At 44.0% G+C, this 57,671-nt stretch carries 52 protein-coding genes (2 of these 52 only partly in view); 23 read left to right on the plus strand and 29 right to left on the minus strand.

What is annotated here, in order from left to right; all coding sequences use genetic code 11:
• The 4 genes from argC to K9M52_RS04570 form a co-directional block, all read right to left on the minus strand.
• Positions 1-27: the 5' portion of an N-acetyl-gamma-glutamyl-phosphate reductase gene (argC, locus tag K9M52_RS04555; RefSeq protein ID WP_224070879.1), read on the minus strand. The gene continues 966 nt to the left of window position 1, outside the view; 27 of the gene's 993 nt are visible here — the first part of the coding sequence; it begins with the start codon at positions 25-27; the stop codon falls past the left edge of the window.
• 52 nt (positions 28-79) lie between these two features.
• On the minus strand, positions 80-1,279 hold the full coding sequence (gene argG / locus K9M52_RS04560; RefSeq protein ID WP_224070880.1) for an argininosuccinate synthase: 1,200 nt from the start codon (positions 1,277-1,279) through the stop codon (positions 80-82).
• An 80-nt stretch (positions 1,280-1,359) separates the two neighbouring features.
• On the minus strand, positions 1,360-2,100 hold the full coding sequence (locus K9M52_RS04565; RefSeq protein ID WP_224070881.1) for a GNAT family N-acetyltransferase: 741 nt from the start codon (positions 2,098-2,100) through the stop codon (positions 1,360-1,362).
• Positions 2,101-2,508: 408 nt separating this feature from the next.
• Positions 2,509-2,913, minus strand: a complete 405-nt coding sequence (locus K9M52_RS04570) for a hypothetical protein (RefSeq protein ID WP_224070882.1) — start codon at positions 2,911-2,913, stop codon at positions 2,509-2,511.
• Between the two features lie 132 nt (positions 2,914-3,045).
• On the opposite strand from K9M52_RS04570, the gene queG reads away from it, so the two are divergent.
• From queG to K9M52_RS04585, 3 genes are all read left to right on the plus strand, one after another.
• Entirely contained in the window at positions 3,046-3,978 is a 933-nt protein-coding gene (queG, locus tag K9M52_RS04575; RefSeq protein ID WP_224070883.1) for a tRNA epoxyqueuosine(34) reductase QueG, read from the plus strand.
• 138 nt (positions 3,979-4,116) lie between these two features.
• Positions 4,117-5,271 (plus strand): acyltransferase family protein, encoded by a 1,155-nt coding sequence (locus K9M52_RS04580; RefSeq protein WP_224070884.1) that lies wholly within the window; start codon positions 4,117-4,119, stop codon positions 5,269-5,271.
• Positions 5,272-5,735: 464 nt separating this feature from the next.
• Complete coding sequence (locus K9M52_RS04585; protein WP_224070885.1) at positions 5,736-6,164, plus strand: CBS domain-containing protein; 429 nt, start codon at positions 5,736-5,738, stop codon at positions 6,162-6,164.
• Between the two features lie 149 nt (positions 6,165-6,313).
• Here K9M52_RS04585 and K9M52_RS04590 read toward each other — a convergent pair whose 3' ends face one another.
• Positions 6,314-6,709, minus strand: coding sequence for an STAS domain-containing protein (locus K9M52_RS04590; RefSeq protein ID WP_224070886.1), 396 nt, complete (start codon positions 6,707-6,709; stop codon positions 6,314-6,316).
• A 200-nt stretch (positions 6,710-6,909) separates the two neighbouring features.
• Here K9M52_RS04590 and K9M52_RS04595 point away from each other — a divergent pair, with 200 nt between their 5' ends.
• The 5 genes from K9M52_RS04595 to K9M52_RS04615 all read left to right on the plus strand — a co-directional run bounded on the left by K9M52_RS04595 (position 6,910) and on the right by K9M52_RS04615 (position 13,921).
• Positions 6,910-9,465 carry an ATP-dependent Clp protease ATP-binding subunit gene (locus K9M52_RS04595; RefSeq protein WP_224070887.1) on the plus strand — a complete coding sequence of 852 codons (2,556 nt, stop codon included), beginning with the start codon at positions 6,910-6,912 and terminating at the stop codon, positions 9,463-9,465.
• 259 nt (positions 9,466-9,724) lie between these two features.
• Positions 9,725-10,018, plus strand: a complete 294-nt coding sequence (locus tag K9M52_RS04600) for a hypothetical protein (RefSeq protein ID WP_224070888.1) — start codon at positions 9,725-9,727, stop codon at positions 10,016-10,018.
• A gap of 425 nt (positions 10,019-10,443) precedes the next feature.
• Positions 10,444-12,099 (plus strand): SulP family inorganic anion transporter, encoded by a 1,656-nt coding sequence (locus K9M52_RS04605; protein WP_224070889.1) that lies wholly within the window; start codon positions 10,444-10,446, stop codon positions 12,097-12,099.
• Positions 12,100-12,152: 53 nt separating this feature from the next.
• Positions 12,153-12,827 (plus strand): carbonic anhydrase, encoded by a 675-nt coding sequence (locus K9M52_RS04610; protein ID WP_224070890.1) that lies wholly within the window; start codon positions 12,153-12,155, stop codon positions 12,825-12,827.
• 185 nt (positions 12,828-13,012) lie between these two features.
• The gene (locus K9M52_RS04615) at positions 13,013-13,921 is read left to right on the plus strand and encodes a bestrophin family protein (protein WP_224070891.1); all 909 of its coding nucleotides are present in this window, start codon (positions 13,013-13,015) and stop codon (positions 13,919-13,921) included.
• Between the two features lie 115 nt (positions 13,922-14,036).
• On the opposite strand, the gene K9M52_RS04620 is transcribed toward K9M52_RS04615, so the two are convergent.
• The 6 genes from K9M52_RS04620 to K9M52_RS04645 all read right to left on the minus strand — a co-directional run bounded on the left by K9M52_RS04620 (position 14,037) and on the right by K9M52_RS04645 (position 18,975).
• A complete protein-coding gene (locus tag K9M52_RS04620) occupies positions 14,037-14,525 on the minus strand; it encodes a methyltransferase family protein (RefSeq protein ID WP_224070892.1) in 489 nt (162 codons plus the stop codon).
• Positions 14,526-14,639: 114 nt separating this feature from the next.
• On the minus strand, positions 14,640-15,173 hold the full coding sequence (rimM, locus tag K9M52_RS04625; RefSeq protein ID WP_224070893.1) for a ribosome maturation factor RimM: 534 nt from the start codon (positions 15,171-15,173) through the stop codon (positions 14,640-14,642).
• 81 nt (positions 15,174-15,254) lie between these two features.
• Complete coding sequence (rpsP, locus tag K9M52_RS19070) at positions 15,255-15,746, minus strand: 30S ribosomal protein S16 (RefSeq protein WP_317197281.1); 492 nt, start codon at positions 15,744-15,746, stop codon at positions 15,255-15,257.
• Positions 15,747-15,885: 139 nt separating this feature from the next.
• Positions 15,886-17,076, minus strand: coding sequence for a glycine C-acetyltransferase (gene kbl, locus K9M52_RS04635; RefSeq protein WP_224070894.1), 1,191 nt, complete (start codon positions 17,074-17,076; stop codon positions 15,886-15,888).
• A gap of 85 nt (positions 17,077-17,161) precedes the next feature.
• Positions 17,162-18,469: a UDP-N-acetylmuramoyl-tripeptide--D-alanyl-D-alanine ligase gene (locus K9M52_RS04640; protein WP_224070895.1), complete on the minus strand. Its 1,308-nt coding sequence runs from the start codon at positions 18,467-18,469 to the stop codon at positions 17,162-17,164.
• A 116-nt stretch (positions 18,470-18,585) separates the two neighbouring features.
• Positions 18,586-18,975: a DUF4783 domain-containing protein gene (locus K9M52_RS04645; RefSeq protein WP_224070896.1), complete on the minus strand. Its 390-nt coding sequence runs from the start codon at positions 18,973-18,975 to the stop codon at positions 18,586-18,588.
• Positions 18,976-19,159: 184 nt separating this feature from the next.
• Here K9M52_RS04645 and gpmI point away from each other — a divergent pair, with 184 nt between their 5' ends.
• Entirely contained in the window at positions 19,160-20,686 is a 1,527-nt protein-coding gene (gene gpmI, locus K9M52_RS04650) for a 2,3-bisphosphoglycerate-independent phosphoglycerate mutase (protein ID WP_224070897.1), read from the plus strand.
• A 44-nt stretch (positions 20,687-20,730) separates the two neighbouring features.
• Here the strand turns inward: gpmI and K9M52_RS04655 are convergent, their stop codons facing one another.
• Positions 20,731-22,095 carry a glycoside hydrolase family 2 protein gene (locus K9M52_RS04655; protein ID WP_224070898.1) on the minus strand — a complete coding sequence of 455 codons (1,365 nt, stop codon included), beginning with the start codon at positions 22,093-22,095 and terminating at the stop codon, positions 20,731-20,733.
• A gap of 779 nt (positions 22,096-22,874) precedes the next feature.
• Between K9M52_RS04655 and K9M52_RS04660 the strand changes: the two genes are divergently transcribed.
• From K9M52_RS04660 to K9M52_RS04670, 3 genes are all read left to right on the plus strand, one after another.
• Positions 22,875-24,092, plus strand: a complete 1,218-nt coding sequence (locus K9M52_RS04660; protein ID WP_224070899.1) for an MFS transporter — start codon at positions 22,875-22,877, stop codon at positions 24,090-24,092.
• 439 nt (positions 24,093-24,531) lie between these two features.
• Entirely contained in the window at positions 24,532-25,014 is a 483-nt protein-coding gene (locus K9M52_RS04665; RefSeq protein WP_224070900.1) for an Lrp/AsnC ligand binding domain-containing protein, read from the plus strand.
• A 53-nt stretch (positions 25,015-25,067) separates the two neighbouring features.
• Positions 25,068-26,120: a hypothetical protein gene (locus tag K9M52_RS04670; RefSeq protein ID WP_224070901.1), complete on the plus strand. Its 1,053-nt coding sequence runs from the start codon at positions 25,068-25,070 to the stop codon at positions 26,118-26,120.
• Between the two features lie 414 nt (positions 26,121-26,534).
• Here the strand turns inward: K9M52_RS04670 and K9M52_RS04675 are convergent, their stop codons facing one another.
• Together K9M52_RS04675 and K9M52_RS04680 are read right to left on the minus strand one after the other, a co-directional pair.
• Entirely contained in the window at positions 26,535-28,154 is a 1,620-nt protein-coding gene (locus K9M52_RS04675; RefSeq protein WP_224070902.1) for a TonB-dependent receptor plug domain-containing protein, read from the minus strand.
• Positions 28,147-28,776: an RNA polymerase sigma factor gene (locus K9M52_RS04680; RefSeq protein WP_224070903.1), complete on the minus strand. Its 630-nt coding sequence runs from the start codon at positions 28,774-28,776 to the stop codon at positions 28,147-28,149. The genes K9M52_RS04675 and K9M52_RS04680 overlap by 8 nt, the downstream gene beginning before the upstream one ends.
• A gap of 463 nt (positions 28,777-29,239) precedes the next feature.
• On the opposite strand from K9M52_RS04680, the gene K9M52_RS04685 reads away from it, so the two are divergent.
• The 3 genes from K9M52_RS04685 (at position 29,240) to K9M52_RS04695 (ending at position 34,443) form a co-directional block, all read left to right on the plus strand.
• On the plus strand, positions 29,240-31,480 hold the full coding sequence (locus K9M52_RS04685) for a YfbK domain-containing protein (protein WP_224070904.1): 2,241 nt from the start codon (positions 29,240-29,242) through the stop codon (positions 31,478-31,480).
• A 193-nt stretch (positions 31,481-31,673) separates the two neighbouring features.
• Entirely contained in the window at positions 31,674-33,461 is a 1,788-nt protein-coding gene (lepA, locus tag K9M52_RS04690) for a translation elongation factor 4 (RefSeq protein ID WP_224070905.1), read from the plus strand.
• 142 nt (positions 33,462-33,603) lie between these two features.
• Complete coding sequence (locus tag K9M52_RS04695) at positions 33,604-34,443, plus strand: glycoside hydrolase family 25 protein (protein ID WP_224070906.1); 840 nt, start codon at positions 33,604-33,606, stop codon at positions 34,441-34,443.
• Between the two features lie 107 nt (positions 34,444-34,550).
• Here the strand turns inward: K9M52_RS04695 and K9M52_RS04700 are convergent, their stop codons facing one another.
• Positions 34,551-35,279 carry a DUF4290 domain-containing protein gene (locus K9M52_RS04700; RefSeq protein WP_224070907.1) on the minus strand — a complete coding sequence of 243 codons (729 nt, stop codon included), beginning with the start codon at positions 35,277-35,279 and terminating at the stop codon, positions 34,551-34,553.
• 144 nt (positions 35,280-35,423) lie between these two features.
• Positions 35,424-35,912: a YajQ family cyclic di-GMP-binding protein gene (locus K9M52_RS04705; RefSeq protein WP_224070908.1), complete on the minus strand. Its 489-nt coding sequence runs from the start codon at positions 35,910-35,912 to the stop codon at positions 35,424-35,426.
• Positions 35,913-36,349: 437 nt separating this feature from the next.
• Here K9M52_RS04705 and K9M52_RS04710 point away from each other — a divergent pair, with 437 nt between their 5' ends.
• Genes K9M52_RS04710 through K9M52_RS04720 form a run of 3 tightly spaced genes read left to right on the plus strand, consistent with a single transcriptional unit; the run spans position 36,350 to position 38,442 of the window.
• The gene (locus K9M52_RS04710; RefSeq protein WP_224070909.1) at positions 36,350-36,889 is read left to right on the plus strand and encodes a KdsC family phosphatase; all 540 of its coding nucleotides are present in this window, start codon (positions 36,350-36,352) and stop codon (positions 36,887-36,889) included.
• Between the two features lie 17 nt (positions 36,890-36,906).
• Positions 36,907-37,845 carry a geranylgeranylglycerol-phosphate geranylgeranyltransferase gene (locus K9M52_RS04715; protein ID WP_224070910.1) on the plus strand — a complete coding sequence of 313 codons (939 nt, stop codon included), beginning with the start codon at positions 36,907-36,909 and terminating at the stop codon, positions 37,843-37,845.
• Between the two features lie 24 nt (positions 37,846-37,869).
• Positions 37,870-38,442 carry a Maf family nucleotide pyrophosphatase gene (locus K9M52_RS04720; protein WP_224070911.1) on the plus strand — a complete coding sequence of 191 codons (573 nt, stop codon included), beginning with the start codon at positions 37,870-37,872 and terminating at the stop codon, positions 38,440-38,442.
• A 156-nt stretch (positions 38,443-38,598) separates the two neighbouring features.
• Here K9M52_RS04720 and K9M52_RS04725 read toward each other — a convergent pair whose 3' ends face one another.
• The 10 genes from K9M52_RS04725 to K9M52_RS04770 form a co-directional block, all read right to left on the minus strand.
• A complete protein-coding gene (locus tag K9M52_RS04725) occupies positions 38,599-39,216 on the minus strand; it encodes an alpha-ketoglutarate-dependent dioxygenase AlkB family protein (RefSeq protein WP_224070912.1) in 618 nt (205 codons plus the stop codon).
• Positions 39,203-39,448 carry an Ada metal-binding domain-containing protein gene (locus tag K9M52_RS04730; RefSeq protein WP_224070913.1) on the minus strand — a complete coding sequence of 82 codons (246 nt, stop codon included), beginning with the start codon at positions 39,446-39,448 and terminating at the stop codon, positions 39,203-39,205. The genes K9M52_RS04725 and K9M52_RS04730 overlap by 14 nt, the downstream gene beginning before the upstream one ends.
• A 3-nt stretch (positions 39,449-39,451) precedes the next feature.
• On the minus strand, positions 39,452-40,165 hold the full coding sequence (locus tag K9M52_RS04735) for a 2OG-Fe(II) oxygenase (RefSeq protein WP_224070914.1): 714 nt from the start codon (positions 40,163-40,165) through the stop codon (positions 39,452-39,454).
• Positions 40,166-40,176: 11 nt separating this feature from the next.
• Positions 40,177-41,025, minus strand: a complete 849-nt coding sequence (locus tag K9M52_RS04740; RefSeq protein WP_224070915.1) for a methylated-DNA--[protein]-cysteine S-methyltransferase — start codon at positions 41,023-41,025, stop codon at positions 40,177-40,179.
• Positions 41,026-41,169: 144 nt separating this feature from the next.
• Positions 41,170-41,706, minus strand: coding sequence for a hypothetical protein (locus tag K9M52_RS04745; protein WP_224070916.1), 537 nt, complete (start codon positions 41,704-41,706; stop codon positions 41,170-41,172).
• 172 nt (positions 41,707-41,878) lie between these two features.
• Positions 41,879-43,024: a hypothetical protein gene (locus K9M52_RS04750; RefSeq protein WP_224070917.1), complete on the minus strand. Its 1,146-nt coding sequence runs from the start codon at positions 43,022-43,024 to the stop codon at positions 41,879-41,881.
• Positions 43,021-43,656 carry an ABC transporter ATP-binding protein gene (locus K9M52_RS04755; RefSeq protein ID WP_224070918.1) on the minus strand — a complete coding sequence of 212 codons (636 nt, stop codon included), beginning with the start codon at positions 43,654-43,656 and terminating at the stop codon, positions 43,021-43,023. Before K9M52_RS04755 ends, K9M52_RS04750 begins: the two co-directional genes overlap by 4 nt.
• A gap of 247 nt (positions 43,657-43,903) precedes the next feature.
• Positions 43,904-46,366 (minus strand): AsmA family protein, encoded by a 2,463-nt coding sequence (locus tag K9M52_RS04760; protein WP_224070919.1) that lies wholly within the window; start codon positions 46,364-46,366, stop codon positions 43,904-43,906.
• A gap of 61 nt (positions 46,367-46,427) precedes the next feature.
• Entirely contained in the window at positions 46,428-46,784 is a 357-nt protein-coding gene (locus K9M52_RS04765; protein WP_224070920.1) for an ArsC family reductase, read from the minus strand.
• 25 nt (positions 46,785-46,809) lie between these two features.
• Positions 46,810-47,550 (minus strand): pyridoxine 5'-phosphate synthase, encoded by a 741-nt coding sequence (locus tag K9M52_RS04770; protein ID WP_224070921.1) that lies wholly within the window; start codon positions 47,548-47,550, stop codon positions 46,810-46,812.
• Positions 47,551-47,745: 195 nt separating this feature from the next.
• On the opposite strand from K9M52_RS04770, the gene K9M52_RS04775 reads away from it, so the two are divergent.
• The 5 genes from K9M52_RS04775 to rnr all read left to right on the plus strand — a co-directional run bounded on the left by K9M52_RS04775 (position 47,746) and on the right by rnr (position 53,209).
• A complete protein-coding gene (locus K9M52_RS04775; RefSeq protein ID WP_224070922.1) occupies positions 47,746-48,597 on the plus strand; it encodes a DUF3822 family protein in 852 nt (283 codons plus the stop codon).
• 14 nt (positions 48,598-48,611) lie between these two features.
• On the plus strand, positions 48,612-49,169 hold the full coding sequence (locus K9M52_RS04780; protein ID WP_224070923.1) for an RsmD family RNA methyltransferase: 558 nt from the start codon (positions 48,612-48,614) through the stop codon (positions 49,167-49,169).
• A gap of 89 nt (positions 49,170-49,258) precedes the next feature.
• Positions 49,259-49,864, plus strand: coding sequence for a 5-formyltetrahydrofolate cyclo-ligase (locus K9M52_RS04785; RefSeq protein WP_224070924.1), 606 nt, complete (start codon positions 49,259-49,261; stop codon positions 49,862-49,864).
• Positions 49,845-50,912 (plus strand): tetraacyldisaccharide 4'-kinase, encoded by a 1,068-nt coding sequence (gene lpxK, locus K9M52_RS04790; RefSeq protein WP_224070925.1) that lies wholly within the window; start codon positions 49,845-49,847, stop codon positions 50,910-50,912. Before K9M52_RS04785 ends, lpxK begins: the two co-directional genes overlap by 20 nt.
• Positions 50,913-50,914: 2 nt before the next feature.
• On the plus strand, positions 50,915-53,209 hold the full coding sequence (gene rnr / locus K9M52_RS04795) for a ribonuclease R (RefSeq protein ID WP_224070926.1): 2,295 nt from the start codon (positions 50,915-50,917) through the stop codon (positions 53,207-53,209).
• A gap of 143 nt (positions 53,210-53,352) precedes the next feature.
• Here rnr and K9M52_RS04800 read toward each other — a convergent pair whose 3' ends face one another.
• The 3 genes from K9M52_RS04800 to K9M52_RS04810 form a co-directional block, all read right to left on the minus strand.
• Complete coding sequence (locus tag K9M52_RS04800; protein WP_224070927.1) at positions 53,353-55,458, minus strand: endonuclease MutS2; 2,106 nt, start codon at positions 55,456-55,458, stop codon at positions 53,353-53,355.
• Positions 55,459-55,527: 69 nt separating this feature from the next.
• Entirely contained in the window at positions 55,528-56,337 is an 810-nt protein-coding gene (locus K9M52_RS04805; RefSeq protein ID WP_224070928.1) for an O-methyltransferase, read from the minus strand.
• Positions 56,338-56,491: 154 nt separating this feature from the next.
• On the minus strand, positions 56,492-57,671 hold the 3' portion of the coding sequence (locus tag K9M52_RS04810) for a TonB-dependent receptor domain-containing protein (protein WP_224070929.1). 1,466 nt of this gene lie beyond the right edge of the window; the window shows 1,180 of its 2,646 coding nt (coding positions 1,467-2,646); the start codon falls outside the window, past its right edge; it ends in the stop codon at positions 56,492-56,494.

Consider the following 57,671-nt stretch of genomic DNA (forward strand, 5'->3'; position numbering starts at 1 on the left):
TGCTCCAATAATGCCAACTTTTATCATATTAACTCCTTTCTTTTATGCTATTGTACGGTTCTGATTAAAATCTTTTCGTCTATTTATCTTGCTGCGCTTCTTTAACGGATTCGTAAATGGCTACCTGGTTACCAAAGATCTTGCTGAACCCTCTGACATCCTCACCGGTCCAGCCACTGTTCATCTCACCGTATTTACCAAACTTGGCGCTCATCAGGTCATAAGGTGATTCAATACCCAGCACCTGAAACCGGTATGGATAAAGCTGAATAAATACGTCACCGGTGACATGTTGCTGTGCGCTGGTCATCATGGCCTCCATGTCACGCATAACGGGATCCAGGATCTGGCCTTCATGCAGCCAGTTACCATAAAAAGCAGCGATCTGATCCTTCCAGCTCAGCTGCCATTTGGTAAGGACATGTTTTTCCAGGCTATGGTGCGCCTTGATAATAATAACCGGCGCAGCCGCTTCAAAGCCTACCCGGCCTTTAATACCAATGATCGTATCGCCTACATGGATATCACGGCCGATGCCAAACGGCCCCGCGATCTGTTGCAGATACTGAATGGCTTTGGTTGGGTGATCAAACTTTTTATCGTTCACCGCCCTCAGCTCCCCTTTTTCGAAACTGAGCTTCAGCGCTTCAGTTTCGGTTTTGGTCACCTGTGTCGGCCAGGCTTCATCCGGTAAAAATCCATTACTGGATAAAGTTTCCTTTCCGCCGACACTCGTACCCCAGAGACCTTTATTAATAGAGTAAGCGGCTTTTTCAAAGTTCATATCTACTCCTTTTTCCTTCAGGTAGCTGATCTCTTCCTCACGGCTGAGCTTCAAATCACGGATCGGCGTAATGATCTCGATACCCGGCGTCACTGTGTTAAGGATCATATCAAAACGTACCTGATCATTTCCGGCACCAGTGCTGCCATGAGCAACAGCGTCCGCACCCAGTTTTTTAGCGTGCTCTGCCATATGCAGGGCCTGAACCAGCCTTTCAGCACTGACACTTAAAGGATAAGTATTATTCTTTAACACATTACCGAATATCAGGTATTTGACGATTCTGTCATAATAATTTTCAATGGCATTTACTGAAGTGTGCGTTTTGACGCCCAGCTTATAGGCATGAGCTTCAATATTTTTCAATTCCTCTTCAGAGAATCCGCCGGTATTGACAATAATAGAATGGATCTCATAGCCTTTGTCCTGAAAATGCTTCACACAAAAGGTGGTATCTAGTCCACCGCTAAATCCGAGTACGATTGATTTGGCCATTGTTTTCTATTTCTTTTTGTTTTGCCCTTCCCGGCTGCCTTATGATATTTTTTTAGTAAGCCTGAAAGTGGTCATATAAGTTATAATCCGATCTTTTCAAAAAATCCCATAAAGGGCTTATTATGCGGCTGTACAGCCTGAGTCTTCTTGGCAGAATTGTCTTTCTTACGAAAGGCCTGCAAAAATTTATGCTGTTTGAGGCGCAGCAGCCTTTCATATATCTTTGACTTTTCTTTAAAGTGCTCCTGTGTCTCCTCGGGCTGATAATGGTCTTTCGGATCAAACAGCATCGCCGTGCACATACAATTCTTACGGTCTTTGCTCATCAGAATGTCATAGTTGACGCAGCTTTTACAACCGGCCCAGAACGCCTCATCATCGGTCAATTCACTGTAAGTAACAGGTTCATATCCCAGATCAGAGTTGATCTTCATGACAGCCAGCCCTGTCGTAAGGCCAAATATCTTGGCGTCCGGATATTTTTTTCTGGACAACGCAAAGGTATTCTCTTTGATTCTTTTAGCGACACCACTCTTTCTAAAGTCCGGAGAAACGATCAGGCCGCTATTGGCGACAAACTTGCCGTGGCTCCATTCCTCAATGTAACAGAACCCTACCCACTGACCACTAACAGTCAGTGCAATAATAGCCTTGCCTTCCAGCATTTTACCGGCAACATATTCCGGTGAACGTTTGGCAATACCGGTTCCGCGAACCTGGGCAGATGAGGCCATCTCATCTACAATCTCCTGGGCGTAGTGCGTGTCACCTTCACAGGCTACACGAACTACAATATCATTATTGTTGTTGTTATTTTTCACGATTGATAGATACACTAATGGTATAACAATTAAACTCCACCGCCCTAAAAGGCGAAGTTTGTGGGTTTCAAAGTAAGGCTCTATATAGGGATATAGAAATTAAAGCCTCGGTCGTCGGCTTACAGGAAAAAATGAGCGGGGTGCATTAACAATAGAAATCTTCGCACACATAAAGACGATATGTGTGTCCGTCAGATTGTAGTATTTGTGATAATTTTTCAACTTATCTTAAAGATGAAATGTGAATCAAAATTGTTAATTTGCTTTAGCGCAGTAAAGGTACACTACATATATGGACTACAAACATTTTTGCCAAAAAATTTATGGATTTTTGGCATTAGAGGTAAAATTTAGGTAAAAACAGAGCTATTACTAATGTTTGTTCGGCGAATTTCGTCCGATTATAGGTCAGAGATTGCCACTGAAGGTATATTTAAGATCTACCTTCCAGCCTTGATCGGTCTTGACAGACTTTAGTTTCCGGGTAATTTTATCGTAAGAGTTCTCATATGTAATAATCTCTTCTGTGGCGGAGACCACCTCATCATTTTTAATAATGATATTGGCGGTCCGGTATTCTATCCGCTGATCACTGTTGTTGTGATAATAGGCGTCTTTCAAATGGCCCAGTTGAGCCGTATTGACAGAATCGGTTATTATATAATTAGCCGCCTGTTTAAAATCTCCCTTCAGGCATCCGCCCAGAAACTGTTGCGCGGCTACCAGTGCATTATCTGCGGGAGCAAACTGCTGGTCCGAAGAACAGGAACTAAACATAGCAAAAAGCAGTGCTAAGCAGACAGCATATTTCATGACGATCTATTATGTGTTTAACTATAAATGGAATTCAGCAGAGGCTTTCTTAATTTTGCACTCTGATCAACAGGAATCAAAAGTACCTACTTTGCGGACATTATTATCTAAAAGACCCCTTAATATTTGATTTTGGATCTCGAGACCAGAACCCATATTATTAAATCCACTGCTGCAGCACTTGGCTTTGAGCACTGCGGGATCGCGAAGGCGACTCCGCTCAATGAAGATGCGCGAAGGCTTGAAGCGTGGCTGAATAAAGGGATGCATGGCAATATGCAATATATGGAAAACTATTTTGAGTTACGCACAGATCCCACTAAACTCGTACCCGGGGCCAAATCTGTCATTACCTTACTCAAAAACTATTATCCCGAAAAAAAACAAAAAGAAAATGCCCCCAAGGTCTCTAAATATGCCTATGGAAATGATTATCACGAGATTATCCGTGCCAGGCTCAATGCGTTCCTGCGTCAGTTGAAAGAGCAGATCGGAGACGTTAACGGACGGGGCTTTGTGGACAGTGCTCCGGTGCTCGAACGCACCTGGGCCAGCAAAAGCGGACTGGGCTGGGTCGGCAAAAATGGCATGTTGATCAATAAAGGATCAGGGTCTTTTTATTTTATTGCATCGCTGATCATTGACTGGGAACTGATATATGATACGCCCATGGCTAAGGATTTCTGTGGCAGCTGCACCAGATGCATCGATGCTTGCCCTACGGAGGCCATCCTGCCGGACAAAGTCATCCAGGGTAATAAATGCATCAGCTACTTTACTATTGAGCTCAAGGATTTACTGTTACCGGGCGAGCTCAAGTCTTCCTTTCAGGACTGGGCCTTCGGCTGCGATATCTGCCAGGATGTTTGCCCCTGGAACCGGTTTAGTAAACCGCACCATGATGCCGCTTTTACCCCCATCGCAGAAATCCTGGACTTTACCACGGAACAGTGGCTGGACCTTACAGAAGACGCTTTCAGAAAGATCTTTCGCCAATCTCCCCTCAAGCGCTCCAAGTATCAGGGGATTATGCGAAACCTGAAGTTTATTTCGACCGAAAGCTGACAAAAGACAAAAAAGCATATCTTAGCTCTATGGGCGTGGAAGGCGTTTTAATAGGCGAAGTGATTGTACGCCACCTATCCCATATGACGGTTTGTTGGCATTTCTATCGTTCAGACACGTAATCTTAACTTAGTCTCTATGGAAAAAAAGCGGTATTATTCTTTGGACGTTTTCCGGGGAATGACGGTGGCATTAATGATCATGGTCAATAACCCGGGTTCCTGGTCGCATATCTATGCACCGCTTGACCATGCCACATGGGCGGGTTGCACACCTACCGATCTGGTGTTTCCCTTTTTCCTGTTTGTGGTAGGCAACGCCATGGCCTTTGTGGTTCCACGACTAAAAGAAGCGGGTGACAGGGCGTTTTTGAGTAAGGTGATCCGCCGGAGCCTGTTGATCTTCGCCATCGGACTCTTTTTGAACTGGTTTCCCTTTGTCAAATGGGACAATAATGCGCTGGTATTTAAAGCCTGGGAAAACATCCGGATATTCGGCGTATTGCAACGCATTGCCGTAGCCTATCTTTTTGCTTCGCTGATCGTCTACTACTGCCGTCCTAAGACAGCGATCATCATCGGTGTTATTATCCTTATCGGGTATTGGTGGCTTTGTTATGCACTGGGTACGCCCGGTGATGCATACAGCTTACAGGGGTGGTTCGGCACCCAGCGGGTAGATATCCCTGTCCTGGGGGCTAATCATCTGTATCACGGCGAAGGAGTGGCTTTTGATCCGGAAGGCATTGCCAGCTCCGCCGCACCGGTGGTACAGGTTATTATCGGTTATCTGACGGGCCACTACATCCGGCTTAAAGGCAAGAGCTATGAAATGGTGACGCATTTATTTGTAGCAGGGGCTCTTTTACTGTTTATAGGGGCATTCTGGGGGCAGTTCTTTATCATCAGTAAGAAGATCTGGACCAGTACTTTTGTATTGTTCACATCCGGATGGGCTTTGATCATCCTGGCTGTTGTCATTTATTTTATCGAACTCAGAGAAAAGCGCACCTGGTTGGATAGGTTCTTTAATGTGTTTGGCAAGAATCCGCTCTTTATTTTTGTCTTGAGCGGGTTATTACCGCGTATTTTATGGTTGATCCGCATACCGGCTGGCACGGAAAACGGACAGCCCGTATATACGAATCCGCTCGGGTGGTTCTATGACCATATCTGTAAGCCCGTTTTTTCCAACGAAAATAACAGTTCCCTGCTCTATGCATTTTGTTTCATTATTTTTATGTGGGTGATTGTTTACTTTATGGACAAGAAAAAGATCTATGTAAAAGTCTAGATTATCGTGTTACGGTCATTCCTAATAGGTTTGGGGTTCCTTGCTGTAGGTAAATTTTAACAACAAACATACGCATTACAAATCAAATCTAGAGGACGCTGGGTAGGAGACGTTTTCTTCATACGCACGCAGCCACCTGGTCAATATACCCGGCGGACTTGCAAAATGATGTAATTTGAAAGTTTCACTTTCAAATTACATCTATATATTTATAATGCTCAATATGCGTAAAAACCGTAGCGGCCCACTGTAAGGAGATTTCTGTTCTTTAATTTATTTTACTGTCCCATACCGCGAGGAATCATTCCTTAGGCATTTATAGAAAAAAAAGGCATTAAGTCAATTTTTTCCCGAAAAAACCTTAAATTTAGCTTACAAATAATCGTTAACAGTATAATGACCAAAAGCACTCATTTGTAACCTCCGGAAGCCGTATCCCCTAAACCATTTAAATAGACACACATATGAAAACAGTCCAATTTATCCTGAATCAAAAACCGGATGTATTATTCGCCGTCTCTAAAGAAAGTTCCGTATATAGCGCACTGGAACTCATGATGGCGAAAAATATAAGTGCGTTGCTCGTTATGGACGGCGATCAGCTACAGGGGATATTTACAGAAAGAGACTATGCCAGAAAAGTGATTTTAAAGGGAAAGGCCTCCAAGACAACCGCTATGGAAGAGGTGATGACCAATCAGGTTATTACAGTAAGCCCTTCAGAGCCAGTAGAAAAATGTATGGCTATCATGACCGATAAACATATAAGACACCTTCCTGTGGCTGAAAATGGTAAAATTGTGGGATTTATTTCCATCGGGGACCTCGTCCGGCATGTTATCGAGGACCAGAAATCAACGATCGAACACCTGCAAAGCTATATAAGCAGTTAAAATCAGCGGTGGAGAACCTGTAATCTAGTCAGTCACCGCCGGCCGCCTTATGACAATAATGTAGTATACTATCAGAAACGGCCTATCGGCACTTTAAAAATCGGTACAGTTACGGTCAGACCGTTTCTGAATAAAAGTCTTAATTTAAATTACTGAGGATCAGCCTCCTGCTGCTCGTCATCAAAAAGTTCCCGCTCTATTTCATCCATCTGAACGATATCCCAGGCCTCACTTTCAGTAGGCGTTAACTGGAATACATCGATCAGGTCCAGCCCTTGCATAGCTGATTTGACGGCCGGCTTAACGGCAAAAAATACCAAAGAGGCTTTATTTTTCTGACAAAGCTGATGAAGTGTCGCCAGGTCAACAAGCGCCTGCTCATCCGCTTCCTTTACCTGGCTCATGTCTATGATTGCATTTTTGGTTTCAGTGCCAAAAGCGCCCGTAACAAGCCTGGTGAGGTCTTCTGCCATTATTACAGATAATTCGGGTAATTCAGGTCTTAAAACCTGAAATTTTTCTTTGGTATCAACTTTGATTTTCATTTGAGTGCAAAATTAAGTAACCTTCTTCGATTTTAAGAGTCAAAGATAAAATCTTAAAGAGAGTATTGAGTTCTATTTTTATTTCCGGCTATTAAATTATTTAAAATATTATAGCAAATTTGATCAAACCGCCGTACCTTACCAGTAGAAACCCAATGTTCTGGCATTTAACATATATTATGCATTAACAACCTACAATTATGGACAGTAACTTCTCACCACAAGTAAAAGAAATAATCACCTTTAGTCGTGAGGAAGCCTTACGACTGGGCAATGATTTTATTGGCACAGAACATCTGTTATTAGGACTCATCAGAGAAGGCGACAATGCGGCCATCCGCATTCTCAAACAGCTGAATGTAGACCTTTTCGAACTCCGTAAAGAGATCGAACTGGCCGTCAAAGATAAAACAGGTAAAAACATTGGAGATATTAATAGCCTGCCGCTCACCAAACAGGCAGAAAAGGTCATCCGCATTACTGTTTTGGAAGCTAAATCGCTGAAAAGCCCGCAGATCGAAACCGAACACCTCATGCTCTCTATTCTTAAAAACAGAGAGAATATCGCTACACAGATCCTTAACCAATTTGATGTAGACTATGATCTTTTCCGCTCAGAGATCGGCATCGTTCGCGATCCCGATGCAAGGGCAGAGTTCGAAGAGCATGAAGAAGATTTTGATGATGAAAAACGCAGTTTCGGACCGCAACGTTCTGCAAGACCCGCAGCAGCCGGATCCTCCAAAAGCCGCACACCGGCTTTGGACAACTTTGGCCGTGACATCACCCGTCTTGCCGAAACCGGTCAGTTAGACCCTATCGTTGGCCGCGAAAATGAAATTGAAAGAGTCTCTCAGATCCTTTCAAGAAGAAAGAAAAACAATCCGATCCTGATCGGCGAACCGGGTGTGGGTAAGACCGCAATCGTAGAGGGCCTCGCCCTTCGCATCGTTCAACGAAAGGTTAGCCGGGTACTGTTTGACAAAAGAGTCGTTTCACTGGATCTGCCTGCGCTGGTCGCCGGAACAAAATATCGCGGTCAGTTTGAAGAACGCATGAAATCCATCATGAATGAGATGGAAAAGAACAGAGATATCATTTTATTTATTGATGAGATCCATACGATCGTGGGCGCAGGCGGCGCCAGCGGTTCACTGGATGCCAGCAATATCTTCAAACCGGCCCTGGCCAGAGGTGATCTGCAATGCATCGGCGCCAGTACCCTGGACGAATACAGAAATTATATTGAGAAGGATGGCGCTCTGGACAGAAGGTTCCAGAAAGTATTGATTGAACCGCCTAGTGTGGAAGAAACCATCCAGATCCTGAACAATATTAAACCGAAATACGAGGATTACCATAGTGTCACATATGATCCCGAGGCTATTACCGCCTGCGTGAAACTGAGTGACCGTTACATGACAGACAGGCTCCTGCCCGACAAAGCCATTGATGTACTCGATGAAGTCGGTGCCCGTGTACACCTGAAGAATATCAATGTTCCGCAGAGTATGCTGGACCTGGAAAAGAAAATTGAAGAAATCAAGGTGGAAAAGAACAAGGTGGTCAAAAACCAACGCTTTGAAGAGGCTGCCACCTTAAGAGATAAAGAAAAGAAACTTGGTGAAGAGCTTGAAAAGGCTAAGGCCGATTGGGAAGAGGAAAGTAAAAACAAGCGCTATCCGATTACCGAAGATGCCATTGCAGAAGTGATCTCGATGATGACCGGCATTCCTGTTAAGCGCATGGTACAGGCAGAAACAGAGAAGTTGCGTAAAATGCATGACGACATGAGCGAAATGGTCATCGGGCAGGATGATGCGATTACTAAAGTGGTCAAGGCGATCCAGCGTAACCGTGTCGGTTTGAAAGATCCACGGAAGCCTATTGGTAGCTTTATATTCCTGGGTCCTACCGGTGTCGGTAAAACCGAGTTAGCGCGCTCACTGGCCAGGCATCTGTTTGATTCAGAAGACGCGTTGATCCGTATTGACATGAGTGAATACATGGAAAAATTTTCTGTCAGTCGCCTGATCGGTGCTCCTCCCGGCTATGTTGGTTATGAGGAAGGCGGTCAGCTTACAGAAAAAGTACGTCGTAAACCCTACAGCGTCATTTTGTTGGATGAAATTGAAAAAGCACACCCGGACATCTATAATATCCTGTTGCAGGTATTGGATGACGGCGTGCTGACAGACGGTCTTGGCCGCAAAATTGACTTTAAGAACACCCTGATCATCATGACTTCCAATATTGGCGTCCGCCAGTTGAAAGAATTCGGAGATGGCGTAGGTTTTGCCACTGCGGCAAGGATTCAGAGTCAGGAAGAAAATAATAAGGCTGTCATTGAAAAGGCCCTTAAAAGAACTTTCTCTCCCGAGTTTTTGAACCGTATCGATGATGTGATCATCTTTAATTCGCTGACAAAGGAGAATATCTTCTCTATTATCGATATACTGATGAAAAAAGTATACGCCAGATTAGCCACCATGGGTCTTAATCTGGATATAACTGAAGAGGCAAAGACCTTTATAGCGGAAAAGGGCTATGACATCCAGTTTGGCGCAAGACCCCTGCAACGCTCTATCCAGAAGTACCTGGAAGATCCGTTGGCAGAGGAGATTCTCAACCACAGGGTGAGTGAAGGGGATCAGCTGGTCGCTCATTTTGACAAGGAGAAATCCGCCATCTATTTTGAGATCAAGAAGAAATCTAAATCCAAAACCGAGGGGAGCCAAAAAGAACCGAAAGCCTGATTTTCAGCTTTTCAAAAATAAATAAGGCGATTGGTACAACTTAACTGACCACCCGCCAAAAAGGGAGAGACAACAACCGACAGGCCTACAGTCTCTCCCTTTTTTATCACCTAACAGGTCACTTCCAGCCTTCACAGACCCTGTTATTTGTCATAAAATTATCACATCTCAATATTTGAGAGAGGATTAACAGAATTTCAGGTAGATTTTTCCTGCTTTCATTTATTTTTATCCCAGATAAGCACTTAAGCTAGTGAAATTGAAACTCGTATCTATATTTCTCACGCTGGTATTTATGGTCCAGATTCTTCCTCTAAAGGAGGTGGCTTCACTATTGACCAGCGGCCAGATGACGGAGGATATACATGATATGGGCGCAAAAAAGCAAAACCCAAATGAGGAAGTCCATAAAAAGCTTTTCTTTTATGCGACCTTGCTTCCCACTGACAATAACGGCCTTCATAATAACAAAGCACAACGAGCCATCAGTGATGAGGCCCTGATCAATAATCTGTTACAGGAAGTCTTGATACAGCCTCCAGATCTTGCCTAACGAATGCAGTGCCTGATACTATACAGCACTTATCCTCTTCATCATTTTATGTATTATTCATTGTAGCTATTGTACCCGGTACATATGTTATTGCAATGATATGGTAAGACCGGTCTTTGAAGTCGTCTATGGACACTGTCAAATACGGAATCTGCCGCTATGATATTATGGATAGGACGCGGCTCTAGGTGAAAAAGGTATAATAAATGGGCCTGCATTATCTATCTCCGATCATTTTATTTTTCCGCCCGTACAACAGTACAGCGATTTAAAAGATATACCGCCAATTGATACAACATACACGGGGTGGTACATAGAGGGGTAACTATACCGCTCAAGGGGATGCTGTTTTCATTACACAACACGAAATGACGGCGCGGAAACAATCATTTTATTTCTGAATTAATTTTCTAAGTATCTTATTTATGACACAACATAAATCATCCATATTTGCCTTTCTGAAAAAAGACCTGGTCGCCGGGCTTATCGTTTTCTTAATTGCCTTACCTCTCTGCCTGGGTATCGCACAGGCGTCCAATGTTCCACTCTTCGCGGGGATCGTTTCGGGGATCATCGGCGGTATTCTGATTGGCATGATGAGCGGCAGCACATTTAGCGTGAGTGGGCCGGCCGCCGGGCTGGTCGCCATTATTATCGGAGCGATGGAAGAATTAGGCGCTTTTGAGATTTTATTATGCGCCACCCTTCTGGCCGGAGTTATTCAATTGTTACTCGGCTTCGCCAAGGCGGGCACCTTTGCCAACTTCTTTCCCTCCAGTGTAATCGAAGGTATGCTGGCGGGTATCGGCCTTACAATTATTTTTAAACAACTACCGGACGCAGTAGGCTTCCATGGAGAAATGCTCGGATTGCAGGACGCGGAAAGAGGCATTAATTTTTCTCTGTTAACCGGTATCACGGACAACCTGCATTTCGGCGCTATTATAATTTCCGTCGTGAGTTTGCTGATACTTATCCTGTGGCAAACGAATATCCCAGGTAAGATCAAACTCATTCCCGCAGGCTTATTAGCCGTATTGATCGGCACAGGTTTGCACTTGGCTTTTCAGTCTTCGGGAAACAGTCTGGCGCTACAGGAAGAATACCTTGTACATTTGAGCATTCCTAATTCATTTAAGGACTTCATCGGTCAGTTCAGTACCCCTGACTTTTCCGGGTTCCAGAATCCGCAGGTATGGCGGTATGGCGCTGTAATCGCTGTCGTAGCCTCTATCGAGACACTGCTCTGCATCGAGGCAACAGATAAGCTGGATCCCCTAAAAAGGAACACTTCCGGCAACAGGGAGCTTAAAGCTCAGGGCATCGGTAATATTCTCAGCGGGCTGATTGGCGGCCTGCCGATCACCTCTGTTATTGTGCGATCCAGCGCGAATCTTAACTCAGGGGCCAAGTCCAGATTGTCCACGATATTCCATGGCACCTTACTGCTGATTTGTGTAGCGACGATCCCAGCCATTCTCAATCTGATCCCAAAGGCAGCATTAGCAGCTATTTTGATCTTTACCGGTTATAGACTGGCCAGGCCATCTATCTTCCGGCATATGTATAAGGTAGGCCCGACGGAATTCATTCCCTTTGTGGTAACAGCCGTTGCGGTGGCCACACCTTTCCTTGGCTTACTCAAAGGGGTTGCTCTTGGATTTGTGATCAATATCTTTTACCTGCTGCGCGGCAATATGCGTATCCCCTATTATTACCGTCGCATACAATCTAAAAACGGTGACGCCATCACGCTGAAGCTGGCCCAGGAGGTTTCGTTTCTTAATAAAGGAAGTATCAAGAAAACCCTGGACGCCTTCACGGAAGGCAGTACGATCATTATAGATGCTACGGAAAGCGCCTATATTGATTATGATGTACTGGAAGTCATCCGTGAGTTCCATGATGTCAAGGCTAAGGAAAAAAATATTACCGTTTCGCTGGTAGGCTTTAAAAATAGTTACCGTATCCCAGAGGGCAGCAGGGTGAACTACCTGATGAATGAACTAGATCAAGACCAGGAGGCCAAACGCTCTGCCGGCAAGCACACCAAGCTGCTGGAAGAGCTGAAAATGGCTTAGGGGCCATACAAGACCTGGGGTGCGCCTCATTTCTCACTAAAAAAAACAACAAAATGAATAACAATAATAATCAAGTAAATATCCCAAAGGATCCGCAGTCCATTTTGCATATCCTGCAGGCGGGCAACAAGCGCTTTATGGAAAATATACGGCAAAACAGGGATCATCATAGTGGCATTGATGCGACCAAGGATGGACAAAAGCCTTTTGCGGCCATACTAAGTTGTATGGACTCAAGGGTTGCCGCTGAGTTGGTCTTCGACCAAGGCATCGGTGACATTTTCAACATCCGGATCGCCGGAAATATCATCACACCTGAAGTCCTGGGCTCTCTTGAATATGCAGTTGAAGTCAGCGGCGTTCCCGTTATCCTCATACTGGGGCATACCGGTTGTGGCGCGATTGGCGGCGCCTGCGATCAGGTGAGTCTGGGTAACCTGACCGGCCTTCTGGAAAAAATCCAGCCGGCCATCCGGGCAGAAAAAACCGTGACGGACAACCGCAATAGCCAGAACCCGGAATTCGTCCGAAAGGTTACACTCTTGCACCTGGAAAATGTACTGAGTGACATGCTGGAACAAAGCAGCGTTATCGCGAATGCTGTGCGTTCTGACAAGCTTCTGGTCGCGACGGCCATTTACGATGTGGCTTCCGGTGCTGTACAGTTTCTCAGCGGAACAACGGATCTGGAGGTGCTGGCATTAATACCACAAGGCGCTTCCGTTTAGGGAATATTTGATTAAAATAGCGTTTAGGTGATTTTTAAATATAGGGGTAGCCCGATAACATCTGGCTGCCCCTTTCTTCAATAACAACATGTCGATTGACATCGGTGATTGTACTTTTAGATAGCTACCTCACACTGAATATCAGCTATTATGAATAAAAATCAGTATATTTATAAAAAGACGTCATGTTACTTGAAAAACGTATTCCTTTCCGCTATTTCTTCAAACAGGTTAAATATGATTTGCTGTTTGTTCTGATTATGTCCCTGGTAACTTTTATGTTAAAAAAAATGTTTGGCGACCTGATGCCTAATATTCCTGTATCACTGCCTGCTTTCCTGGGAACCGCCATTTCTTTGCTGCTGTCTTTTAAACTCAGTCAGTCATACGAACGATGGTGGGAAGCAAGGATTGTTTGGGGAGCGATTGTGAATGACTCCAGAAATCTCGTCAATCAGGTATTACACTTCTCCAGTTCAGAAGCAGAGGACGATGCGTATTCAATAAGGAAAGCCATCTGCTATCGCCAGATCGCCTGGGTACATTGCCTGGGTCAATCGCTTAGAAAGCTAAATCCACTGAAAAACACCATCGATTACATACCGGAAACAGAAGTTGATTATATTGAACGGCATATCAACAAACCTTTGGCTCTTCTGGATCTACACTCCAGGGATGTTGCGACACTGTATAAAAAAGGATGGATTAACTCGTTTCAGCAAGTCCAGATTAATAAAACCATTGTTGAACTCTGTAATTCGATGGGCCGGGCAGAAAGGATCAAAAATACAGTCTTCCCGGTTACCTACCGGCAAATATTACACTACTTCATCTATGTTTTCCTGCTGATCATGTCTCTTGCTCTATTGGAAATTGACAGTTTATGGGAGGTTCCGCTGGATCTGCTCATCGCCATGCCTTTTTTCCTGATTGAGAAGACAGCAAAATATATGCAGGATCCATTTATGAATAAACCGACAGATACCTCTGTAACGGCTTTGGCCATTACAATAGAAACAAATATAAAACAGATTTTACAGGACAAGAATCTTCCAAGGCCAAGCGACCTCGGTAATACCTTTTACGTCATGTAGCCGATGGCCTGTAAGACGGACTCCTAAGAAAGGGGCTAAGTCAGATTGATTGGCTTAGCCCCTATTTTTAACCAAAACAAAAAATGAAAAGAAAAAAAGATGTTTTAAATCTGTGTCAAAACCACCTGCGAACATTTCTCTTGTAGTTTTTATAGAGCTTCCCGAACCTTCGCTTAAGGTAGCGCTCTTCTCTTTTGATCACATATAGCTTCATGATCATTCCTAAAAAGGGCGATAATATAAAGGTCCACCAATTGCCCCAGAAAATCGCCGCTCCGAAATAAACAAAAAACAGGCTGACATAGAGCGGATTGCGGGAGTATGCATATACCCCTTTGGTTTGCAGGGAATGCGCGGATTTGATCGTCACAATCGTGTTACGGCTACGGATAAACTGAACCAGGGTCATCAGGCCCACGCCGATCCCAATCAAGCCCAACACCCAACCAATAAATTGGGTAGTGTACTTCCGCAGAAATTCCACGCCTAATGGAAAATCATGTTCCAGGATTATGGAGAAATAAAAAAAGGCAATGTAAAATAAGGGAGGGGGTATATAGACACCCGGATGATCCTTCTGATCTATTTGTTCACTGGTGGCCATAAGTCTGTTTTTTTAACCTGAATACAAAGACCGAATATGCCTTTGTGATTGCAAGGTTAAGTTACGACATACAGCTTAGATTTCCAAGAGTTTTTTGGGCTTATCATATCCAGCTTACATCTCCAGATATATATCAAGCAACCCGTCCGGAAGGTCAACCAATACTTTACGCCCTTTCTGATCGACTTGTTTTAATGTCTCACTGTGAAGCGGTATTAATACCTCCTTTTCCTGGTAAGTTATTTTTAACAATATCTGATGAGGCTGTTCAATCACTTCCTCGACCTCTGATAATATCTGCCCATTGTTAATCACCATATAGCCTATCAGTGCGACTGGCTGAAACCCATCCATCAGGCCATCAAAATCCTGGCGCGGCAACCACACATTTTTACGGATCAATAATTTAGCGGATTCTTTACTATCCGTCCCTTCCAGTTTAACCAACCATTCTCCCTTCGACCTGGGGGTGACCTTTTCTATGAAATAGGGGATATAGGAATCCTTGACCGGTTCTATAAAAATAGCCTTAATGCGTTGCAGCGCACCCGATTTAATATGCTCCCCAACACCATGTTCCAGGATCAAATCCCCTTTAATACCGTGTGTTGCTACCAATCTTCCTATCTGGATGTATTCTGTCGCCATGATTTTGCTGAATCGTTCTACTAAAAAAACAGGCTGTCAAAATTTGCATTCTGACAGCCTGCCACTAATAACATGCTAAGACTATGCTTCAGCTGGTGCCTCTGCAGGTCCTTCAGCCGGAGCTTCGGGTGCCTGATTTTCAGCAGGAGCCGCCGCAGGAGCTGCTTTCTTGACAACTGGACGCTGACGGTTTGCACGCTGTTGCTTTTTATGTTCCTCAGTACGTTTCTGTACTTTGGCTTCATGATCTGAATACCACGCCTGGAATTTTTCCATGGCAGCAGCTTCATCAAACAGACCTAATTTTACACCTCTTAATAAGTGCTTCAGGTATAAAACACCTTTAAAAGATAAAATCTGACGAACGGTGTCTGTAGGTTGAGCGCCTTTGTGTAACCATTCTAAAGATTTTTGACGATCTAATTGAATAGTTGCCGGAACGGTTAGCGGATTATAAGTACCCAGCTTCTGGATAAACTTACCATCTCTGGGAGAGCGAGCGTCTGCTACTACGATAAAATAAAACGGACGTTTCTTGCTCCCGTGTCTTTGTAATCTAATTTTCACTGCCATATTAAATAGAAATTTAAAGGCTAAAGGATTTGGTTAAAAAATATTTTGGAAGGCAAAGTTAACCAAAATATGCAGTAAACCAAAAATTGTTGAATTCTTTAATTTTTTCTTTTTTGCCCCTCCGAAATTGTTAAAAAGATTATGATTTAAGCACCCCCAAATCCTTACCCACTTTGACAAAAGCGGCAATTGCCTGATCCAGATGACGGATTTCATGTGCGGCACTTAACTGTACCCTGATTCTGGCCTGCCCTTTAGGTACCACCGGGAAGAAAAAGCCTGTCACATAAATACCTTCCTGTTGCAAGGCAGCGGCAAATTGCTGGGCAATAACGGCGTCATATAACATGACCGGCACAATGGGATGGATACCTTCTTTGATGTCGAATCCGGCAGCCGTCATTTTTTCCCGGAAATACTTCGTGTTGGCTTCGAGTTTATCGCGAAGATCTGTTGTCTCACTCAGCATATCCAATATGGCAATAGAGGCTCCTACAATACTAGGGGCCAAGGTGTTGGAAAACAGATAAGGGCGGCTGCGCTGCCGCAGCAGCTCGATAATTTCTTTTCTGCCCGATGTAAAACCGCCGCTGGCGCCTCCCAATGCCTTACCCAGCGTGCCGGTAATAATATCTACTTTACCCAACACATTTCTGTACTCATGGGTTCCTCTCCCCGATTTACCGATAAAACCGGTCGAGTGACTTTCATCACTCATGACGATGGCATCATATTTTTCAGCCAGGGCAACTATTTTATCGAGCTGTGCGATCGTTCCGTCCATGGAGAAAGATCCGTCGGTAACAATAATACGGCTACGGTGTCCGGCGGCCTCCTTTAATTTGGTCTCCAGATCTGCCATATCATTGTGATTATAGCGATAACGGGCCGCTTTACATAGCCTAACTCCGTCGATAATAGAAGCGTGGTTCAAGGCATCACTGATAATGGCATCTTCCGCACCAAAAAGTGGTTCGAATACGCCGCCATTGGCATCGAAAGCTGCCGCATATAAAATCGTATCTTCAGTGCCGAGGAACTCGGAAATTTTGGCTTCCAGCGTTTTATGAATATCCTGTGTGCCACAGATAAAACGGACACTGCTCATGCCATAGCCCCTTTTATCAATCGTTGCTTTGGCAGCTTCCAGTACTTTGGGATGTGAAGAAAGCCCCAGATAATTATTGGCACAGAAATTCAATACCGTTTTACCACCGACTGAGATTTCCGGGCCCTGAGGACTTTCAATGCTTCGTTCTTTTTTAAACAGACCCGCTGTTTCAATTTCCTGAAGTTCCTGACCGATACGCTGTACAAATGCTTCATTCATAATGATATACTGTTTATTTTTTTAAAGGTATAAAAGTTGGGCAACAAAGTGCTGTTAAATCGTTTGCGGAAAATTTAAGGACAGGTTATAATACTTCGACCAGCTTTTCCAGGCCGTTGCTTCTGGAGCCTTTCACCAGTATATAACTGTTCCGGAACGGCGTGTTTTCAAGCGCCTCAGCCGCTGCATGCTGGTCTTTAAACCAGCTATATTCCGGCGCGATGCCCTCGAATTCCGGACCAATTAAAATGACTTTATCCCAGCTGCCGCTTTGATCGATCAATGCCTTTAGCTTCAGGTGCTCCGCGGGACTTTCCTGGCCCAGCTCTTTCATGCCGCCCAAAATCAATACTTTATTATCCGCCTTCATTTTGCTAAAATTGAGAATAGCCGCCTGCATACTGGAGGGATTTGCATTATAGGCATCCAGTATGATCTGATTACTGTCTTTATGGATCAACTGAGACCTGCTGTTAGAAGGCGCATAGGCTGCAATGGCCTTCTGTATCGTGTCATCGGGGATATCAAAATATCTGCCAAGCGCAACAGCGCAGAGCACATTAGGCAAATTATAGGCGCCTACCAACTGTGTCTCAATAACCCGGTCGGCCCTGTGCGCTGCCTGAAGCCGGATCTCCAAAAAAGGGTCACTTTTGTATATATCACCGGCTGCGATCAGATTTTCTTTAGTACTATTCGCGTTTTCACTATACCAGAACTGATGAGCGATGCCCCTGGTCATATTCTCAAAATAAGGATAATCCGCATAGGCAAAACTGGTACCATTATGCGCTCTGAGAAAATCAAAAAGTTCTCCTTTGCCTTTTCGAACCCCTTGCTCGCTTCCAAAGCCTTCCAGATGCGCCTTGCCGCAGTTGGTAATAATACCGATTGTCGGTTCGGTATAAACACAATAGCCGGCGATCTCTCCCAGGTGATTGGCCCCCATCTCTATAACGGCCACATCCGCATCTCTTTTTATTGAAAGCAGGGTCAGCGGAACACCGATATGATTATTCAGATTGCCCTTGGTCGTATACGTTGTATATTGCGTACTTAATACTGCATGGACCAGCTCTTTGGTCGTTGTTTTACCATTGCTGCCAGTAATGGCAATAAACGGGATATCGAAAGTCTTGCGATGATAATGTGCCAGTTGCTGCAGGGAGCTAAGCACATCTTTCACCTGAATTAAACGGACGTTATCCGAAGCCACCGCTTCATCTACGATGGCATAGGCAGCACCGTCTCTGATAGCTTGTTCAGCATAAAGATTTCCATTAAAATTGGGGCCTTTTAAGGCAAAAAACAGGTCCCCCTTTTGTATTTTTCTGCTATCTGTCTGTATAGAGGGATACCGGGTATATAATTCGTATAGTTCAGCTATTGACATAGAAGCAATAGTTTTAATATTGTTATTATATTGTTGAGAGCGATCTGCCAACAAAAATAGCGATAGAATTGATTCCTACCGCTATTAAATCTGAATTTGGTATGTGTGAATATTATTTAATTGATACGCACCGTTACAATGGAGGTTGTGGAGCCGCTCGTCTTAAGCATCAGCGTAATGTTATAGCTTTTTGCATCCGCTTTCAGTTTGCCTGTCAGATAACCTGTTCCCCCCATTTCTCTTTTAGAGGTAAGATCGAACCCTTTGACATTTTGCTCGGAGTAGAAGTTCTTCAAAATCAGGGTCGCCTGATTTTTGCTGACATTTTTTACTTCGTCTTTTCCCGGCAGTTTAATATCCACCGCGCTATCAAAAAATTTACTAACCTGTGTTGCGTTATTACCCTTCAATGCCTCTACGATTTCAGATATATCCCCTGAAATACGCGTAAATGAAGTGAGCAACAGCAAACAGGTCACAATCGCTAAAATTCTTTTCATCATCATTTTTTTAGTACACAAACACTTAGGGTGCAAAGAGTGCGCCAAAATGCATCTCTCTCATGCTAAGCGATTTCCAAGCCTTAAAATACTGGTAACAGTTAGAATTACTAACACCGGAAAGGTTTAATTTCTTTAATTTTACAGCTTTAGTGCACAAATATAAAAGAAAATATTAAAACAAAATATCATGCAAGCAAAAAAAGCCATTCTACTTATTATGGATGGATGGGGACTGGGGAAAAGTAAACAAACAGACGCCATTCAAGCCGCAAATACGCCATTTGTCGATGCTCTGTATGATAAATACCCACATACGACTCTTGTCACCTATGGAGAATCCGTCGGACTGCCGGACGGACAGATGGGCAACAGCGAAGTCGGGCACTTGAATCTGGGGGCCGGCAGGATTGTCTATCAAGAGCTGCAACGGATCAATGTCGCGATCAGGGAAAAAACATTTCACAAAAACGCCGCGCTTTTAGACGCTATACATAAAGCAAAAAACGGCGGCAAACCGCTGCATCTGCTCGGGCTGGTCAGCGACGGTGGGGTGCATAGCCATATTAACCATCTGAAAGCCATTATAGATGTTTGTAAAGAGCAGGGGCTCAAAAATGTATTTGTGCACGCTTTTACAGACGGCAGGGATTGTGATCCCCATAGCGGCAAGGGCTTTATTAAAGAACTTCTGGACCATATGAAAGCTACCGGTATCGGTCAGATCGCCTCTATCACCGGCCGTTACTATGCGATGGACAGGGATAAACGCTGGGAAAGGGTCAGACTCGCCTATGATGCTATCGTTCATGGGAAAGGCGAACTTACCGGCGACCTTCTCCTTGCCATTGACCAGTCTTATAAAAATGAGGTGACCGATGAATTCATTAAGCCCATTATTAATCAAGACTTGCAAGATAATCCGGACAGCCGTTTAAGTGACGGCGATGTAGCCATCTGCTTTAACTTCAGAACGGACCGTTGCCGTGAAATCACCCAGGTACTGACGCAGGAAGACTTCCCGGATTTTGGGATGCAAAAACTTGACATTGATTATACGACCATGACCGAATATAACAAGGCGTTCAAAGGTGTTCACGTGATCTTTCAAAATGAAGATTTAAATAATACCATTGGAGAGGTCCTGGAAAGCAACGGCAAAAAGCAGATCCGCATCGCGGAAACGGAGAAGTATCCGCACGTAACGTTCTTTTTCAGTGGCGGACGCGAGAAAGAATTTGAAGGTGAAAAGCGTATCATCGCTGCTTCGCCAAAAGTGGCTACCTACGATCTTCAGCCTGAGATGTCAGCGGGTGAGATCACCGCTAAGATCTTGCCGGAAATTAACGAAGAAACAGCGGACTTTATTTGCCTGAACTTTGCCAACACCGACATGGTGGGCCATACGGGCGTATTCTCTGCTGTTGTCAAGGCCGCTGAAACCGTTGACAATTGTGTTGCCCAGATCGTTCCGGCAGCCTTGGCCCATGGCTACAATATCTTCCTGACAGCTGACCATGGTAACGCAGATAATATGGTAAATCCGGACGGCACACCCAACACCCAACATTCCGTAAACCTGGTACCACTCTTTTTAATCACGAATGATTATAAAGGGCCACTCAAAGCAGGAAAACTGGGAGATGTGGCACCATCTATTTTAAAATCAATGGATATCGCTATTCCAAAAGAAATGACAGGTACGCCTCTATTCTAAGGGGTCCTTATAAACGACAGCTATTTTTTTTGACAAGCCCCCGGTTATAGGGGGTTTGTCGTTTTCCGGTCAGAGGGTTGATCTATTGCATATCCGTAGAGTATAATATAGATCACAATTACAAAACCCGCGTAGACATATTGTGTCAGAGATACACCCACCCCATAAGGGAAATAGATGCCAGGCAAAAGGTGCAGTAAAGCAAACTCCCTGGCAAATAACCCGACAGACAATAATATTACTGCCAACAGCCCCAACCATTTTTTTTGCGGCTGCTGAATGATGCCTCCGCAGACAATCAATACCAGTAAAGCAAGAAAAAGATAGCGGATATAAGTCGTCAGATTCTGAAAGAAATCATGATCCGCAAGCCCTGTCGTCCAGGCGAGCCCTAAAAACGCGGCGCAAATATAAAGAATAGTAAGAGCGGATACCAGCCACGGGATCCTGCCAGGCAATCTGGGCTGGTACCAGTGCCACCAGGCCGTCAGCCAGCTTCCCAAAATCATCGGCCTCAGTAACACAGTAGAGATTACGTCATAGGCATGTGTGGATTCGATCTGAAACCAGGTATAGACGGCCTGATTTACCCTATATAAGCCCAGAAGAATCAGACCAACAATCAACCATTTACGCAAAAGAAATTGTTCTTTGCTTTTTAAAACAGAAAACACGCCAATGGCCAGTAAGACAAAAATCACCGGTTCAACGACTTCCACGATATAGCCCTTGATGCTTTGGCTCCATTGGAATCTGTATGCAGATTCAACCGTATCTTTTACGCCAAGTACAGGCGCAATATGGATCCCACCGAGGTCCGGCGCCTGACCTAACGTGCCCGGGCTCATCCAGACCCTAAAGGCCAAAGTGACCTGTCCATCCTTAGATAAGGAGTCGGGCAGCAAAAAAAAACTCGGCCGGATGCTATAGGCCAATGGGATTTTTTTTGAAAAGTCTCCGGCACTGCCCAATAAGTTTCCATTGACGTATAACTGATAGGCATCATCAACGGCCGGAGGTGCCAAAAGAGCTAATTTTCCAGCCGGCACACTATCCGCAGGAATTTTGTATCTATACCAACCGTATCCCGCATAATCCGCATGTCCCTGAGAAGTCCAGCCAGGCATATAGCCCGATAAGCCGACATCACCATCATGCGCACCTGGCGGCGCTGTCAGGTCGACCACCTCCCAGCCATCATCATTATACGCTGGGTTGCGCCAGGATAGATCATCTCCGGTCTGAAACCGCCAGGGCTTATTCAGTATTTTGTAATGATCTCCCTGACCGCCAGGGGCATGACCATTGCTGTAATGTTTCAAAAACAACAAGGTACCAGCCATCAGACAGACCGAAATAAGGAACAGCGTCATGACGACGGACCTTTTAGACGTTGCTGAAGTTTGCATAAAATTATAATAATTGTGCGTGAACCTCTTTTCCCGAAATTAACCGATTTTTACCGAACTGCCACACACCTGAATAGTGGTTCTCTCATCAATAAAACATTGTATTTTTAATGGCGGGTCAACCTTTTTCAATACTTTATAAGACAACTTTTTGCGTTGATCCCAAGTTCAGGGCGAAAGGACGGTCTGTGGTAAAAAAAAATCCTGATACCGATGATTTATCAATACCAGGATTTAACGACGATGCTGTAGGGGTAGGAGTCGAACCTACACGGGGCAGTTGGCTTAGGTACAAAATCCGGTGGTCAACCCCGGTCTCCCTTGCGGAAGGCTCTATACCAAGTTTATCCTGTGATCCCCCACCCCCGAGACGAGAGGGCATGTCTGCCAAAAGTTTCATCACCCCACAATGTTTAAGATCTTCCGAAAGTTCCTTATGTTTTAACCAGGTTTCTTTCGTTGACAAGGCAAAGATAAAGAAATAGCCTTTTCTTTTATTATTTTCTAAATAATATTTATAAAATATAGAATTTAATCAATAAAATATAAATTTTAATAGATTTTATTAATTTACCTATCTATATATGCCACTTCTTTAGAGAATATCTAAGATCATACTGAAAGCGTGGGTCACCTGTTTGTTCTTGTGGATCCGTGATTGGATTTTCCATCCATCGGGTTTTCCTGTAAATATTTGATTAAAAATAGCATAACGAATGTTCACTCGGCAAATAAGGAGAATAATTGCGCTAACTTTGCGGCCTTAAAACAGATCTGTCATGTCTTTTCTTAATGGCTCCGGCGCCTTCAACACTTCTCTAAAACTGAAAATAGCCAGTTATGTGCTGTTTACTTTTTTTGGATACCTGTGTATCGGATTGCCATTAGCTATCCTGCCCATCTTCATTACCAAGACCCTGGGCTATTCTACCATCATGGCGGGTATCGTTATCAGTCTGCAATACGTTGCGACTTTTTTAACCAGAGGCTGGTCGGGAACACTGATCGATAAATACGGTCCGCGTCTGTCGGTGTATATCAGCATGAGCTGCCTTGCATTAAGCGGGGTTTTACTGTACCTTACCTATCTTTCCCGCTCCCAGGCTTTTCTAAGCCTGCTTATATTGATTATCGCCAGATTGATCACCGGTTGTGGCGAAGGCTTTATCGGCGCCTCTCCTATCACTTGGGCCATGCTGGTTGCAGGAGAAAAACAGACTGCGACCATCATTTCCTATAATGGTATTGCGTCCTATGGAGGTCTGGCTTTGGGAGCTACCCTGGGCGTATATCTAAACCAGCATATCGGGATGTATGCCATTGCATTTTTAACCTTATTAATGGGTGCGTTAGGTTATTTCCTGGCCGCGAGGAGACCTAACGTCATTGCACCGGCCTCTGACCAGACCACCGCCAATCCAACTTCCTTTCTGACGGTGCTTATCAAAGTAGCGCCGTATGGCATCTGCCTGATGCTGGCCGGCTTGGGCTTTGGCACCATTTCCAACTTCATTACACTTTATTATGACCATTTCCACTGGGATCATGCCGCACTCTGTCTGACAGTTTTCAGTGTCTTATTTATCGTGGGCAGGATGTTCTTCTCGAACGCCATTAACGATTACGGCGGCGTTAAAGTTGCAATGGCCTGTCTGGCCTGTGAAACCATTGGTTTGCTTGTATTGGCCTTATTTCAGCAACCTTATTTTGCCCTGGCAGGAGCAGCCATTACCGGCTTTGGTTTCTCACTTATGTTCCCTTCATTGGGCGTAGAGGCGGTCAAATTGTTTTCATCTGATCGTAGCGGAGCCGCCATCGCAGCCTACGGATTATTTATTGATATCTCTCTTGGGATAACCGGCCCGCTGATTGGAGGTCTGATTGAGTCCTTCGGCATCGAATATATGTTCAGCTTTACAACAGTAATCGTATTTGCGGGCCTTATTGTTTGTTCTTCCCTCAATAGAAAAATAGTCAGGCAACTGGCCACCAGATAGATGCGTGAATATCGCCACCCGGAAGGATCAGGTAATTGAACAAAAACAAAAAGGAACAATTGGATAAGATAATCCGCCTGTTCCTTTATAGTTTTAAAGCTGGCTGTAGGGGTAGGAGTCGAACCTACACGGGGCAGTTGGCTTAGGTACAAAATCCGGTGGTCAACCCCGGTCTCCCTTGCGGAAGGCTCTATACCAAGTTTATCCTGTGATCCCCACCCTCGAGACGAGAGGGCATGTCTGCCAAAAGTTTCATCACCCCACAATGTTTAAGATCTTCCGAAAGTCCCTTGTGGTTTTACCAGGTTTCTCTCGTTGACAAGGCAAAGATAAAACATTGGCCGATTTCTTTCAAATTATTCAAAATAATTTTTAAAAGTTTAGATACTATTTAAAATCTAATTGCTATATTTGAATATTAATTAAAATCAGCTAGAAAATGAGTCATAAATTAAATTTAGACAAATTGGACTATCAGATCATACAGGTCATGATGGAAAATGCAGAAATTTCCTATGCAGATCTGGGAAAAAAGCTATTTGTGTCTGGTGGCACTATTCATGTAAGGATAAAGAAGCTTCAGGAATATGGTATAGTCACCGGATCCAGACTCAATATCAATACCAAGGCCCTTGGTTTTGATGTGATCACTTTTGTCGGGATTTATCTGGAAAAAAGCTCTATGTATGAAGATGTCGCTAAGGAGCTTAAAAAAATCCCGGAAATTGTCCGGCTTAATTATACAACCGGTACGTACAGCATGTTTGCAGAGATCATTTGCAAGGACATCCAGCAGTTAAAGCATGTCCTGCATGATGAATTACAAAACATAAAAGGTATAGAGCGCACAGAAACGCTTATTTCTCTGGAAGAGAGCTTTAGTCGCAATGTGCTGGTGTTGGATGAAGAAGAGATTAACTAATCTCTCTCACGCTTTATGTGCTTCCAATATAAGTTTTAATCTAAAGATCAGCTATGCAGTTAAATCGACCCCAGGCAGAAACACTTCATAAAGTCATCACAGAATGGGAAACCGGCGGGCTTATATCCGCTGAAAAAGCCAGTGAATTAAAAGCCAGTTATAGTGTACGCAGTTTTGACTGGAAGATGATGGCCCGCTATTGTTTTATTATCGCCATACTGCTGGGTGTCGCCGGAGTGGTAGCTACTTTTGCCGACAGGGCCCTGATCCGCTTTTTTCAATCGCTGGTAGACCGGATCTATAATGCACCTAATTTTATCCTGGCTGTTATTTGCGCAGTCATTAGTGCGGTATTTTTCTATTTCGGGGAGAAAAATAAACAGGCCCAGCCCACCCGGATATTTACCAACGAAGGCTTTATTCTCCTCGGCGCTACATTCACCGCTTTCACGGCAGCCAATATTGCCGCTATGGCAGGCACAGGCGACATTTATTATACTTGTGTCTTTATCGTCGCCACCCTACTCTATCTGGGCCTTAGCCTCAAATTTAAAAACGCACTGCTGTGGCTTTTCACGCTGATTTCATTTACTGTCTGGCTAGGCGTTCTAACGGGCGTGCTGACACATTGGGGGCCTTATTTTCTAGGCATGAACTTTCCGGTAAGATACATTCTGATTGGCGCTATTCTGATGGCAATGTTCTGGCAGACCCGGAAGTTCTCCTGGTGGAAGGGCTTCTACCCTATTAGCCGGTTTTATGCTTTATTGTTGTTATTTGTAGCCTTGTGGACAAGCTCCGTATTTGGGAATACCGGCAGTTTTGAGCTTTGGTCCAAAACCCCGCAATGGCATTTTTGGCCCTGGGCATTACTGTCCACACTGGCTGCTTTAGGCGCTACCTATCAAGGCAGTAAAAAAAATCTGCTGCAATTACGCAGTTTTGGTATTGCCTTTCTGTTTCTGAATATCTATACGCGCTGTTTTGAGTATTTCTGGGATAGCACCCCCAAAGCCATATTCTTCATTGTACTGGCGATTTCTTTCTGGCTCATCGGCAGAAGAGCGGAAAACATCTGGCACCTGGATCCCCGAAAAAAGAAATAGTTCCATAACGAACAATCCAACGGCGCAAATTATCTATTTTCTCAACCTGTTGATCAGGCAACTTTTAATCAAATAAACTTAAACAGAGCGTCCGCTAACATCCAAAAGATGACATCTCCAACCGGAGTCCCATTTTAGGGGATTCTTTTCATCAATAACCAAATGGGAGAAAGCGCCATCAGAAGCATTCCCCACCCAAAAGCCCATACGACCGTTACCGATTGTATTTAATGGCCTGACAACCAAGGCAGGCGTATTATTTCCATTCGCAAAAACACGAAAATTTCTTCTGCAATCTCCACTTTTACGTGAATCCAACTGTCTGGATCAATCTTTACTCCCAAACCATTTCAAGTTCGCCTTTAAATAGATGAAATTATAACTAATGAGATCCCTCCTTGATATAATGCAACGCTAGTGCCTGTTAAAATAAATCTGAATAGTCGCGGGACCGTTTTGACGCTGCGTGTCAGGTATACCATCACTGCTGTCGCCACTGTTTAAAGTATCTACCTGCCCCTGTTCCCACCGTGGACCTCGCGCCAAAACGGCATTTAACCAATTAATAAATGCAGTTCTGTGACCTTCTTTATTTAACTCAACTATAATTCCATGCCCGTAAGCCTCATTGCCGATGCGGACTTCCACTTTCACGATACCCGTATCCTGCCAACGGACTATCTTATTATTGAATCCGACAACCCATTGTTTTTCTAAATAGCGCTCAAGCGCTTTAAATCCTCCCATGGGTTGCAATGACCCGCTGAGCCTGTGAACCTCTACCTGCAAAGCTGCAGCAAGCGCCGGAGCCGCATCCACTTCCAGGCCGGGCACTTTCCCATTCAATTGTGCAGAAAAACTTTTATTTGAAAGAATATTTTTTTTACCCGCTGGCAGCTTATCCCTTTTCAGATAAGCCGTCTGACTGTCTCTATTCGGGGAATGAGCCGCAATTGCTTTAGTCGTAGTAATCAACACGACACCATTTTCAGCCAGGTCCCCATATAAAGCCCGTGCAACAGGCTCTTTAAGCACATCAAGATGCGTGATATTATTGGGGTCGATGGAATCCAGTGGATTACCTACAACTACATTACCATCAACCACAACTAAAGGCCCACCCTTCTGGCCTGGCAATAAACTATCCAAAACTGGCCTGCGACCACGTATGTAGATCCTGGCAATGTTGTTTGCTTTCTCTGAATCCCCATCCATATTGGAAATACCTGGTATATTTCCTGATGCCCATCTTTGATTACTATTCAATCCTTCTGTCTCCATAGCTGCGGAATCCTTAAAGAAGGATGGTTGGGAAGCCATTAAGCGATCAGCCGCTAAACTGGCGGCCGCTGCAATAGGAGCGTGGGTAGCTAATGACAGGCTTTCTGATCCCAATGCGGCCGGCTTCTTATCTTCAGGGCCCATTGACAGTTTTTTTCCAGCAGCGCTTATTGTTTCAGTAGTTTGATCTGCAGGCAAAGGCTTTGTCTGTTTTTCAGGCTCTGTCCCTTTAGCGGCATATACGGCTTTATTTCCTTTCGCCATATGGCTACCACTTTTATTACTATCAATCAGCGCCTTAGTAACAGCACTGGCAATCTCAGGATTGGGCTGCAGGCTGTCAGTAGCCCTATCTATTCCCTGGCTGGCAAAGTAGAACCAGCCACCCGCCAGTAAGACAAGGACGATGGCGGCAACGCCCCACCACTTTCTCTTGTCACCCTCTCTATTTAAAGGTTCAACAGGTGTCGTGCTTTGTAAGTCAGTAAGATCCTTTTTATCCTCCGGCGCCAAAAATAAATCAGAAGTAGCTGCGCCTGCGGCTACCCTGCTGTCTAATCTGGCATATAAACGGTCCATGCCGCCTTCCAGATCTTCTGAACCCCACTGCGGATTGGCGGCCAGTCCTTCCAGTGCTTCAGCAAGTAACGGATCTTCTAATGCCTGCCTTTCCAGAGCATGCATCGCCATTGGATCCAGCTTTCCAGCCAGATAATCCTGAAGTGTTTTAATATCGTAATTCTGCCTAGACACTTTGTTGTTTTTCCATACAAATTTTAAGGTTCCTGCGGCCATTTTGTATATAACTACGGACTTTATCTATATCATAGCCTGTAATATCTGCCACTTGCCTGTAACATTTTTGTTGCAGATAAAACAAATCAACACTTACCCGCTGCTGCTCTGCTAAGGTTTCCAGGCATTTTTCCATTGTTGTGAAAACAAATTCCTTCTGCATGGCCTCACTTGGTTCCGAAACGCTGTCCTGCATGACATCTGCATTAGGATGCAACTTCTTCCCCGAATGCATAAAGGTTTCATCAAAACTAACCGCACTTTCAGATTCAGGAGATTTTTTGCGTAACTGCATCAGACAATGGTTACGAGCCAACGCCCCTAACCAGGGTTTAAAATGCTCTATCTCATGGTTTTTTACTTTACTTATCAGTTGTTCAAAAATATCCATAACCGCATCTTCGCTGGCAGGTTGGTTTTTAAAATATTTTAGACAGACGCTATAGACAAGCCCCATATATCTTTTATATAATTCTGCCAGCACCTGAAGGTCACCACCTGCTTTGTACGTAGTAATTAACACTTCATCTGACAAAGAGGACAGTGAAGCTGGGGACAATGTGTCAGGTTTCGCTTGCATTTAGGACTGCAATATATGCATTTCTCCTCTTTTGTACGCAGCCAGAGATATCAATTGCCAGGATCCATAAGTGGTACTGCTCCCTGTTATTATATTGGCATTTATCCCTCCGAGATACAACTTAATCTATTATAGAAAACCGTTGCTCTCCTACCCGTTATCATACAATGCACTATTATAACTATTAATAAGCAACGAATTACAGATCTTTTTATGGGCTGATTCTAATGCAATTAAATCATTCCCATATTTTTTCAGCCGGTGTTATGTAATCTGTTTACCAATTGCATCTTAGGTAAAACGGTATGGATTTACGGGAACGCTAACTTACCGGCACCACTCAACCTTAGCAGGATAAAAAAACTGCAGATATATATCTGTATCTAAAGTAAGTTATCGACCCATTGTAAGCTTATAATAACTTTATTTCTTCCCTTTAATTATACACATCAAAATGATAAAAATGAAACATATATTTGATAGCCATAGACCAGATACCCGTTACTTCAACAGCAACAATAACGCCAGCAGATATTCAATTGCATCCGACAGGCCAAAATCGTACTGGATGCGTAGCCTGCTGCTTCTGCTGATTACCTCATTTTTAATCCAGGCGGTTCCACTTTCCGCCCAATCATTCACCCCTATTAAATCATCGATATTACAGGGGAAGGTAACAGATAGCGAAGGAACGCCACTGGCGGGTGTACATATTTCCACTGCCCCCGTTCACAGTGATGCTTATTCTGATTACAATGGGCGTTTTCGTCTGACCATTAACGGCTTTACCAAACATCTCCTATTGGTAACGCCGGGTTTTCAGCCAGAATGCGTTACCATAAAAAAAGCAAAATTCCCCTTAATCATTCAGCTGCAAAAAGCGCCTAAAAGAGCCAGGGATTCTGGCAACAATCTCTTTGCGCAATTAGAAAAGATCCCAGGCATAAGCGTCATGTCTGGTAATCAGGCGAATTTTCCAGCTGGACAAATAATGATCCGGGGGGTATCTGGCCAAAACGTAGCGGCCCTTAGAGCTAAGATGCCAAGTGTCTACTTCACCCCCCGCAACAATACAGAGTCCTATGCACATATAAAAGAAAACGGGTTCAAGGCTGCAGCTATCTCGCCGCTGTCCACTTTCTCTATTGACGTAGATAAAGCCTCCTACAGCAACGTACGCCGGTTTATCAATGAGGGACATTTGCCGCCGGCAAATGCCGTTCGTATCGAAGAGCTGATTAACTATTTTGACTATCATTACAAACAACCTACCGGTAAAGATCCGGTAAATATTCAGACAGAACTGGGTACCGCACCATGGAATCCCAGGCATTACCTGTTACATATTGGACTACAGGCCAAAAAAGTAGGAACAGATGAATTGCCTCCCAGCAATCTGGTATTCTTAATCGATGTATCAGGATCAATGGCCGCCGCCAATAAACTGCCGTTACTGATTACATCTTTCAAAATGCTGACCGATCAGCTTAGAGAGCAGGATTATGTTAGTATCGTTACCTATGCCGGCAATGCGGAAAATGTTTTAGCACCCACCAGCGGAGCGGATAAGAAAACAATTAAGAAAGCCCTGGACCAATTGAGTGCATACGGATCCACTAATGGTGCCGGCGGTCTGGAAAAAGCTTACGCCATGGCTGAGCAACATTATAGAAAAGAAGGCAATAACCGGATTATCCTTGCCTCAGATGGTGATTTCAACGTAGGGGCTTCCAGCCTGGAGGACCTGGAAAAGCTCATTGCTTCAAAAAGAAAATCCGGCATTTTCTTGTCTGTACTCGGGTTTGGAATGGGCAATCTCAAAGACGATAAAATGGAAACCCTGGCCGACAAAGGAAATGGAAACTATGCTTATATTGACAACAGTTCTGAAGCGCGCCGGGTTCTTTTAAAAGAGTTTGGCGGCACACTCTTTACTGTCGCCAAAGACGTAAAGGTCCAGGTAGAATTCAACCCGGCAGTTGTGCAGGCCTACCGGTTGGTAGGCTATGAAAACCGGGCGTTGAATGATGCAGACTTTAATCAGGACACCGTCGATGCGGGAGAAATGGGCAGCGGCAGTAAAGTTACCGCTCTATATGAAATCATTCCCCAGGGCCTGAAGGATCATTTTAGTCCGAATGTCGATACACTCCGCTATGTATTCGATCGGCTTTCTAAAAAAGAGGCGTTCAGAGGTGAGTTAGCCCGGATAAAAATCAGATACAAGCGTCCGGACGGCAAAAAAAGTAATCCAATCAGCCAGATAGTAGCCGATAAACGATTACCGGGTATGAAAACTTCCGTTGATTTTCAGCTGGCAGCAGCAGCGGCAGGCTGGGGCATGCTACTTAAAAATAGCCAATATGTACAGGACATGACCTATTCGAAGGTTGCAGAACTTATTAAAAAAACTTTAGAATCAGATCGGAGTGGCCAGGTTGGCGGTTTCCTGAATCTGGTAGAGACCAGTGAAGCCCTGGCAGGTAATGAGATCGAAAATACCGGGAATCTGCCTTGTTCACCGATCTTGATACACCCAAGACGGGTTCCAGGTCCCGCTCCCCGCCCTATCCCTCGCCCCGGGCCTATTCCCCAAAGAGATACGGTGTCTACTTTCCGGATTCTGCCGGTTAGCCGGTCGGTGCCACTGGCCAAGGCCTTACAGGGAAAAATGACCTGTGTGAGTCCGATCAAAAACAAATAATAACATCCTGATAATCAGCGCCGGCTAAAACAACAGGTATTTGTCTCAGATCCGGTCCGATTTGACCCCAAAGCCGCCGGGGAATGAAACAGGGTTTTGTAAAGGGTAAGTTTGTCGTAACGCTGGAAAACTTCATAACGCATTTGCACAAATAAGCATTTAAATTCAAAGAAGCCGTGTTATCTTTGCGCCGATGAAGCAAATTAGAAATTTCTGCATTATTGCACATATTGACCACGGAAAGAGTACCTTGGCGGATCGGTTACTGGAACATACCAAGACCGTAGGTGAGCGCGAGATGACCAACCAGGTACTCGACGACATGGACCTGGAGCGAGAAAAGGGGATTACGATTAAAAGTAAAGCCATTCAGATGGAGTATGCCATGAATGGCACTACCTATATATTCAATCTGATCGATACCCCCGGCCACGTCGACTTTAGTTATGAGGTCAGCCGGGCCCTGGCTGCCTGCGAAGGTGCTTTACTGCTGGTGGATGCCACTCAGGGCATTCAGGCCCAGACGATCAGTAATCTATATCTGGCTATTGATAATAATCTGGAAATCATTCCTGTTATCAACAAGATCGATATGGATGGTGCTATGATCCCAGAGGTAAAGGATCAGATCGTCGATTTAATCGGCTGTAAAGAAGACGAAATCCTGCTGGCCAGCGGCAAAAGCGGGATTGGGATTGAAGAAATCCTGGAAGCCATCGTAGAGAAAATCCCGGCCCCTAAGGGAGACCCGCAGGCCCCTTTACAGGCTTTGATCTTTGACAGCGTATTTAACAGTTTCAGAGGAATTATCGCCTATTACCGTGTCTTTAACGGCACCATCAAAAAAGGTGATAAGATCAAATTCATCAACACGGGCCAAACTTATTACGCAGATGAAGTAGGTAAATTGGGCATCGGGCTGCAACCTACCAAAGATGTGAAGGCAGGTGATGTAGGTTATATCATCACAGGTATTAAAAATGCCAAAGAAGTAAAAGTAGGGGATACGATTACCTTAACAGAGAACCCGGGCGCCTCTATCAAGGGATTTGAAGAGGTAAAGCCGATGGTTTTTGCCGGGATATTCCCCGTTGTGACTGAAGACTTTGAAGAGCTTCGTGACTGCATGGACAAACTACAGCTCAATGACGCTTCTCTCACCTATGAGCTGGAAACCTCGCAGGCGCTTGGTTTTGGCTTTCGATGCGGCTTTCTGGGGCTGCTCCATATGGAGATCATCCAGGAAAGGCTCGAAAGGGAATTCAACCAGACTGTCATCACGACAGTGCCCAACGTAAGCTTTGTTGCCTACACTACCCGTGATGAAAAGATCATCGTCAATAATCCGGGACAAATGCCCGATACGACGAAGCTCGACAGAATCGAAGAACCTTATATCCGGGCGCAGATTATCACGCATTCGGATTATACCGGTAATATCATGACCCTATGTCTGGGTAAAAGAGGTACACTAACCAATCAGACTTATCTTACACAAACCAGGGTCGAGCTTACTTTTGAAATGCCCCTCACTGAGATTGTCTTTGATTTCTACGACAAACTGAAAAGCCAGACCCGTGGTTATGCATCTTTCGACTATACCCCATTGGATTATAGAGCGAGTGATATTGTGAAGATGGACATCCTGCTCAACCAGGAAAAGGTCGACGCATTAAGTGCGCTGATTCATCGCAGTCGCGCGCAGGACTTTGGACGTAAGCTCTGTGAAAAACTAAAAGAGCTGCTGCCTCGCCAACAATTCCAGATCGCGATCCAGGCGGCTATCGGTGCTAAAATCATAGCCCGTGAGAATATCAGTGCCATGCGCAAAGATGTGACAGCTAAGTGTTACGGAGGAGACATCTCCAGAAAACGTAAGCTCCTGGAAAAACAAAAAGAAGGTAAAAAAAGAATGCGTCAAATCGGTAATGTAGAAGTACCACAGGAAGCATTTCTCGCCGTCCTAAAACTGGATGACTAAAATGATCGACATTATATAATATTTATGCAGGCAGGAATCCCACAAAATTTCCTGCCTTTTTTATGTATACCTGCATTCACTTCCCGAATAACAACGTTCTCAGGGGCCTTTTATAGGAATAGCTGCTTACCTTTGCCCCCTGATGACAACAGCTAAACCCCATAACAGGTCAACTAAGGGCAGTAGAAAAAAAAAGAAGCAGCCGTCTTCCAGAGTGAGTCATTTCTGGAAGATCTTAGGTATCGTTACAGTTGTTATGCTGCTGTTTTCTATTGCCAGGTACATTTATAACGTTCAGCATAACAAAGACGCCTATTTTGCCCATTATAAAGAATTCGGGATTGATCTGCCGCAGAATTTTGCGATCCATGGGATAGATGTCAGCCATCATCAGGGGAAGATCAACTGGCCCATGGTAAAGTCCATGGAGTCAGAGAATGTAAAAATCGGCTTTGTTTTTATTAAAGCCACTGAGGGCTATACTTTGGTGGATAAAAGTTTTAAAGACAATTGGTTTCAGGCGGGCCTTATGGGTATTCCCAGAGGAGCGTATCATTTTTTTATTGCCGGCAAAAGTGGCGCATTACAGGCCAAGAATTTTATCCGCCATGTGCCGCGGGAACAGGGTATATTACCGCCCGTCGTGGATATTGAACAGCGATACGGAGTCGCTCCTGCCCTTTTTAGAAAACAGTTACAGATTATGCTGGACAGTCTGGAAAGTTATTACAAAAAAAGACCTATCATTTATACTTATGCCAGTTTTTATAACGATTTTCTGGACGGCTATTTTGACGGCTACCCTTTATGGGTCGCTCATTATTTTGAACTTAAAAGTCCGCGGACAGACAGAGAATGGTTATTCTGGCAGCACAGTGAACAGGGTCATGTCTATGGCATTAAAAGAAAGGTAGACTTCAACGTCTTTAGCGGCGACAGCACTGATTTTAAAAAACTGCTGAATCCTATGACAGAAAGTTAACCGATGATCTGGTGTCAATCTGAAAATAAAGTAGACAGCGGCTTCTTATTTAGTTAAACTAAATAAGAAGCCGCTGTCTAAACTCAATATGACTTGAATCAGCCGAACTAATAACGCTTTTTATAACCGCTATTGCTATTACGGTTACTATTATTACGGCCGTTATTATTCCTGTTATTATTATTATTATTATTACGGTTCATGTTATTCCCCCTGTTGTTATTGTTGTTGCTTCTGGGGGTATAATTTCGTCTGGCGCCGGTACTTACCGGGCCGAAGCTTGGTTTGAAGTCTTCCAGTTCTTTACGAATATAAGGTGCATTGTTGAAAGTAAGGTGCCCCTGAGAAAGCGCATCCAATTCGGTTTGTAATACCTGATCAGAAACGGCTTCCTTGTGCCAGTTATTATAAGAAAGCTTCATGTAGTAAGCAATGGCATTCGCCAATCCCTGTTTTTTCTCTTCATTTTCCTCGGAAAGCGCCTTTTCCACGACTACTTCAATGTTTTTGCCTAAATGCCTTTTCTTAGGATATCTTTTAGGATAAGGTAGCGGCTCGGGTTTCACTTTGTAGTTCTCACGGGTTGGAATGGGATAAGGGCTTTCTACTTCCAGTTTAAAATCACTCATGTAATAAAGATGATCCCACAGTTTATGCCGGAAGTCCTCAACATTCTTCAGGTGAGGGTTTAAAAAACCCATCAACTCAATGAGTACGCCTGCCTGTTGTTGTCTTGTTTCTTTATCTTCAATGGTAAGCAGATAATCTACCATTTTTTGAATGTGACGGCCATATTCCTTCATAACCAGGCCGGTACGTGCAGTATTATATTCCATAAAATTATTGAATTGCAAAAATAAACTATTTTACTGACAAAATGCAGTTAAGAATAAGCTCCTGGCAAACCTTCATCCATCCTTATTCAGGACCGATTCTGCAGGTCTTTAAGCGTGTGAAGAACTTTTCTGACAAAATATGACTTACTTCATGTTAATAAATGTGAGCGGCAACTTGATATCAGAAGATTTAAGGGACTGAATCACCTCCTGCAGATCATCTATTTTCTTTCCGGTAACGCGCACCACATCATCCATGATCTGCGCCTGTACCTTCAGTCCGGAATCTTTAATATGTTTAACGATTTTTTTAGCATCTGCCTGCTCTAGTCCGTTTTGGACCGGGACTTCTTTTTTAATCACCTTGCCGCTAGGATAGGCATCCTTATCAAAATTAAAGGCGGATGGATCAATCCCCTGTTTCATCGACCGGCTGATCAGTACATCAATAAGCTGTTTCATTTTCATCTCTGATTCCACTTCCAGATGCACAACAAAAGCTTTTTTATCCAGGCTAACTTCTACAGGAGACCCTCTGAAGTCAAAGCGATTACTGATTTCTTTCTTAACAGTATTTACCGCATTATCCAGGGTCTGTAAATCGACCTTGCAGGCAATATCAAATGAGGGCATAAGTCTATACTAAGTTTAACGAATGAATGGTATTATTCAAAATCCTAATTAGGTAGTCCACGGTTAATATGGACGCTACCTGAACTTCAAAGTTCAAATTGTAACCGGTCTTTGCCACAACCTTATACATGCTATTGCAAATTTCCGGCCAGTGACTGATCTTACTTACAAAACTGCACTTTTCCTTAAAATTAGGCGGATAAGCTTGCCGGGTCCGATTGCTCAATCTGGTAACATCTACTTGCCATGCTATATTTGTAATATCAGCTTTTTCAGGAAAAGGTCCTAAAAAAGTGCTGCCTTTATACAAAATGGGGAAATCAATGAATACCAGCAGGGTGACTGATTACAAAAATAAGAATTTATTGAAACATTGCCAGCCTTTTGGCTTTTTAATTTTACTTTTGTTTGAGACATACTGAGAAAACCCCCGCTTTATGAACGCATTAGAACTTTTTAGGCAAGTAAAGGCATTTGTCTTTGATATTGACGGAGTTATGACGGACAATACCGTCCTTGTATTGCCGGATTTCAATATCGATGGCAAAATTGTCATGGCACGTACCATGAGTGTCCGGGATGGGTATGCCATCCAGCTGGCCGTTAAATTGGGCTATCCGGTGGCTGTCATCTCCGGTGGCAAGGAAACCGGCGCCGGCAAAAGGCTCCACGATCTGGGGGTCAAGCATGTTTTTATGGATGTAAAGGATAAAGTGGCTTGTTTTGAAGCCTTTATCAGTGAATATGACCTGGACCCTTCTAGCGTCCTTTTTATGGGTGATGATATTCCAGATTATCAACTCATGCAAATTACCGGAATCAAGACCTGTCCGGCGGATGCCTGTAATGAGATTAAGGCCATCGCTTCTTATCTGTCGCCGATCAAAGGCGGTCAGGGATGTGTCAGAGACGTTATCGAAAAGACACTTAAATTGCAAAATAACTGGCCTTTAACCACCGATATAAAAGCGCAGTAGTCTAAATCTCAGATATCATGTTACAAGGGATAAGTGCTTTTATCAAATTGATTCGCTGGCCTAATCTGGTATTCATATTTATTACCCAGATACTCTTTGAATTTACGGTTATCATACCGGCATTTAGAGAAGCAGGCCTTAGCCCTAACCTGTCAGGCAGCTATATCTATTTATTAGCCTTATCCTCAATACTGATCGCTGCCGGAGGCAATATTATCAATGATTATTTTGACGTCAATATCGACCTGATCAATAAGCCCCACAAGGTCATTATCAGTAAATATATCCATCGGCACTGGGCCATATTATGGCATATTCTGCTCAGCCTGGCGGGAGTGCTGTTGGGTTTATTTATTGAATTTAAGACCCATGCTTACCTGTTAGGGCTGACCAATCTACTCTGTGTGGTCCTTTTATTTGTCTATTCCATCGTTTTGAAAAGAAAGCCTCTTTCAGGCAACATTGTCATCGCTCTGTTAACAGCATGGACGGTATTGGTGGTCACTTTTTGCGAAAGTAACTTGCTTTTTGCATCGGGAACCCGTCTCCCGCTATCAAAGATTACCCGTCTGACTTTTCTATATGGCGGCTTTGCCTTTATCCTGACCCTTGTCAGAGAAATGATCAAAGACATGGAAGATATAGGCGGTGACAGCCGTTATAACTGCCGAACCTTCCCCATTGTATTTGGCGTGAATGCAGCCAGGATCTATGTAGCTGTCTGGCTGGTCGTTTTATTGGCGCTGCTGGCTATCATGACAATTTATGTACTGCAATTTGGCTGGTGGCTGAGTGCGATATATTGTGTCGGACTGTTGATTGTTCCCACTGTACAACTATTTAAAAAATTACTTAAATCCGCTGAAGGTAAAGACTTTCATGAAATGAGCAGCCTGGTCAAATGGATTATGCTAACAGGTATACTCACCATGCTGTTTCTAATTCTGCATGTATAGCCTTACCTTCTCGCATGACACTTTATGGATCAAAAGAAATTGATATTGGCTTCCGGCTCTCCCAGAAGAAAGCAGCTGCTCGAAGCCATCGGTATTCCATTTACCATACAAACCGCCAATACCGCAGAAGACTACCCGGAAGCTTTATCCGTTATGGATATTCCCGTTCATATAGCTACTAACAAAGCTAAAACAGTAGCAGCTATTACTACTGCTACTGATATCATTCTGGCTGCAGATACCATTGTCGCCTTAGGTGACAGTGTCCTGGGCAAGCCCAGAGACCTACAGGAAGCAAAAGACTTTCTTAAGCGATTGTCGGGGAAAACACATCAGGTAATTACCGGCGTGTGCCTTTATTACGAACGGAAGGCGCATGGATTTGCCGTTAAAACAGATGTTCATTTTATGGAGCTCAGTGATGAACAGATAAACTATTATGTTGACCATTTTGCGCCTATGGATAAAGCAGGTGCCTATGGTATACAGGAATGGATCGGCATGGTGGGCATTGATGAAATCCACGGGGATTATTACAATGTGGTAGGGCTTCCCGTGAGTGCAGTAAAAAAGGCGCTTACTGCATTAGGACTATAGTCAGTCTTTGCAAGCATCACATTGATGGCAAATACCTCTTTTATACCAGTGGCACAGCTGAAAAAGATACACGGATACACTGCTGAGGTTCGACAAGCTTCTTAAAAACCTAAAAGAACAATCACAAATTGAACAATAACCAGCCGGGCCTTGTCATTATCTTTGATGCTCAACAATCGTTCTGAACGTCAAATTCACTCTGGGCCTGGAAATCTTTTTAGTCGGTGGTAATCTATGGAGCCAATGTGTTTGTGTCGTGCCGGCCATAATGAGTAGGCTGCCATGTTCTAAATACAGTTCAACCTTTTCTCCGGTATTCTTATGTTTAAAAGCAAATTTACGTTCAGCTCCAAAACTCATGGAGCCGATGGCCCCATCTTTCTTAAGGTCTGTTTCTCCATCACTATGCCACGCCATTGCCTCTTCCCCATTATGATAGAGATTCAGAAGGCAAGAATTAAAAGTCTCTCCGGTTTGTTTTTCAACCTGTAACTTTAATTCAAGCAGCTCTCCGGTCCAGGGCAGGGCGTATTTAGTTGTTTTAGAGTAAGTATAGGAAAATGGCTTTTCTCCATACCAGGCTACCTTACGCTTGGTAAAGATCTTCCTTCCCATGATGACAGCCTCATCATTGCGCCATGCTATAGTCTCTGATAAGACATTCATATAATGATCGGCTTTTTGCTGAGATAGTATTTTACCATAGTAATGCACGATACCATCATAGGGGAGCCAATTTTTATCCTGGTCAATTGTCTGATTAAATAAATCCATCTTTCCATTTTTTATAAGTCCGCCTTAAACAATGACCGCAAGGCCGATAACCGTTTTGAATCGCCTCCGGTTCTGACACAAAAAACACCCTATTGCTCTTTTTCATTTTTCTACCGGAAGCGCAACTCAAAAGGCCATAAATCTTAAGTTTACTGTTACCGGCAAAGATAAGTTCCCTGTGTCTGATTTTGCTCCTTAAAGTGCTATCTTGAATATCCACATGTCGTATCATGCGCTAATTATTCGCATCGTGAAAGATAACGCCTAAGGTGTACCGTTCTCCCTTTTTCACTTCACTAACCCCATGCTTTACATTGACACGGTAGTAGCCTCTACTGCCCTTTTCAGGCCTAAAATTAGTGGTAAAGATAACGGCATCCCCCTTCTTCGGGCGGAGAACTGTCACCTTCGATTGCGCTCTGGGTATTTGCTGGGTTAATACGAACTCGCCGCCCGTATAGTCCTCATCCGGTTCACTGAGCATCAGTACCACCTGCATGGGGAAATAAATATCTCCATAGAGGTCCTGATGCAGTGTATTAAAACCACCAGGTCCATACTTTAATATTAATACCGTTGCTTGCTTCTGCTCCTGTCTGTGACATTCAGTAAGTAGACCGGCATGGGTTAAAGGAAATTGCACTCCCATATTCAACACTTTACACCAACTGTTGGCAATCGGAGCCAATCTGGTATACAGATATGTCCTGATCTGCTCGATAAGGCCGGGCAACGGATAGTCAAAATACTTATACGTTCCTAATCCAAATCGATATCTGGCCATTACCACTGTTTTTCGATAAGGATCAGGGTTATCGTAGGACGATCTGACAGACCGGCACTGTTGATCAGTAAGCAAACCTGGGAGGATTGCATAACCGTTATGGTGCATGGCTTCGGTTATCCCCTCCCAATCTGCTTTGTTTATTTTACGCAGAATATCTTCCATTATTGTGTTTTTTAAATTGCTGACTGAGACTTCACGCCCTCCCACCCGATAATAGCGGTCTTCCTGGTGGTTCCCCACATATATCCCCCGAAGGTCCCTGAAGATTGAATAACCCGGTGGCAGGGAATCAGATAGGCAACAGGATTGCTGCCAATAGCAGAACCAACCGCCCTGGATCCGTTAGGACTGCCGACCTCTCCGGCAATTCGTCCGTAGGTAGAAAGTTTCCCCATGGGAATCTTAAGCAGGCTTTCCCAAACCTTTAGCTGAAAATCAGTCCCTTTCAGATGAAGCTTGATTTCCGGAAGCTTGCTCCAGTCATTTTGAAAGATAAATAATGCATTTTGTTGTAGCAGATCCAATTTCTGCTGAAAAACAGCGTTCGGGAATTTCAGCAGAAGATTCTGCAACGCCTTCTGCTCATCTTCTTCAAATGCCATATAGCAAACGCCTTTGGATGTAGAAGCGACAATCAATGGGCCAAATGGGCTCTCTGCAAAACTATAATTGATCTGCAGGTTTTTAGCACCGTGCTTATACTCCGCCGGCGTCATGCCCTCGATACGAACGAATAAATCATGCAGCCTGCTGGTGCTGGAAAGGCCGGTTTCAAACGCGGTATCAAACAAAGTTGCCTGACTTTCCTGTAACATCCTTTTAGCGTGCTCAACACTTATATATTGCAAAAATTTTTTAGGGCTGGTACCCGCCCACTGAGTGAACATCCTTTTAAAGTGAGAAGCGCTAAGATGCACTTTCTCCGCTACTACTTCTACACTGGGTTGGTCCTTAAAATGTTGCCGTATATATTCGATGGCTTCCGCGATCCGGTTGTAGTCGATATTTGCCTGTGTTTCCATCACGAACTTAATTTTAATATTGGAAATTATACTGCAAATTTCCGCAGAAGCTCCCAACCAGAAAATCCGATTTGTGCTATTTTGATCAGTAACTGTCGAGGCACATTCTACAACAGCGACTCAGCAACCACTGTCCGGCACGAACTACAAAAACTCAATATAAATGACAAAATAATGCGGAATTTTAAAATGGCTGCCCAGCTTTTCGGGGGAAATATCAGATTGAGCCACTTCACAATAAGAGCCGGATCCGTCCGGACGAATTGTCGGCGTGATGATCGCAAACACAGCATTCATTACATCAATATTTAATTCTAAGCGTTGCTTTTCCCCAAAAAAATCCGTTAGCGCATAATCATCTGCTTTATTTATCAACGGCAAATAGGTCTTTCTGCTTCCGAATCCATTACCAAAGACCTGCGCTTTCAACTGTCCATCTGCCAGTTTGAATGCATATACCAGCGACAGCGAATCTGCTTTAATGTTAAAAAAATCCGATTCCTTACCCTCAAACAATATTGTAGAATCTGCCAGCCTGCCATCTTTGAATTCTCTGAGTAAAATCTTATAGGTTTTACCGCGAAGCGCCGTTCCTTTAAAATTGAGCTGTTCAAAATAAATATTTTCAAAATTCAACAGGTTTTGGAGATCCCGGTTCTCACTACCATATTTTTTGCTCATAGTCACGGTGTGCTGTCCGTAACTGAAGCAAAATGTAAACGTACATATCAGCAATAAAATATATCTGTTCGTCATACATATAAATTAGATGGTAAACGCTGAAAAGTTATCAACTGCCCCTACAAATTTAAAAACAAATCCATAAACGCCACTGCCGAAAAACGCCTGAGGCTCACCCCTGGCAATAATACCTGATCCGAAACAATATATAGGCGGCGACAAAAAAGCCAAGGACGGCCAGCCAGAAAAATCCATACAGGGTAACAACAAAAGCGACGCACATGAGCAGGAACCCAGCCTTTAATACGGCCTTTAAATTAAACTGCAGATAGGCCGAAAAATAATAAAAGAAAAGGAGAATGCACCATTCAGACAACATGCCAACAAGCGCCAACCATCCATAACCGGCAAGCCATAAAATTAAACATTCGGGAAGAACAATAATCCAATGGCTCCTTCCCGCGGAAAAGAAAAAATGACGTATCTGGCTAACCGGCAGCCCCCGAAGGTCCCTGAACCGGTCTTCCATAAATTTCGCCGCTCTAAACGCCAACAGGCCGTGTGCGCTGCCGATCAGCAGAAAGCTAAGCCACCATTGCCGGGGCGACATTGCGGCCTCCCTCTCCCAGTGGATCATCAAAAAGGTCAGTAACAGCGTCACGCATTTTGTAATGAGCACGGCAGGCAACTCCTGAACCAGGCTATAGGTCAATATCATCCACTTTGTCAAGTTCAGCTTTGACACCCTGCTAATAACCGGATAACCTTTTTTCTTCTCCGGAATGCGCAAAAGTTGCCGGTAATTCACGCAGGTGACTATAATAATCAACATCAGAAGACAAAACACAATCACAATTCCATATATAGCCACGCCCTCATATAGCGACATGACTAAGCAGGCCAGCCCGTAAATCAACAGCGGCAGGCTCAGCCATAATTCAATTTTAAACCATACCCACCACTGAGTTCTCTTAGGCAATATGCCCAGGCTCTGTTTTAAAAATCCGTAATCATCCTGCAAGAGCAACTGCTTAACAAATAACCGCGTCTTCATCAGATAAAAGCCGGCCAGCACCAGAAAAAGTATAACCATGAACTGGTGGGTCACCATAAAAATCATCAGCACAAAATGCCAGAAAAAACTTTCAGAAGCGGGTATTTCGCCCAGATAATTGATAAATAAAAAACTGCCGATAAAAAGGACATACAAAAACAAAAAGGTACCCGCATGTTGCCGGTAAAAGGGCCCCACAAACAATCGCCTCATTACGCTGCCGGCGCTAAAAAACCGGTTCCTGTTACCGATAAAACGACTCATAGGTTTTGCAGTTTTCCGTTTTCCAGCAGTAGCGTTTGCAGATGACCGGGGCCGAGATCCCGATCACCGTAACTTAGATGGGAAGCGATGATAAAACCAACCTTATATTTTTCATGAACGGCCCAGATAAAACCACTCAACTTATCAGCCGAAGCGATATCTAATCCATTGAAGGGTTCATCCAGCAAAATCCACTCGGGACGACCTGTAAAAGCCAGTAGTAGAGAAAGCTTCTTGAGCATGCCGCTCGAATATGCCCCTGTGGCCTTATCCAGAAACTCATTTACCGAAAATCCTTCCATTAAATCATTCAGATCCCAACAGGCATCCCCTTTGATTTTTTCAAAAAAGCTCAATAAGTGCCGGCCCGTCAGAAACGCAGGGAACTGCGGCTCTGCAGGCGCATAGCTAACTTTCTTTCTGCAAAGCCTTGGGCTTTGCTTAATAAACGTACCATTTATGCTGATCTGACCTTCAAACGGTAGCTGAGCCGCCATAGAAAGAAGCAGGGTGCTTTTTCCGGAACCATTGACCCCCTTCAATAAATACCAGCCTTTTTCAATAGACCACTGTTCTATATCAAGGACAGAGCGTTGATTGTATTTTTTGGAAAAGTTCACGAGTTCGATCATAACATCTACTTTGATGAATAACTAAATCAGGATGAATTCCTGAAATTAACACCTCTATTTCAACTTGAAAATTGTAGGAATGTTAAACCCTTCTTTTTTTTTATAAGCGGTTATGCGCCTGTTTGTATACCATCCAGATTTGTGGTACATTAAAAAAGCACAGGCCCATTTACAAGGCGATAACTGTTAACAAGCTATCCGCCAGGAACGCTCAAGCAACCGGAGTATCATGACACAACACCCGCATTTACTCATCCTCCCCATTTGGCCCCTTATGCAATGGATCCCACACGATCTTTACTTCTCCGTCTTTATCATCACGTGCTCTTAAATAAAGAACAATACCTTTATTTTTTTTGGGTTTCAGGCCTCTTGCTTTCCTGTCTGCTACTTTCTGAGGGTTTCTAAGTGGTACAACAATACCGATATCCGTTCCTGGCCCGAAGGCATAAATGCCGTTCAGGCTGAGGTTGATAGCCGTTGAATGAATATTCATTTCCGGGATATGCACTTTCCCATTGTCAATGGTCAACACATTGCTGACAGGTTCAAAATAGATATGGGACAGATTGCGCCTGCGGAAAACGAACTTTTGTATTGTCTCAAAAGGTCCGAAATTAATCAATTCTCCATTTTTGAGTTTAAAAGACACCACTCCCGTAAGGCTTTCCTTTACAATATCAGACTGGCTATTCAACTTGCCCTTAATATTGATTTTTCCAGAGAAATCCCCCGCTATGTTTTTTGATGTAAGGGTCCTTTGCCCCAGATTATCCAGGCCATAGAACAGTTTGGAAGTATTAATACCGCTTAAATTAGCATTGAGTGAAAAGGGCACCGCCGTTGAATCCGGATTCATCATGACAGAAGCCTCCAGCGAACCATCCGCAAACTGCATGGTCAAGGGTGACAGTCTGATATTATCTTCATTCATTTCCAATACGCCTTTTACATTTCTCGCTGCGAATGAGCTATAATATAGTCGGTTTACTGATGCATTAATTTTCATGGAGCTTTTGTCCATCAATAAGGCCAGTCTCTCATTAACCCGGTGGTATTTCCGGCGCTGCTGTGCGGCAGATTTATTTGCCTTTACCTGTGTCAATCCTTTAAACTCCTGTAAATTCAGCGTGTCGCTATGTAAAAACCATTCAAACGTTGCCTTCTGTGGATCGTCAAAATACACATTCAAGAATTGACGTGCAATGCCGTGAAGTTCAATATCACTTTTACCAGTAGAAAGCGTACTGTTTTTAATGACCAAATCGGCACCATTAAAGTTCAGGTCAATAAAACCTTCTGAAAAATGAACATTATGTGGTACATACGTAAAAGCCGCATCCTTAATTTTCAGTCCTCCCATGATGCTGTGCCCGAGACTATCGTGAGTGGCTACCCCTCCATGATAATGCACTTTCAGATCAGCCGACCCCTTCGTGAAATTAAACGTCTGACTTAGAGCAGTATTGAGCCGACTAACAGGAAATCCGGATCTTAACTGAAAATCCAGTAAGGGGTGCTTCAGGTTCATCAATTGAATACTATCGGCAATAATTGGGATGTCCAGATAATTGGCCGTCAAATGGTCGACTGTCACGGCCGAATTGTCATCCCCTTTTCCTCTGCCCGGCACGACCTGGTTACTAAAATTACCTGCAAAACTGGCGTTTTTCAATACCCCAAAATTTGTCTGAATATCATTACCTGTTGTCTGCCACCTGGCATGAACCAATGGCGTGTCAGGTGAGGTAAACGCCCCTTTTAAGGACACTTGCAATGAAATATCTCTAGCTAAGTTGAATTTTTTCAACTTATCGGAAATATTTTTATTCAGAATGGATAGACTTTCCTTGTAACTGATTTTAGGCGCATCCACTTCAATCCTAAACCCAGGCTTTGGAGCTTTAAAATCAAAGGTAGCTGCCAGTTTCATTATAGCAGAGCCGACCTGTAATTGTTGAAAGGGTAACTGCAACTGCCCCTTGGCCCGGTCGTAGACTAATCTCAATTTTCCTTTAAAATCCTTATCTACCATATATCCACCCTTGGCGAGATTAAAACCCAACTGACCCACATGCAACCAGGTAGCTGCCACAATATGCATAACATTGCCTTTTTCTGACGCCGCTCCCGTAAATTCCTTGATCAAGACCTGAATCTTCTTGTTCTTCACCTTTTGATCAAAGGTGAAAAGAATATTATCCAGCTGAAAATTGCCGATATGTATTTCCTTTTTGCTTTTTTCAGGCGAACTGTTTTCTTTCTTTTTGAGCAGATAGCTATTGGTATATCCGCCGGAATCTGTAAATAAATTCATCTCTCCATCGGCCAGGGTAACTTTATTTATCTGCGGATTTCCGCCAAGCATGGAAAAGAGATTAAATTTTACATACACAGATTTAAATTGCATCAAAGGGCGCCGGTGTGTTTTATACATGCTGTCACTCAGCGCCACCTCCTGTAATTCCAGCGCAACATCGGGGAAACTTTTAAAGAATGCCGGTTGCATATCTTTAATTGTAAATTTCCCTTCTATATGTTCACTGACTGAACTCGTTATCTTTTGAAGTAATTGCTGTTTATGCGTATTAATATACCAACCTGCCAATAACCATACGATCACCAATAGCAATACCAGCCCTGACAGCGACAATGCTGCAATTTTTGCCCATTTCGGGAACTTGCGTGGTGATTTGGTTGCTGTCTCCATGGTGATTTCCGGTTGTTATCGGGTATTTAATCCGTCAGTTGGTCTACCCAGTGGACCGCGATCAGACTGTCCAATCTATCGCGTCATAGGTCTCCTGATCAAAACCCAGTGCAATTACTTTGCCATCTAATTCAATCAGTGGTCTTTTAATCACACTGGTTTTGGCAATAGCCAGGTCAAAGGCCGCTGCTTTAGAGGTAATGCTGTTCTTTGTCTGTTCATCCAATGCTCGCCAGGTTGTTCCTTTTTTATTGATCAAAGGCTCCCACCCTATCTGACTGGCCCAGCCGGTTAATTTCTTTTTAGTGATACCTGCTTTTTTATAGTCATGGAAAATATATGGCACTTTCCGGCCATTCAGATAATCCAGCGCTTTTTTAACAGTGTTGCAGTTTTTAATCCCGTATACGGTGTACATAAGTTTGTTTTTAAGGGAGTTACTTTTATGAATTTACGACGGCCGTCGATCCTGCCAGACGGCGTCTATACATCTGAATCGTATTTTCAAGACCCAGATAAAGGGCATCACAGATCAATGCATGACCAATAGACACTTCGTCCAGCTGGGGGATATTATCTTTGAAGAACTTCAGGTTGCTCAGATCCAGATCATGACCTGCATTGAGTCCTAACCCCAGTTCTTTGGCCTTTTCGGCCGCAATGACATATGGCGCTATCGCTTTAGTACGATTCTCCATAAATCCTCTGGCATAGGCCTCCGTATAGAGTTCCACCCGGTCTGCACCCGTCGTGGCAGCTGCCGCCACCATTTCCGGTACAGGATCCACAAACAGGCTCACCCGGATACCGACCCTTTTGAAGACCGATACAATCTTTTTGAGATAATCCTGATGCTTAACGGTATCCCAGCCATGATTACTGGTAATCTGCCCCGCACTATCCGGAACCAATGTCACCTGATGAGGCTGTACTTCTAAAACAAGATCCACGAACTTTTGCTCCTGGCAATTCCCTTCCACATTAAATTCAACCTGAATGTTTTTTCTGATTTCCCGGACATCACTATATCTAATATGGCGTTCATCTGGTCTGGGATGAACAGTAATCCCCTGAGCACCAAATCGTTGAGCATCGATCGCTGCCGCCAGCACATCAGGGTTATTTCCGCCACGGCTGTTCCTTAAAACAGCAATTTTATTTATATTTACACTAAGTTTGGTCATTTTACATTGATTTTTTCCTGATCATTGATATATGATAATTTGCAGACTGGTCATAAAAGAGCCACATCTGGTCATTATACAGACGCAATATGGATGATTCTGAGGTCACTCTACTCAAATGTACATTAAAATTAATCAAAAATTTCGGGCCACCTTTCGTATTATTGCAAACAAACCTATTTTCCAGTAAAATCTATGCTACAGAAAACCTTTGAATTACAAGCCACATCGCCTAAAAGCCGCATTTTGCAATTGGAACTGGGGCCTGCACATATTACAGTCAGTACTTTTGATACAACATTTAAACCCATAGGTCAATTAGAGCATTTTAATTTTAAAACCACGGAAAGCCAGGATTGGTCAGCACTCTGGTCAGCTTTAAAAGACCAGTCTGCCATCCTTGCAGAGACAACCCCTGTAGAAAAAGTACTGGTAACCTGGGAGAATGACCAGGTTCAACCCATCCCGGCGGCCTTGTACCATACCGGTGATCAGGAGGCCATTTTCCAGTACAACAAAGCAAGCATCAGCAGGCAGGAAGCATTTTATCAACATCTTGCGGACACAGCGGGAGATTATGTTTTCAGCTATAGTGTGCCAACAGCCATGTATGAAATCCTATCAGCGGCCTATCCAGAGGCCATCCACCAGCATAAGCAGGCCGCTATTACCCGGAAAATCAATAGCTTTTCGGACGCGTATCCCCTTAAAGCCTTACTGGTCTTTTACCAGGATCATTTTATTCTGACGACCTTTAAAGCAGATAAACTGCAACTTATTCTTTCCAGATCCTTTAATCATGGAGCAGACATTGTATATCATTTATTAAGCGCCATTCAGCAAGCAAGCTATAGCCCCGATCAGTGTTGTGTTTATCTGTCCGGATTAATAGATGGAGATTCCGCTCTTTTCAAGGAAATATATAAGTTTGTGCCTATTATTGATGTGGACAGGATGCAGGATACGGATTTTTTAACGGACCACCCGGATTACCCGTCCCACTTTTTTGTACCTTTTTATAAATATATCCAGGATAGCCTGGTTTAATGCAGAGAATAAATATGAGAATTATATCCGGCATTCACGGTGGCAGAAAAATCAAACCGCCCGCCAAAATGCCTCATACCAGACCCACGACCGATATCGCCAAGGAAGGCTTATTTAATATATTGAACAACCGGATGTCTTTTGAGGCAATAAAGACCCTGGATCTTTTTGGCGGTACGGGATGCATTAGTTATGAGCTGGCCTCCAGAGGCGCCACTGATCTTACGATCGTGGAAAAGGATGCCATCATGTCTCAATTTATTCAACAAAATATGGATATGTTGCAGGTCGGAGGCGCCCGTGTTTTACGCCTCGACGTTTTTCAGTTCATTGAGAGCTGCACGGATAAGTTTGATTTTATTTTTGCCGGCCCCCCTTATGCACTGGGTACCATTGATGAACTGCCCAGAAAGATTGTCGGCGGAGGACTTATTGCGCCTGATGGCTATTTTGTACTGGAGCACACACCCAGAAACAATTATGAGGGATTTGAGGGGTTTGAGATGCAACGCAATTACGGCACAACTGTATTTTCGTTTTTTAGAAGCGGGAAAAGCCCGGATACAGTCTGAGAGGACGAACTGTGGTACTTAGTGCGGTCAGGAACTGGCAATTGCTGATGTGTGTTAAAAAATCCGGTAACCAAATCAATGAATCAACTGTGGATACCTTAAACAGCTATAACAAGAAAGATCTCCGGGCCTATTACAAAAAACTGCGCTGTTCCTTGACAGACGAGCAGGCCAGGAAAATGGACCAGGAAATCATGATACAATTCCGGAAGATCCCAATCCAGGGAAAAGGTTTGAAAGCTGCACTTATCTATATACCCATATCCCATACCAGGGAGGTCGACACGAAACAATGCATACAGTATCTACAGGAAGAAATTAAGCCCGGGCTGCAGGTCGCCTTTCCAAAAACAAATTTCACCACTTTGGATATGGACGCGATACTTCCGGAAGCTGCTACCACCTTTACTGAGACAAAACACAGACTGACAGAGCCTGATGGGGGGCAAAAGATAGCGCCCGGCGCAATAGATGTGGTGCTGCTGCCGCTACTTGTTTTTGATCAGAAAGGTAACCGGGTAGGATATGGGAAAGGTTTCTACGATAGGTTACTCGCTAAATGCAGACCAGATGTGCTAAGAATCGGTTTGAGTTACCTACCGCCAATCACACAAATAGAGGATGTTACTGAGTTTGATATACCTTTAGACTATTGTGCAACACCCGATAGATTATATGACTTTACAAACCAATAAACCAGGGTTGTTAAAAAAGATCCTATTCCCCTTTGCCTGGTTATATGGCTGGGGGGTCAGCATCCGGCATTTTCTGTTTAATAAGGGCATACTGCGCGTCAGGAAATTCGATTTCCCTGTTGTTTGTGTTGGGAACCTCTCCACGGGTGGTACCGGCAAGACCCCTACTGTACTCTATCTGCTCCGCTTACTCGAGGATAAAAGGGTTGCAACGCTTAGCCGGGGATATAAACGCAAAACCAGCGGGTTTCTGCTGGCTTCCGACCAAACGGGCCCTGACCAGATAGGTGATGAACCTTACCTGTTCCATCAGCAATTTCCTCACGCAATCGTCAGTGTAGGTGAAGACAGATGCAGTGCCATTGATCGGTTACGGCTGCTTCCCAGTCCTCCTGAAGTGATTTTACTGGACGACGGATTTCAACATAGAAAGGTTCAGCCGGGCTTTTCTATAATTTTAACAGATTATAGCCAGTTATTTTCCAGGGATTTTTTCCTGCCCGTAGGGCATTTAAGGGATAGTCGTGCTGCCGCCCGCAGGGCGCAGCTCATCATTGTCACAAAATGCCCGACCGACCTCCGGGTTGATGATAAAGAAAAAATAACTGCTGAACTACAGAAGTACGGGCCAAAAATTGTACTTTTCAGTTATATTAACTACCAGCATCCGATTTCTTTAAAAGAAGGGACACTTGCTGATTTAAATGAACCGCCACATGTTTTGCTTATTCACGGTATAGCAAGGGCAAATTCTTTAAGAGCATACGTTAGCCAATTGGATCCGGAATTTAAAGAAATGATTTATAAAGATCATCATGATTATACTGAGGCAGATGTACGTCATATTAATGCAAACTTCCAACAGTTACCTGCCGGCAATCGTATGATATTGACGACACAGAAGGACAGCGTGAAATTAATGCAGTTCGGTGATAAGTTACGTGATCTGCCTATTTACATCCTGCCTATTGAACTGGATTTTTTATTCCAGCAGCGTGCGGTCTTTGATCAGACCATTCACCATTTTATCGAAAATTTCAAGAATTAACTATGTCAAAAAATAAACGAAACACGAAAATTAAAAATAAACAAAAAACGAGAAGCCCGCAAGCCGGCAAAGCAGCCGCCGTGTTGGTCGGTACATTGGATATCACCCGCAGCGGAATGGGCTATGTCATATTAAAAGACCCGGATACCAAGGACATACTGGTGCGGTATCCTGACCAAGGGACCGCATTGCATGGCGATACGGTCGAAGTGAAGGTCACTAAAATCAGCGCTGCCAGTGGACGCCAGGAAGGTAAGATCACCAAGGTGATAGCAAGGCACCAGACAGAATTCATCGGTACGCTCAGCGTATCAGAAAACTATGCATTCTTTATAGCAAATGCTGTTGCTCCCATGCCGGACTTTTACATTCCAAGAGGCAAATACCAGAACCTGCCGGATGGCACAAAGGTCATTGTCCGGCTAACCAGCTGGGATAAACGTAGCAGGAAGCCGGAAGGAGTTGTCGTTTCAACCGTCAGCCCGGACAAAGAGAATGATTTTGCCATGAAAACCTTGCTGACGAATGGCGGCTTTACTATTGGCTTTTCAGAAGAGGTCGAAGCAGAAACCACAGCGTTGCCGACGGTTATAACGGCTGAAGAGATCAGCAAAAGAAAAGACTACAGAGAGACGCTCACCTTTACGATCGATCCTGCTGACGCGAAGGATTTTGATGATGCGATCTCGTTCAAAAAGATAGACCGCAGCTGGTACGAAATAGGTGTGCATATAGCAGATGTCAGTCACTATGTAAGACCGGGCAGTTCGCTGGACGCAGAAGCCGCCTTAAGGGCCACCTCGGTGTACCTGCCGGACAGAGTCAACCCCATGTTGCCTGAACAAATATCCAACGTACTTTGTTCTTTGAGACCGGGAGAAGAAAAGCTGTCCTTTTCTGCCGTTTTTGTGATGAATAAGAAAGGCCAGGTGAAAGAAACCTGGATTGGTAAAACTGTTATCCATTCAGATCACCGTTTTACTTATGAAGAAGTACAGGAAATTATTGATGGCGCCAATGGGCCATACAAAAAAGAGATCCTATGGATGGCAGCAATGACGCAGACCTTGCGCGCAGAGCGTTTCAATAAAGGAGCCATCAATTTCTCTTCTCAGGAAGTAAAGTTCAGGCTCGATGAGAACGGCAAACCGATAGGTATCGAGATTAAGGAAAGTAAGCCTGCCCATCAGTTGGTAGAGGAAATGATGTTAATGGCAAATAAAGCTGTTGCCACATATGCTTCTTCTATACAAGTGAACGGAAAACCGCTACCCTTTCCATACCGGGTTCATGATCAGCCTGACGAGGATAAATTTGCAAGTTTTGTGCCTTTTGCCCGTAAGTATGGTTATACTTTTGATGTCAGTTCCCCCGAGAAAATTGCACAGAGTTTTAATGAAATGCTGGCACAAGCCCAGGGTAAACCAGAGCAACACTTATTGGAACAACTAGGCGTGCGCACTATGGCAAAGGCCGTATACACAACCGAAAATATTGGTCACTACGGGTTAGGCTTTAAAGACTATTGTCACTTCACCTCTCCTATCAGGCGCTATCCGGATGTACTGGTACACCGGATCATTGAAGGCTGCCTGAAAGGGCATCCAGTGGCAGATAATAAGCTAGAGGAGAAATGTAAGCATTGCAGCGATAGAGAGCGCGCCGCCATGGAATGTGAAAGAGCGGGCAACAAATACAAACAGGTGGAATACATGCAACAATACCTGGGTGAAGTCTTTCCAGGTGTCGTATCGGGTGTAGCCGACTTTGGGTTCTGGGTAGAGACCGTCAATGAAAAATGCGAAGGATTGGTCAGCATACACAGTTTGTCCGAGCCATACGATTATATCGCTTCAGAATATATGCTCAAAGGTGAATTCACCAATAGAAAAATACAAATGGGCGATCCGGTAACCATTCAGGTGGTCGCCGCCAATCTGGACAAAAGACAATTAGACTACCATCTGGTAATAGAGTCGGACAAGCCACAAAAGCCTGGCAAAACCGTTTCCAAAGGAAACAAAAGATCAGAAAAAAAACAGCCCAAAGACAAGAACAAAACGGCTCATACAAAAATAAAAACAGAGGTAAAGCCCTCTCGTCCGCAAAGCAAGGGAGGGGCAAACAAAGCGATAAAAAATAAAACGGATGATCAGCGGAAAATTAAGCCCGATGTAACGACGGACAGGAAAACCAAAAAGGCTGGCGCCTCTCCTGCCCCAGATACCTCTAAAAAGAAAAAAACAGCCAGTGCAAGCGGCAAGACCCGTAAAGTAGGGCAAAAAAAGGAAAAGTAGTTTTTGTCTTACCTTATAACTATGCATAAAAAAACAGAGAGGCCATACGGGCCGGAGGATTGGGTCTGTATGGCCTCTCTGTCAAATATCATAAAAACGGATGATCGCTTTTACCAAAAGCAAAAGCCTTAAAAGCTACATGATCAGGACTCCTGCTCTTTGGGCCGGACAGCGACCAGATCGGATAGTTCTACCTGCATCGGCAATGCCCCGATTTTGACAACTGCTCTTTTGCCTCTGATCTCTATTACCTCTCCCACTTGATGATTTTTCCTGGATTTCACCTGCATACCTACTTCAATAGGACCGTCCAGCTCATCATAATTAGATTTTATTTTCCGGGCCATTTTACCGGTAACAACCTTTTCATTTTTCGGAAATAAAATAGCTGCGAATTCCTTGATCACCGTGTCCTTTTGCTCAGCCTTTCGCCAGCTGACCATTAATTGCCGCAGCTTCCGCTCCGTATCTTTCAAATACCTGACCTTCTCTTCCGACACCTGGTTTTGATGCTTGAGCAACTCGACTTGTTGGCGATGTGTTTCTTTATTCAGTACCCGTTCCATATCCGCTTTGAGTTTATCATTCTCGCGAATCAGCTTATGGAGCTCTTTTTTCTCTTTTTCCAGTTCCTGTAACCCCTGCTCAGTCGAGTTGAGCAACTGATCCAGCTTAAACTGATTTTCATCCACCAGCGTTCTGGCTCTTTCTATGAGTGCAGCCGGCAACCCGATACGCTCTGCAATAGAGAAAGTATAAGAACTGCCAGGTTTACCAACCAGCAGCTGATACAATGGCTGTAACCTACTCTCATCGAAAGCCATGGCGCCATTAAAAATACCGACCGTTTTGCCCGCCATTATCTTCAAATTGAGATAATGGGTGGTAACAATGCCAATGGCATGTTTTTTCGCTAACTGCTCCAATATAACTTCCGCAAAAGCACCACCCAGATTAGGGTCTGACCCTCCCCCGAGTTCATCTATAAAAAACAACGTGCGTCCATTCGCGTGCTCAATAAAATGCTTCATATGCAACAAATGGGAGGAATAAGTACTCAATTCAAATTCAATAGACTGCGTGTCCCCCATATGAATAAAAAGCTGTTTAAAGATCCCCATCTGGGAATCCGGATGAACCGGTACCAACAGGCCACTTTGTAACATGATCTGCAAAAGCCCCACCGTCTTCATCGTGACTGTTTTACCGCCGGCATTGGGACCACTGATGATCAGTATCCTGTTCCTGTCATCAAAACTCAGGTTGACCGGAATGGTTTTTTTCTGGCTCTTTTTATTGTAAAGTAAAAGTAGGGGATGATAAGCGTGGATAAGCCGCATATGGGTCTTATCCGTTACCACCGGCAGATTTGCCTGCATATCAATGGCCAGCAAAGCCTTCGCCCTGATAAAATCATACAGGCCGATGATACGGTAATAGGTTTCCAGTAAGGGCGCATAAACCGACAGTGAAGCGGTTAAGGCGCGCAGTATTTTCTGAACTTCTTTTAATTCCTCATTTTCCAATTCATAGACCTGATTGTTCAGTTCAGTGGTTTCTTCAGGTTCCATAAAGGTTGTCCGCCGGCTATCGCTTTCTCCGTGAAAGACCCCTTTTATCTGTCTTTTATATTCAGATAGAATGGCGATGACCCGGCGGCCGTTACTAAAACTTTCACTGATATCTGCAGTGTAACCCGCTTTATTCAGCTTCGCCACTACTTTTTCAAAAGTACGTCTCAGTTCCTGCCGTTTCTTATAAAGAGCATGCCTGATCCGGCTAAGATCTATGGAAGCACTGTCTTTGACCTGGCCATTTTCATCCAGTACTTCATCGATCATCTGACTGATGGCTTTCTCGTAATAAGTATCTTTAATCACCAGTGCCATATTGGGAAAAGCTTCCCGGCGCTGTGTATTAAACCATCTGAATATACCCTCAGTAGCCAAAAGCAATCTTCTGACCTGCAACCATTGCTCACCTGTCAGCATACTTCCCGTAATGCCTAAAAGCTTTATTTCTTTTCTCAGGTCACCAGCATTCTCATGGGGAAAATACAGTGCCTGTTCAAGGATCAATTTATATTCATAACCCTGGCGCAGTTCCATAGATAGATGATCAAGTCTGGTGTGCAATCTGAGTTTATCTACCCGGTTTTCTGCATAGGCAGTGGCACAGCGATCCCTTAACAAGGATTTTACCTTATCGAACTCCAACTGTGCAAATGCATTATCTGGATATACTTTCATGTATTTGATCTTTCAACATCCCTCTCATCAAGAGTTACTGTCTTCAAAACGACAATTCATCCGGCAACATCAAAACTCAATGATAAAGTCCTGCTTCACCTTATTTTCATTTCTAAAAAAAACAATCCCGATAAAGAATAAATCTATAGACAGTGTCACCTCCGGCCTGCTTTTAATTTCTTCCCAGGCTTCCTCCATCCCCGCACTCCAATGAATATCATCAAACACGATCACTGAATTTTCCCTTACCAAAGGTAGCAACTCCTGAAAATATCTGAGCGTAGGTTCTTTTCTGTGATTGCCGTCAATAAAGACAAAATCCAGGTGCCGTTTTTCCGACCTTAAGCGATCTATCAGACCAGAGAGCTGGTCGTCAAAATTGCCTTCGATCAATTCAATGTTACTTAATTGCAGCTCACTAAAATTATGGCGGGCTACTTCTGCAATAGCGGGTGCGCCTTCCATTGTGAATACCTGTGCATTTTTGTTACCATTTGCCAGATAAGCGGTTGTGACACCAAAACAGGTACCCAGCTCCAGGATAGTGCCTGGCTGCCATTGCTGTACCATCCTGAATAGTAATCTGCTATACTTTTTAGGTTTCAGTGATGATCTGGCTATGTCTCCGATTCTGCGGCTCCGGTTGGAGATAACACGGGAACCTGCCCCAAAATCCTCCACTTCCACGGATCGCTGATCCGTTTTGAGAATACGCCTGAGTGCCGCGAGCGGCTGATAACAAGGATAGTTTCTCTTATCTCTTAACACCTCACGCACAAAGCTGTACACAAAGGGTGAATGAATGCCATGCCCTTTACCATTTAAAGCGTTTTTTCTGTACTGCAGGTATTTACGGACTAAGGTATATTTTGAAAACATGGCGCAAATATACTATGGCCTAGGGAATTAAGCGGGAATTCCTGCATGCTAAGCTGTGTAAATATTTATATTATATCCGGCATTAATATATCAGGCCCGACAGCTTGTTCTTGTCGGGCCTGATTGTTGTTTCAACTTCGTTTACATAAGCGACTTACATGCCACCGCCCATATCGCCGCCCTGGCCGCCCATGTCTCCGCCGCCGTCACCGCCCTGGCCTTCCGGCCCGGACTGCGCTTTGCGTTTGAAAAGCGACTTATCGATCTGTCCAAATCTCCAGCTGAGCGTAAAACGGACAATCCTGGGCGTACGGAAGCGGCTGGAATACTCTTCCGTAATAGCGGTCCTGGAATAAGAATCGTGTTTACTGGTACCAAAGATATCACCGATGGAGGCTGTCAGGGAAAGTGAATTACCTTCACCCCATTTCCAGTCTTTTTTGACGGCCGCATCTATGCGATAATAAGGAGAGATATATCCCTGAGCAGTACCCAGGTTGCTACCACCAAATCCGCCACGGCGATTACCATCGCCGTTCGGCAAAACAGTTTTGGCATGGTAATCTCCGGACACCTGCACGGAGAATCCAGCCGGCAACTTAAAGGTATTATTCAGCTTGGCGAACCAGCTCCAACGCTGATTACGGATATTTTCTCCCGACAGGGACCTGGTATTGATAATAGAATTAAACAAATTGATATTTCCCGTCAGATCCCACATTTTAAATAAAGTCATCTTATCAGTCAGCTCAAGACCATAGGTATAACTGGTATTCGCATTGATATAGCTATTAACGATCGTTGAGTCATTGGACGGATCTATCTTGGAATCAATATACTGATACCGGGTAATCATATCCATAGTCTGCCGCATGTAGGCACTCATCAGGAAATTGCTGTTGGTACCATAACGGATATTATAATTCAGTTCAAATAAGTTGGTAAACTCTGGCTTCAGATTGGAATTACCCACCCGGATATTATAAGGATCCGAATAATCATAAACGGGTATTAACTGCCAGAAACTGGGCCGGTCCGTTTTGCGGGAATAACTAGCCTGGATATCCTGTCTGTCCGTAATCGTATAAGTCAAAAATGCACTGGGGAATAGATTCAGCGGATAATTCACGGAAAATGGCGTAAAAGACTTTCCATCAATTGTATAATTCTTACCACTGTATTCATATCGTTCCGCTCTCAGTCCTAATTGATAAGCCAGCTTCTCACTCAGGCGGGAAGACCAGATGCCATAAGCTGCCAAAACCTTCTCATCATAGGAATACAAACTGGACACTCTGGTATTGAGTTTCATGCCATCCAGGCCGGTAGCCGTT

This window comes from Arachidicoccus terrestris (genome assembly GCF_020042345.1).
GTDB lineage: Bacteria > Bacteroidota > Bacteroidia > Chitinophagales > Chitinophagaceae > Arachidicoccus > Arachidicoccus terrestris.

What these genes read in the sequence shown, in the direction of transcription:
- argG (WP_224070880.1), bottom strand. Translation starts at nt 1,279, where the DNA reads ATGGCCAAATCAATCGTACTCGGATTTAGCGGTGGACTAGATACCACC.
- K9M52_RS04570 (WP_224070882.1), bottom strand. Translation starts at nt 2,913, where the DNA reads ATGAAATATGCTGTCTGCTTAGCACTGCTTTTTGCTATGTTTAGTTCC.
- K9M52_RS04580 (WP_224070884.1), top strand. Translation starts at nt 4,117, where the DNA reads ATGGAAAAAAAGCGGTATTATTCTTTGGACGTTTTCCGGGGAATGACG.
- K9M52_RS04585 (WP_224070885.1), top strand. Translation starts at nt 5,736, where the DNA reads ATGAAAACAGTCCAATTTATCCTGAATCAAAAACCGGATGTATTATTC.
- K9M52_RS04590 (WP_224070886.1), bottom strand. Translation starts at nt 6,709, where the DNA reads ATGAAAATCAAAGTTGATACCAAAGAAAAATTTCAGGTTTTAAGACCT.
- K9M52_RS04595 (WP_224070887.1), top strand. Translation starts at nt 6,910, where the DNA reads ATGGACAGTAACTTCTCACCACAAGTAAAAGAAATAATCACCTTTAGT.
- K9M52_RS04605 (WP_224070889.1), top strand. Translation starts at nt 10,444, where the DNA reads ATGACACAACATAAATCATCCATATTTGCCTTTCTGAAAAAAGACCTG.
- K9M52_RS04610 (WP_224070890.1), top strand. Translation starts at nt 12,153, where the DNA reads ATGAATAACAATAATAATCAAGTAAATATCCCAAAGGATCCGCAGTCC.
- K9M52_RS04615 (WP_224070891.1), top strand. Translation starts at nt 13,013, where the DNA reads ATGTTACTTGAAAAACGTATTCCTTTCCGCTATTTCTTCAAACAGGTT.
- K9M52_RS04620 (WP_224070892.1), bottom strand. Translation starts at nt 14,525, where the DNA reads ATGGCCACCAGTGAACAAATAGATCAGAAGGATCATCCGGGTGTCTAT.
- rimM (WP_224070893.1), bottom strand. Translation starts at nt 15,173, where the DNA reads ATGGCGACAGAATACATCCAGATAGGAAGATTGGTAGCAACACACGGT.
- rpsP (WP_317197281.1), bottom strand. Translation starts at nt 15,746, where the DNA reads ATGGCAGTGAAAATTAGATTACAAAGACACGGGAGCAAGAAACGTCCG.
- kbl (WP_224070894.1), bottom strand. Translation starts at nt 17,076, where the DNA reads ATGAATGAAGCATTTGTACAGCGTATCGGTCAGGAACTTCAGGAAATT.
- K9M52_RS04640 (WP_224070895.1), bottom strand. Translation starts at nt 18,469, where the DNA reads ATGTCAATAGCTGAACTATACGAATTATATACCCGGTATCCCTCTATA.
- K9M52_RS04645 (WP_224070896.1), bottom strand. Translation starts at nt 18,975, where the DNA reads ATGATGATGAAAAGAATTTTAGCGATTGTGACCTGTTTGCTGTTGCTC.
- gpmI (WP_224070897.1), top strand. Translation starts at nt 19,160, where the DNA reads ATGCAAGCAAAAAAAGCCATTCTACTTATTATGGATGGATGGGGACTG.
- K9M52_RS04655 (WP_224070898.1), bottom strand. Translation starts at nt 22,095, where the DNA reads ATGCAAACTTCAGCAACGTCTAAAAGGTCCGTCGTCATGACGCTGTTC.
- K9M52_RS04660 (WP_224070899.1), top strand. Translation starts at nt 22,875, where the DNA reads ATGTCTTTTCTTAATGGCTCCGGCGCCTTCAACACTTCTCTAAAACTG.
- K9M52_RS04665 (WP_224070900.1), top strand. Translation starts at nt 24,532, where the DNA reads ATGAGTCATAAATTAAATTTAGACAAATTGGACTATCAGATCATACAG.
- K9M52_RS04670 (WP_224070901.1), top strand. Translation starts at nt 25,068, where the DNA reads ATGCAGTTAAATCGACCCCAGGCAGAAACACTTCATAAAGTCATCACA.
- K9M52_RS04680 (WP_224070903.1), bottom strand. Translation starts at nt 28,776, where the DNA reads ATGCAAGCGAAACCTGACACATTGTCCCCAGCTTCACTGTCCTCTTTG.
- K9M52_RS04685 (WP_224070904.1), top strand. Translation starts at nt 29,240, where the DNA reads ATGAAACATATATTTGATAGCCATAGACCAGATACCCGTTACTTCAAC.
- lepA (WP_224070905.1), top strand. Translation starts at nt 31,674, where the DNA reads ATGAAGCAAATTAGAAATTTCTGCATTATTGCACATATTGACCACGGA.
- K9M52_RS04695 (WP_224070906.1), top strand. Translation starts at nt 33,604, where the DNA reads ATGACAACAGCTAAACCCCATAACAGGTCAACTAAGGGCAGTAGAAAA.
- K9M52_RS04700 (WP_224070907.1), bottom strand. Translation starts at nt 35,279, where the DNA reads ATGGAATATAATACTGCACGTACCGGCCTGGTTATGAAGGAATATGGC.
- K9M52_RS04705 (WP_224070908.1), bottom strand. Translation starts at nt 35,912, where the DNA reads ATGCCCTCATTTGATATTGCCTGCAAGGTCGATTTACAGACCCTGGAT.
- K9M52_RS04710 (WP_224070909.1), top strand. Translation starts at nt 36,350, where the DNA reads ATGAACGCATTAGAACTTTTTAGGCAAGTAAAGGCATTTGTCTTTGAT.
- K9M52_RS04715 (WP_224070910.1), top strand. Translation starts at nt 36,907, where the DNA reads ATGTTACAAGGGATAAGTGCTTTTATCAAATTGATTCGCTGGCCTAAT.
- K9M52_RS04720 (WP_224070911.1), top strand. Translation starts at nt 37,870, where the DNA reads ATGGATCAAAAGAAATTGATATTGGCTTCCGGCTCTCCCAGAAGAAAG.
- K9M52_RS04725 (WP_224070912.1), bottom strand. Translation starts at nt 39,216, where the DNA reads ATGGATTTATTTAATCAGACAATTGACCAGGATAAAAATTGGCTCCCC.
- K9M52_RS04730 (WP_224070913.1), bottom strand. Translation starts at nt 39,448, where the DNA reads ATGATACGACATGTGGATATTCAAGATAGCACTTTAAGGAGCAAAATC.
- K9M52_RS04735 (WP_224070914.1), bottom strand. Translation starts at nt 40,165, where the DNA reads ATGGAAGATATTCTGCGTAAAATAAACAAAGCAGATTGGGAGGGGATA.
- K9M52_RS04740 (WP_224070915.1), bottom strand. Translation starts at nt 41,025, where the DNA reads ATGGAAACACAGGCAAATATCGACTACAACCGGATCGCGGAAGCCATC.
- K9M52_RS04745 (WP_224070916.1), bottom strand. Translation starts at nt 41,706, where the DNA reads ATGAGCAAAAAATATGGTAGTGAGAACCGGGATCTCCAAAACCTGTTG.
- K9M52_RS04750 (WP_224070917.1), bottom strand. Translation starts at nt 43,024, where the DNA reads ATGAGTCGTTTTATCGGTAACAGGAACCGGTTTTTTAGCGCCGGCAGC.
- K9M52_RS04755 (WP_224070918.1), bottom strand. Translation starts at nt 43,656, where the DNA reads ATGATCGAACTCGTGAACTTTTCCAAAAAATACAATCAACGCTCTGTC.
- K9M52_RS04760 (WP_224070919.1), bottom strand. Translation starts at nt 46,366, where the DNA reads ATGGAGACAGCAACCAAATCACCACGCAAGTTCCCGAAATGGGCAAAA.
- K9M52_RS04765 (WP_224070920.1), bottom strand. Translation starts at nt 46,784, where the DNA reads ATGTACACCGTATACGGGATTAAAAACTGCAACACTGTTAAAAAAGCG.
- K9M52_RS04770 (WP_224070921.1), bottom strand. Translation starts at nt 47,550, where the DNA reads ATGACCAAACTTAGTGTAAATATAAATAAAATTGCTGTTTTAAGGAAC.
- K9M52_RS04775 (WP_224070922.1), top strand. Translation starts at nt 47,746, where the DNA reads ATGCTACAGAAAACCTTTGAATTACAAGCCACATCGCCTAAAAGCCGC.
- K9M52_RS04780 (WP_224070923.1), top strand. Translation starts at nt 48,612, where the DNA reads ATGAGAATTATATCCGGCATTCACGGTGGCAGAAAAATCAAACCGCCC.
- lpxK (WP_224070925.1), top strand. Translation starts at nt 49,845, where the DNA reads ATGACTTTACAAACCAATAAACCAGGGTTGTTAAAAAAGATCCTATTC.
- rnr (WP_224070926.1), top strand. Translation starts at nt 50,915, where the DNA reads ATGTCAAAAAATAAACGAAACACGAAAATTAAAAATAAACAAAAAACG.
- K9M52_RS04800 (WP_224070927.1), bottom strand. Translation starts at nt 55,458, where the DNA reads ATGAAAGTATATCCAGATAATGCATTTGCACAGTTGGAGTTCGATAAG.
- K9M52_RS04805 (WP_224070928.1), bottom strand. Translation starts at nt 56,337, where the DNA reads ATGTTTTCAAAATATACCTTAGTCCGTAAATACCTGCAGTACAGAAAA.